The organism is Bacillus sp. BPN334 (assembly GCF_008368885.1).
In the GTDB taxonomy this organism is placed as follows: Bacteria; Bacillota; Bacilli; order Bacillales; family Bacillaceae_G; genus Bacillus_A; species Bacillus_A wiedmannii.
In genome coordinates, this window is sequence record NZ_QOZW01000013.1 from 288,357 (window position 1) to 346,027 (window position 57,671).

22 protein-coding genes (2 of these 22 cut by a window edge) are annotated in these 57,671 nt (G+C 33.5%); all 22 read left to right on the top strand.

Going from position 1 to position 57,671, the window contains the following annotated elements; all coding sequences use genetic code 11:
• Positions 1-6,780, top strand: the 3' portion of a protein-coding gene (locus DN393_RS21845) for a non-ribosomal peptide synthetase (protein ID WP_149173918.1). 819 nt of this gene lie to the left of the window's left edge; the window shows 6,780 of its 7,599 coding nt (coding positions 820-7,599); its start codon lies beyond the left edge, outside the window; its stop codon occupies positions 6,778-6,780.
• Between the two features lie 330 nt (positions 6,781-7,110).
• Positions 7,111-9,999: a pre-toxin TG domain-containing protein gene (locus tag DN393_RS21850; RefSeq protein WP_149173919.1), complete on the top strand. Its 2,889-nt coding sequence runs from the start codon at positions 7,111-7,113 to the stop codon at positions 9,997-9,999.
• Between the two features lie 15 nt (positions 10,000-10,014).
• Positions 10,015-10,368 carry a hypothetical protein gene (locus tag DN393_RS21855; RefSeq protein WP_001102753.1) on the top strand — a complete coding sequence of 118 codons (354 nt, stop codon included), beginning with the start codon at positions 10,015-10,017 and terminating at the stop codon, positions 10,366-10,368.
• A 290-nt stretch (positions 10,369-10,658) separates the two neighbouring features.
• Positions 10,659-11,054 (top strand): hypothetical protein, encoded by a 396-nt coding sequence (locus tag DN393_RS21860; RefSeq protein ID WP_061663546.1) that lies wholly within the window; start codon positions 10,659-10,661, stop codon positions 11,052-11,054.
• Positions 11,055-12,292: 1,238 nt separating this feature from the next.
• Positions 12,293-22,303 (top strand): type I polyketide synthase, encoded by a 10,011-nt coding sequence (locus tag DN393_RS21865; RefSeq protein ID WP_149173920.1) that lies wholly within the window; start codon positions 12,293-12,295, stop codon positions 22,301-22,303.
• Between the two features lie 26 nt (positions 22,304-22,329).
• Complete coding sequence (locus tag DN393_RS21870; protein ID WP_149173921.1) at positions 22,330-28,053, top strand: non-ribosomal peptide synthetase; 5,724 nt, start codon at positions 22,330-22,332, stop codon at positions 28,051-28,053.
• 326 nt (positions 28,054-28,379) lie between these two features.
• Complete coding sequence (locus tag DN393_RS21875) at positions 28,380-31,031, top strand: condensation domain-containing protein (RefSeq protein ID WP_149173922.1); 2,652 nt, start codon at positions 28,380-28,382, stop codon at positions 31,029-31,031.
• Positions 31,032-31,063: 32 nt separating this feature from the next.
• Positions 31,064-31,327, top strand: a complete 264-nt coding sequence (locus tag DN393_RS21880) for an acyl carrier protein (protein ID WP_000368639.1) — start codon at positions 31,064-31,066, stop codon at positions 31,325-31,327.
• A complete protein-coding gene (locus DN393_RS21885; protein ID WP_149173923.1) occupies positions 31,324-32,472 on the top strand; it encodes an acyl-CoA dehydrogenase family protein in 1,149 nt (382 codons plus the stop codon). Before DN393_RS21880 ends, DN393_RS21885 begins: the two co-directional genes overlap by 4 nt.
• Positions 32,469-33,596, top strand: a complete 1,128-nt coding sequence (locus tag DN393_RS21890) for a GNAT family N-acetyltransferase (RefSeq protein ID WP_149173924.1) — start codon at positions 32,469-32,471, stop codon at positions 33,594-33,596. The genes DN393_RS21885 and DN393_RS21890 overlap by 4 nt, the downstream gene beginning before the upstream one ends.
• A 19-nt stretch (positions 33,597-33,615) precedes the next feature.
• Positions 33,616-34,833, top strand: a complete 1,218-nt coding sequence (locus DN393_RS21895) for an ACP S-malonyltransferase (RefSeq protein WP_063549854.1) — start codon at positions 33,616-33,618, stop codon at positions 34,831-34,833.
• Between the two features lie 40 nt (positions 34,834-34,873).
• Positions 34,874-35,722 carry a 3-hydroxyacyl-CoA dehydrogenase family protein gene (locus DN393_RS21900; RefSeq protein WP_149173925.1) on the top strand — a complete coding sequence of 283 codons (849 nt, stop codon included), beginning with the start codon at positions 34,874-34,876 and terminating at the stop codon, positions 35,720-35,722.
• 30 nt (positions 35,723-35,752) lie between these two features.
• A complete protein-coding gene (locus DN393_RS21905) occupies positions 35,753-35,998 on the top strand; it encodes an acyl carrier protein (RefSeq protein WP_001152970.1) in 246 nt (81 codons plus the stop codon).
• Positions 35,998-37,191 (top strand): acyl-CoA dehydrogenase family protein, encoded by a 1,194-nt coding sequence (locus DN393_RS21910; RefSeq protein WP_149173926.1) that lies wholly within the window; start codon positions 35,998-36,000, stop codon positions 37,189-37,191. Before DN393_RS21905 ends, DN393_RS21910 begins: the two co-directional genes overlap by 1 nt.
• Positions 37,188-38,765, top strand: a complete 1,578-nt coding sequence (gene zmaJ, locus DN393_RS21915) for a zwittermicin A synthase ZmaJ (RefSeq protein WP_149173927.1) — start codon at positions 37,188-37,190, stop codon at positions 38,763-38,765. Before DN393_RS21910 ends, zmaJ begins: the two co-directional genes overlap by 4 nt.
• Complete coding sequence (locus DN393_RS21920; protein ID WP_149173928.1) at positions 38,740-46,428, top strand: non-ribosomal peptide synthetase/type I polyketide synthase; 7,689 nt, start codon at positions 38,740-38,742, stop codon at positions 46,426-46,428. Before zmaJ ends, DN393_RS21920 begins: the two co-directional genes overlap by 26 nt.
• Positions 46,429-46,446: 18 nt before the next feature.
• Complete coding sequence (locus DN393_RS21925; RefSeq protein ID WP_048559778.1) at positions 46,447-47,523, top strand: LLM class flavin-dependent oxidoreductase; 1,077 nt, start codon at positions 46,447-46,449, stop codon at positions 47,521-47,523.
• A gap of 15 nt (positions 47,524-47,538) precedes the next feature.
• Positions 47,539-50,622, top strand: a complete 3,084-nt coding sequence (locus DN393_RS21930) for a cyclic peptide export ABC transporter (RefSeq protein ID WP_149173929.1) — start codon at positions 47,539-47,541, stop codon at positions 50,620-50,622.
• Entirely contained in the window at positions 50,619-51,698 is a 1,080-nt protein-coding gene (locus DN393_RS21935; protein ID WP_087986124.1) for an HAD-IIIC family phosphatase, read from the top strand. Before DN393_RS21930 ends, DN393_RS21935 begins: the two co-directional genes overlap by 4 nt.
• A complete protein-coding gene (locus DN393_RS21940; RefSeq protein WP_149173930.1) occupies positions 51,680-56,176 on the top strand; it encodes a non-ribosomal peptide synthetase in 4,497 nt (1,498 codons plus the stop codon). Before DN393_RS21935 ends, DN393_RS21940 begins: the two co-directional genes overlap by 19 nt.
• 43 nt (positions 56,177-56,219) lie before the next feature.
• Positions 56,220-56,951 carry a thioesterase II family protein gene (locus tag DN393_RS21945; protein WP_255449818.1) on the top strand — a complete coding sequence of 244 codons (732 nt, stop codon included), beginning with the start codon at positions 56,220-56,222 and terminating at the stop codon, positions 56,949-56,951.
• Between the two features lie 243 nt (positions 56,952-57,194).
• Positions 57,195-57,671, top strand: the start of a protein-coding gene (locus DN393_RS21950; RefSeq protein ID WP_149173931.1) for an amino acid adenylation domain-containing protein. 6,060 nt of this gene lie beyond the right edge of the window; 477 of the gene's 6,537 nt are visible here — the first part of the coding sequence; its start codon is at positions 57,195-57,197; its stop codon lies beyond the right edge, outside the window.

The following is a 57,671-nucleotide window of genomic DNA, read 5'->3' on the forward strand; positions in this document are numbered from 1 at the left end:
ACAAATACTGAAGAGATAATTGTTGGTATTCCAATTAATACTAGACCACATACAGAAGAACGAAATACTTTTGGTTACTTTGTTAATACATTACCTATACGTATAACAATAGAAAAGGGAGATACATTTAAGGGAATACTTAATAAAGTGAATAAATCTATTCATCTAGCTATTACGTATAAACATAATCCTTACTCACATATAGTAAAAGATTTAAATCTAAATAAAAATACAAATGATAATATGGTATATTCCACAGCATTTAATACGATGAAGATACCGGAATTAAAAATTCCTGATATTGAGTCAACAGTTTTAACAGATTGTAAAAGAGTAAATCCTTTTAATATGACTTGGAGAATAATGCGATATGAAGGTGAAACAGAGAATAAAATTGAGGTTGACTATAACTCAGCATTATATAAAACAGAGAGTATTAGTGATTTAGTTGAAAGGTATATATATTTGTTGCAAAAACTAATGAAGAATGTGAATGAACCTATTCATTCATTGGATTTGCTTTTAGAAAAAGATCATCGTCTATACAAAGAGATGAACTCAAATGCTCTTACATATCCTAATTTAAAAACATTAGATCAATTAATTGATCTACAAGCATTAAAATCGCCAAATCAAATAGCGATTTCAATGGGTGGAAAATCCATTACCTATTATGAATTACAGCAAAGGTCCAATCAAATTGCGAATTATTTACGTGAAAATGATTTGGAAAAGGGACAACGTGTAAGTATTACAATGGAGAGAGAGATTGATACCATTGTATGGATTCTAGGTATCCTAAAATCAGGTGGAGTTTATGTACCAATTGATCCAAAGTTTCCTGAAAAAAGAATAGAATACATCTTAAAAGATAGCGAAAGTCAAATGATTATTACGAAGAAAGAATACAGGGGATTGGTTGAAGGTTTTGCGATTCATACAATTTATCTAGAAGATTTTCATTATGCTAATTCTATAGAAAATATTGCACCTACACATACCATAGAAGATGCAGCTTATATTATTTACACGTCAGGTTCAACGGGTTTACCAAAAGGAGTCGTTGTACCACATAAAGGCGTAATTAATTTATCATATTCAGTAATCAATACATTTCATTTAGGCAAAGAAGATGTATTTTTACAATTTGCAACGATCATTTTTGACGCCTCCATTATGGAAATATTTCCGATTTTGCTATGTGGAGGGAGAATGCATTTAATTTCTGAAATTGAAAAACGTTCAGCAGAGGAATTTATAAATGTAATTCAAAAGAATGGTATTACAAATGTGGTTTTACCAACTGCGTTTTTTAAATTAATAGCTGATATGCCAAAAGAAATGTTACTTAAATTAAATTCTGTAAAACGTGTATTTGTAGGAGGAGAAACTTTACCTTCTGAATCAGTTCGTAAATGGCAAAGTAAATTAGGGTTAAAGATTCCAGTTCTTAATGCATATGGTCCTACTGAAACTACTGTATGTGCAACGATGTATGAAGTAAATGGTGAGATACAAAAAGAAATCTCTAATATCCCAATAGGTAAACCAATTGCTAATAGTGAAGTTTTCGTGGTTAGTCCGTTTAATACGTTATGTCCGTCAGGTGTAGTAGGTGAGTTATTTATTGGCGGTGATGGAGTTACCAACGGATATTTAAATCAAAAGGAAAAAACAAAAGAGGCGTTTATTTCTTTCGATAAATCCTATAATCATGATAAAAAGATGTATCGTACTGGAGATTTAGTACGTCTTTTACCGAATGGAAATTTAGAATTTATCGGAAGGAAAGATAATCAAGTAAAAATACGTGGGTATCGAATTGAGCTGGATGAAATTGAAGGAACATTATTTAAACATCCAGAAGTGAGAGATGCTGTAGTATTCACTTATCAAAACGACAAAATCGTTAGCTTTTATTTATCAAAAGACAATACAGAACTAAAACAAGAGGCATTAAAAACATTCTTAAGTGAAAGTTTACCAGATTTTATGATGCCAAATTATGTATTTCACCTTGAAAGTTTTCCTGTATCACCAAGCGGGAAACTAGATAGAAAAAAATTAGAATTACAAATCCCATCTTTACTTGCAAACATGCAGAAGCAATATGTTCCACCGATAAGTGAAACAGAAAAAAGATTGGCAAAAACATGGGCAGAGATTTTAAATTTAAGGAAATATAGAATCGGCAGAGATGATGACTTTTTTAAACTTGGGGGACATTCATTAATTGCTGTGCAAGTGTTAAATCAAATTCAAAAAGAGTTTCATCTAAAAATTGAAATTAGAGATATTTTTGAGCATACAACGATTGCTAGTCTGTCTGCTTATATCGATAAATTAATGGCAGTAAATCATGATAGGGAAGAACAGGAGACGCAAGTATTAAAAGTTGTAGATAAGGAAAGTTATCAATTATCAAGTGCTCAAAAAAGAATCTGGTTTTTAAATAAGTATAACGCCATTAATAGAGTATATGATACACCACTACACATATATATTGAGCCGAGTTTAAAAAAGGATATTTTACAAGATACCATAAGATTTTTAGTTGAACGACACGAGATGCTACGAACAGTGTTTATTGAAAGAAATGGGGAGCCTAGACAAGTCATCTTAAACTCAATAGCGATTGACTTGATTCACGATGAGATTGAACACATGTCTAAAAAAGAACAACAAGAATATATACGTACAACAATAAATCAAACGGATCATACACCATTTGATTTAGAAAATGGCCCTCTTTTTAGGATTAGAATTTTTAATCTGAATAAGAAAAAGTCTTATTTATATATCAATTTACATCACATTATTACAGATGAGTGGAGTGTAAGGAATTTATTAGATGAATTATTGAAGGTATATAGTGCCTTTGCAAAACGTAGAAATCCTGAGTTGCCAACTATCTCTAATCGATATGTAGATTATGCTGAGTGGGAACAGGAGCAGTTAAATTTAGGTCGGTGGGATACGGAAAAATCTTATTGGATGGCTGAACTTGCAGCACCTCTTCCTATACTAAATCTTCCTGTAGATTTTAGTAGGAATCGTCAAAGTACAAATAAGGGTACAGTATTTGAAATGAAGTTAGATAATAAAATGAAAGAGTCTTTGAAACAAGTATGTGAACAAGAGAATGTTTCTATGTATATGCTATTTTTAGCAGCGTATATTCAATTGTTACATTATCTAACGGATCAAAAAGATATTATTGTAGGTACACCGGTTGTTGGAAGGAATCATCAAGAATTTGAACAAATACAAGGATTTTTTGTAAATACCCTAGCAATTAGAACACAATTAAATGATGTAAAAAATTTAACACAGCTATTACAAGTAGTGAGAGAAAAATGTTTGAATTCTTTCCAAAACCAATCGTACCCATTTGATAAAGTAATTGAACAAATAAATCCTGATAGAAGCTTTGTAAATAACCCGATCTTTTCTACTATGTTTAGTTATCAGAAAGATATTCTGCAGCAACATGATACGTATAAGCTTCAGTTGTTACCTAATAAACAAGATATTAGTAAGTTTGACATTTCTTTAGCTGTTGAAGAAGGATTGGATTATGTAGGGATTTCATTTGAGTATGATATTTATCTTTTCAAGGAAGAGTCAATTAATAGGTTTACTCAAAATTTACTTACTATACTGGACGCCTTTATTCATCAACGAACAGTAGCATATGAAAATCTTTCATTCCTATCACAGGAAGAAGAATCTTTATATAAAAAGGTAAATCATACAGAAAGACCATATCCTTATTTTCAAAATATACAGGAGCAATTCCATATGCAAGTAGATAGACAACCCGATCGGATTGCTATAGTGACTGGAACGGAATCTTTAACATATAGACAATTAAATATGAGCTCTAATCAAGTAGCTCAACATTTACTCGAAAAAGGTATAAAAAGAGGTGATAAGGTAGCCATATTTTTAGATAGAAGTATGAATAGTATCGTTTCTATGCTTGGAATATTAAAAGCCGGTGCTGCCTATATACCAATCGATGTAAAATATCCTGAGGATAGAATAAATTATATAGTTCGTGACAGTGTGGCATGTAGAATTATAACGAGTAACAAATTCAAAAGTCATTTGAATGTAAGTGATTATAAGGTTTCAATAATAGAGGATATATATCGTACGACTATAAATGATGATGTAAAAATTTTAAATAAACCAAATGACTTGGCATATGTAATTTATACTTCAGGCTCAACAGGAAAACCAAAAGGTACATTATTAACGCATAAAGGAGTATTAAATTTAGTTGAATGGAGAAATGAAGTATTTCAGATTTCTTCAAATGATAAAGTAACACAGTTTTATTCCCATAGTTTTGATTCTTCAGTATCAGAAATTTTTTCTACCTTGTTAAATGGGGCGGAACTATATGTATTAAGTGATGAACAGCGCTATTCAACTGTCGCATATGCTCAAGCCATTCAAGAAACTCAAGCAACTATTTCTGACTTACCAACAGTATTTTTCAATGAATTATCGACTTCATTAACGAAACTGGATAGCGAAAAGATACGTTCTTTAAGATTTATAATAATGGGAGGGGAAGCTGCATCAACAAATGCTATTAGAAGTTGGCAAAGTACTTTTAAAAACCAAGTACAACTGGTAAATGAGTATGGCCCTACTGAAGCAACCGTTTCAGCAATGTATTATTTCATACCAGTTTTAGAAGGGGAAAATAACCTTTTAGGAAGCGTACCGATTGGTATACCAATTTCTAATACAAAGGTTCATATATTGAATTCATATATGCAACATTGTCCGTTAGGGTGCATGGGTGAATTATATGTTGAAAGTTTAGGATTGGCCCAAGGGTATTGGAAGCAGGAAGAAAAAACAAAACAGGCATTTATTTCAAATCCATTTTCAGAAGACAATAGTAAAAGATTATATCGAACAGGTGATTTAGCAAGGTGGTTACCAAATGGAAATATAGAATTTATGGGGAGAAAAGATAAGCAGGTTAAAATTAGAGGGCACAGAATTGAATTAGGAGAAATAGAAGATGCAATGTTACAACTTGAGGGGATAAGTCAGGCTGTGGTAACACAAACGAAAGATGGAATGTTACTGCAAGCTTATTATAAAACAGTGGACGGTATAGGGGTAGAGAAAAATAAGTTAGCTTTACATTTATCAAATGTATTGCCAGAATATATGGTCCCTAAATATTACTCTCATGTGTTAGAAATACCAATAACGGCGAACGGTAAAATTGATTTTGAAAAGCTGCCAAAAATAGAGTTTGGTCATGAGCAAAAAGATGAGTGTAAACTTAAACCTCAAACTAAAGTGCAAAAAGACATTGCAAAGGTATGGTCTGAAGTTCTAAACGTAAAATCTATAGGTTTAAAAGATGATTTCTTTAATTTGGGTGGACATTCTTTAAAAGTTATGCCGGCATTAGTCAAATTAAAACCGTTATACCCTAACTTGAAAATTCAAGATTTCTTTAAGTATAGAACAATAGAAAAATTAGCCTCTCATATTGAAGAGATGGAAGATATGTCGTTCAAGAAAGAGAAAAATATGAATGTAGCATGTATGGAAAATGAAACGAAAACGACTCCTGTTTATGAAACAACTAAATTAGAAGAATGTGAGTTAGATACGGTGAATTATCCAAAAGCAGTTTTCCTTACAGGGGCAACAGGATATTTAGGAGCACATATTTTAGAACGATTATTACAGTTACCATCTATGACTATTTACTGTTTAGTAAGAAAAAATGAGGATCAAGTAATTGGTGCAAAGTTAAAAGAAAGAATGGAGTTTTATTTCGGTAAAGAAATTCTCCAAAAGTTGAAGGAGAGAGTAGAATTAATTGAAGGAGATTTATCTCTGATGAATCTAGGTCTAGATTCAAAGCAATTGGACCATTTAAAGAATAAGGTAGAGTCAATTATACATTGTGGTGGAGAAGTTAGACACTATGGAGAACGTGAGCATTTTCAAAAGGTAAATGTTCAGTCTACAAAATATTTATTGGAATTAGCTAAGAATACAAATGCACGTTTTCATTATATATCGACTTTAAGTGTAGTAGGTCAGGCTGAAAGTGATCCAAAAGAATTTGAATTCTTTGAGTCTAATTTTGATAGAGGGCAAAATTTAGATAATCTGTACCTAGAAAGTAAGTTTCAAGGCGAGAAAATGGTCAGAGAAGCAATGAAAAAAGGAGTTCGTGCCACGATATACCGTGTGGGGAATTTAGTGGGTAACTCCAAAACGGGTAAATTTCAATGCAATATTAATGAAAACGCATTTTATAGATTATTAAAAGGGATATGCCTATCTAGCATAGCTCCTGACGTCAATACGTATGTAGATTTAACGCCTGTAGACTATGGAAGTTTAGCTATTACTGAATTATCTTATAAGGCCAATACAGTAAATAAAACCATGCATATTTGTAATCCAAATCAGCTTAAATGGGATCAATTTATTAATAGTTTACAAGCTTTTGGATATGATATCCTGTTAATGAAACAAGAGAAGTATATAGAGAAGTTTTTTAATACGAATCTAACTACTGATGAACAGAAAGCTTTAGAGCTCATAATGCCTTTATTAGAATCTGTAGAAGAGCTATCAGTAGCTATACCATCTTGTTTATACACGCAAGGATATTTGAAGAATATACATTGTTTAGAGCCAAATCAAGAGTATATCAATTTGTTATTAAATTATGCTATGAGTATAGAGTATTTACCATTAATTAAAGAATCAATACTGTTGTAGTATATTCTATCTATTTTGAGCAAAAGGGAAGAAGGGTTTCACTTCGAAACTTTTTATTTAAAAATCTTAATTATTTGAGTACAAAAAATAAAAGATTGTATAGCGGAGAAGTAATAATGAAAAAGAACCTGTTTTCCATGGGAAACAGGTTCTTTTTTGGGGTAAAAATAATTTAGGGGTACGGAAAAGATTCCTTCCCAATATGATTGGGATCGCACTATCGAGAATATAAATATGCAATTATGCATATTTATATTGAATATTTTTAATAACATTAAAATCTAATATATAATTAAAAAGTTTTTAATGAATTGATAAGGAGATGCGAGTATGAAGAAAGTCATTGGACTTATAGTATCATTATTTTTATTATTCTCTACCTATGCACCAACATTTACAGCAGCAGCCGAAGTTTTAAATAAAGTAGGCTGGGTGAAGGAGAAAGAGAATTGGTATTATTATGAAAAAGATGGCAGTAAAAGAACAGAAACAATCACATTAGATGGAATAGAATATGAATTCTTCAAAGATGGTAGGTTGTTTGAAGGGAAAAAACAAGTCGGAAATGAATGGCTTCATTATAAAGAACCTGGAAAATTACAAACCGGATGGAGTTTTTCAGGAACAGCTTGGAGTTATATACGTGATGGGAAATATGCAACAGGTGTTATTACCTATCAAGGGAAACAATTTGAAATTAATAAATATGGGGAAATGGAAAAAGGATGGATTACATTACGTTCTAAAATTAAAAGAATGTATCCTAAACCAGAAACAAAATTTTTATTGGAATCAAAGCCTGTAAAAGACGGAGATATATTAGAGGTTATTGGTAAACAAGGTATTTGGTATCAAGTAAAATACCAAGGAGAAATAGGGTATGTAAGAATATTTGAATCCGTAGTCATAGGAGAAAATCCCACACGTTCTTGGGATGTTGTAAAAGAAGGAACAAGCCTCACGCGATTTATACTAACGGAGTATAAAAAAGATCCAGAAAAATACTTTCCTCCAAATGTAATTAAAAACCAGGAGAAAGAAATTCACGAGTTAATTGAGAACGTAAATAATGTGTATTATGATTTCCAACAATTAAAATCTATGTTGTTATTTGATAATGCAAAAGGATGGGTGCAAGAAGAGGGGAAATGGACGTATTATTTAAAAAATGGAAGTCGTGTAACAGGCCTTCAGACTATTGATAATAAACAATACTATTTTAGACCTGATGGCTTTATGCAAACCGGTTGGATTGATATAGGTGGCGCGAAATATTATGCGAATAAATCCGGTGCGTTACAAAAAGGTATTCAGTATATTGATGGTAAAATGCATTATTTTGATAAAAGTGGTATCTTATCCCGAGGTATGCAACAAGTAGATGGAAAACCGTACTACTTTAGTTATGAAAGTGAACCAAAAAGTGGTTGGATGAAATTAGAATATGATTGGTATCTGTTACATCCAAATGGTGCCTTACAAACAGGAGATTTTACCTATAAAGACAAGGTTTTCTCTTTTAATAATGATGGAGAAATGATAAAAGGTTGGATCACGTTAGAATCTCTTGTAAAAAAAGTATATCCAGAACCAGACTTAAAGAAAGTTTTACGAGCAAAGCGAGTAAATACTGGAGAATTAATAGAAGTAACAGGAAAAGTTGGTTCTTGGTATGAAGTAAAATATAAAGGTGAAAAAGGGTATGTACGCATCCATGATGCCATTATTTTTGACCAAGAAGCAAAGACACCGTTATCTTTATTAAATGGTAAATTGAAAATTTTTGAAGGTGTTTTTAAATACATCAAAAGTGACGAGCCTTTACTCAATAATACATTAAAAACTCTACAAGATTTAGAAAATAGTACCACTGATTCAATTGAATTGATGAATAATGTTGCAAAAGACGCTGAAGATGCGAAACATGACCTAGAAGAACAGAAAAAACAAATACTAGAATTTGATCAAAAAATGAAAGTCCTGGGAAAAAAAATTAAAAATGACTGGGACCACTTAACAAAAGAAGAGATGCGACAGCTGATAGAAATGTTTCAGGCTGATGCAAAAAGAGCTGGAATTTATGGTGATGATCTTGGACAATATGCAGAAGACCGAGCAAAGCATTTTTCAGAATTAATCCTTAGAGGGTCTAAGGAAATGCTTCGATTCCAGCAAGAAATGGTAAAATCTCTTGATCAAATGGTAGAGTTTAATAATCAAATTTATGCAGTCATCATGGAAGATACACAAAACGTATTAAAGTTCCAGGATCAATTTAATGTGTATTTAAAACAAACTACAGATGCGTTTCATGAATTAGCAGAGAGTCATAAGCGTATTCAGCAAGTATTACACGACAATGGTACATTTGAGGATTTAGGAAACATTGCAACAAGTACGATTCGATTAAAACACTCTATAGATGCGGCGAAACCTGGGATGGAGGAACTTGTACAAGTAACAAGAAAAAATGTTCCAGTTATAGCAAAAGATTTACAAGCATTTCAAGAAAGAGTACCAGGTATCTATAATGATGTTAATACAGGATTAGACTTTGGAAATGCGTTTATGGGAACAGCTTCAAAAATTGCCCAACATAAGTATAATATCCCTGCAGCGGCAGCTAACATTGGGAATATTAATTTGAATAACGCATTGCGTGATTTAGGTGGAGATCCATCTCGTATTTATAATCGTGCGAATGATGGGGATTTATCATTCGTATTGGGTATTACACCAATAATTGGTACAGGAAAAGAAATTGGACAACTTATCAAAGGTGAAGACTTAGTAACAGGTCAAAAATACGGTCCAGACGATTATGCATGGGGCACATTGGCCGTCGTATCTGGTGGTACAACACGGGTTATCGGTAAAGTTGTAGGGAAGATTGGTGACCTTGAAAAGAAAGGTAAAGCATTAGAGGCGGCTGCAAAGTACACAAATGCTTTTGGTAAAATAAATGCTCGAAATATACCCAATATGTCTAAAAAAGAAATACTAGAAAAACTTCCTGAAGGATGGAAATACACAGAGAATAATGGGTTTGTTCATGTTCGAGATGGTAATGGTACAATAAGGATGAGAATAGATCCACCAGATAAAGTAACAAAATATGATCATGTACATTTATATGATGAGAATAAAAATCCATTAGATGTAAATGGGAGTATAGTAGATGCTAAAAGTCCAGATGCTCATATTCCATATAAAAAGTAAGAATTGAGGTCGAAAATGAACGTACAGAGAATACAAGCAGAATTTGAAAAGTTACACTATTGTGATGCATGGGTTACTAAATTAGTATGCGACTATTTTGGTGATGAGGTACACCTAACTTATAAGGATGAAAATGAGGACGTAGATTTTCAATTTAGCGGTTGCTATAGAATAGATTTCAAACATAGCATGGGATATGTAAAAGAAAAGCCAATAAAAACATTTACATATGAACAGTTACCATATTTTCTTCATGATATTGAAATCGGTGAAGTAGAAAAAGAGGGCTTGAAATTATATACCTGTAATATAATTATGCCTCCTATGGAATTAGAAATATGGTGTAAGGATATAAAAATTGAAAGATAAGTATTTGCAGAAGAAAAAATGCTAAGTAAATTCTATATTGTTGTAAAATAATTAAACGGACCTTAGATAAACATAAAACTGTGGAAATATTTAATTCCTGCGGTTTATATTATATCAATTTGATTTTCTTTCATATTGATTCTTTATATCTTAACTCGTTTCTGTACCTCTGCAATATTATGAATTTCTTTTTAAACGCTATGCTTGTTATTATCAAGCATTTGATGTGGGGACAGGTAAAACGGTTGAATTTTAAGTTTAAAGATAAAAATAAATAAGGGGAATATGTTATGAAAGTAACTTGTTTATATAATACCGGCAATGCCCTATCTAAGATAACAGAGGAAACATTTAATTTAACCATTGAAAAAGAGTATATTGTTTATGGAATATGTAAATTACAAAGTGGTGAGTTAACATATTTAATCTTAGGAGAACGTGAAAATATGCCATCATGGTATCCAGCAGAATTATTTAAAATATCCGATGCGTTACAACCTTTAGAATGGTATTGTGCAGAACACAGACAGGTTAAAGATACAACTATAGATTATATATGGGGATATAAGGAGTTAGCCTTGGATGATACACATGCTCTGGGGTTAATAGAAAGAGAAAATAAAGATATGGAACTATTTTTAAAGCGTAAAGCTGAGATTGACGAATTTGAGGAATTGTATAAATAAATTAAATTTATTTATGAAAAACGTAGGAATTAAATATTCCTACGTTTTTTGTTTATAACATTTAAATACCTGATTTTTACAAAGGTTAAAGGATCAAATGGAAAATTTTTAATTTATCCTGCATAAGCAGAATCGTTTCTGTAATTCTACTTAATAGAATACTCCCCTGTATAGCATTATTATTGAGTCCTGATTCCATGAGATTGAAGTTAAGATATATTGAAAAGATCTTATTGAGATTTCTTGTCAATTTCTCATGAGTTTTCAGTTTATTCGGAAATTTAGTGGTTTTAATTTTACAGTTTAGTGAAATAGTGGGTTTGAAGATAATATAAAGCGTCTGCAGGACATTAGTTATGGGTATAAGATGAAAATATTGTATGTGCATAGCGAAACATAACGGAAGGATAAACAGTACTGTAGCATATGGAACTTATTTGGTCTGTCTTAGGAGTCGTACAATGCATAATTGTAAGTCAGCAATCCTAGAAATAAGTTTGCCTTCGGTAGGAAGCGTTCCACTAACGATGTTCATACTCAATATTTTCTTAAAACGTTTGAAGGAATTTAGTTTATGTATATAACTTTATGAAGAATATTAAATCTGTAGCATATGTAATTCCTCTGGAATGGATTCACGTATAGATCCTCATCTAAATTAAAAAATTTCACATATAATTTCATTTATGTTTAAAGTTTAAAAGCTCACCATAGATGATTTATAGAGAATGCAATTATAAATGCAAGAAAATCTAATTTAAAATTGAAAATTCGTTCTATTTTGGTTAGATATGGAATAAATGAATTTTATTTCTCAATATTCACTGTATGTCACTTTTTTGTTTTTTTCTATATGATATTGGAAAAAGTATGCTTAATTTTATAACATAAATCCCCTACAAAATTATTACTCTACAAATTAATTTCTTAAAAAAACTTCTTGTGAATATATTACTAACTACATAAAGTGTAATATTAGCAGAATTATTACCAAAGTATTAGGTTTTTAGAATGAAAATGAGTGCTCAAAATATCATTGAAATCCAGGAATAGAAATTGTAATTAAATTTTTTGTTTTCTGTCAGGTATGTAAATCACTTTAGCTACTTTATGGGTAATTTCATGTGTTTTTTCTTTTGCTTAAGTTAATGAAATAGCAGTATTAGCTCTAAGTATTGTAGCTAAGAGTATGTAAAGCATAGAAAATCCGAATTAAACAAAATAGGAGGAAAGTGAAAATGAAGCATCAAGATGATAGTAAAACTGGTTTGGAAATAGCGATTATTGGAATGGCAGGTAAATTTCCAGGTGCAAATGAAATAAACCAATTCTGGGATAACCTAAAAAATGGTGTTGATTCAATTTCTACATTTACTGAAGATGAGTTAATTAAAGAAGGTGTTAATTTAGATGTTTTACAACATCCTAATTTTGTGAAAGCAAAAGGGTATTTGGAGGAAGTAGAATATTTTGATGAATCCTTTTTTGCTTATACACCTAGGGAAGCGAAAATAATGGATCCCCAAATCCGTATGTTACAGGAAACAACATGGGAAGCATTAGAGATGGCAGGTTATAATCCATTTGACTATGAAGGATTAATAGGGTTATACGTAGGAGCATCTACTAATTTTAATTGGATGAAGCACACGCCATTATTAAACAGTGATAGTGTAGTTGAGTTCTCAGAAGCAGGTACTCTTTCCTATAAAGATGCAATTTCAACACTTACCTCCTATAAGCTGGGACTTAAGGGACCGAGTTTTACATTATATACAGCTTGCTCTACATCTCTTTTGAGCATTCATCTTGCATGTAGATCATTGTTAACTGGAGAATGCTCTATTGCAGCTGCAGGTGGAGTATCTATAACGTATCCTAAAAAGAATGGTTATAAATACCATGAAGGAATGACAAGTTCACCGGATGGCAAAGTACGTACTTTTGATGCAGAAGCCCAGGGTGCAGTTTTTAGTGATGGTGTAGGTATGGTAATACTGAAGAGATTAGAAGATGCAATTGCTGATGGGGATACAATCTATGGTGTAATTAAGGGATCAGCAGCAAATAATGATGGAGGTCGAAAAGTAGGCTATACTGCTCCGAGTGTTGAGGGACAGGCTGAAGTAATACAAGCAGCACATAGTTTTGCTGAAGTTGATCCTTCTACAATTAGTTATATAGAAACGCATGGGACGGCAACGCCATTAGGGGATTCTATCGAAGTAGAGGCTCTAAAGAGAGCGTTTCAAGATGTGGACAAGAAATCTTTTTGTGCAATTGGTTCTGTTAAGAGTAATGTAGGTCATTTAGATACAGCTGCAGGGGTGACGGGACTTATAAAGACAGTTTTATCTATGAGGCATAAACAACTCCCGCCAACTTTAAATGTGAAGCGCCCTAACTCGAAAATTGATTTTATAGATAGCCCATTTTATATCAATACTGATTTGGTGAATTGGCAAAGTGAAGATAATGATCTTCTTCGAGCAGGTGTGAGTGCTTTCGGATATGGTGGAACTAACGTTCATATTGTATTAGAAGAAGCCCCTAAAGTTAAAAGTTCTGCTTCTACTAGAGAGAAAAAACTAATGGTTCTTTCTGCTAGATCAAAAGAAGCTTTAAATAATGCTACAGTAAATATTGTTGAATATCTGGAATCTAATAAAGATGTTGAATTAGCAGATGTAGCATACACATTGCAAACTGGCCGTCGATCATTTCCGTATAGAAGAGCGGTCTTATGTAAGGATATAGATAGCGCCATAGACAATTTAAAAACAGTTAAAGATTTTCACGTAAAAACGCAAGAAAATCCAGATTTGGTATTTGTGTTACCTAGCGAATACTCATCAATTATTGAGAATGTAAAAGAACTATACCAAAAGGAACCATTATTCTTAAAAGTATTTGAGCGTAATATGACTGATGCCCAAATGTATACTGGAAAAGCATTGAAAGAAGCATTCTTTAAAGGAACAGATGATAGCTTGGTTGAAGATTTAACCTTCTTCGTCTGCTTGCAATCGATTATTGATGTTTTAATTGAATGTGATGTACGTCCTTCTAACATTATTGGTACAGGCTTAGCTGGAATGGTTTCAGATATTTATAATAAATCTCTTAAGCCAGAAGATGTCCTGAATCCATTAGTTGAGAACTATATAGAGTTACAGACAGAATGGATGCATGGAGAAAAAGTAGAACTTCTAACACAAGTTAAGGATGTAGATCCTAATTTTGTGATTGTACATATTGGAGAGTTATTAAATTCTGAAATTAATAATAATCATATTATTTTACAGAACGACTTGTTAGAGGTATTGGGACAAGCGTGGGAGTTAGGGGTAGAAATTAATTGGAGTAAACTGTATGAAGAGGAATATAGATTACGTATTGCCTTACCAACTTATCCTTTTGAGAAAAAACGATATTGGATAGATCCAGCTGAACAGCAAAATATAACTAATAGTGAAGAAACATCGATAAAGAAACGTTCTAATATAGCTGAGTGGTTCTATACTCCAGGTTGGATGGAAAAAGAAATTGTAGATGTAACTAAAGAATCTACTAAAAGTTGGTTGTTATTTTTAGACAATGAGCATATAGGCTTAGCTCTTAAAGAAAAGCTTGAAAGAGATGGACATCGTGTTATAACAGTCGGTGTGGGTCCTTCATATAAAAAGATTAGTTTAAATGAATTTACAATATGCCCTACTGAACAAGAAGATTATTATCAGTTATTTAATGAGCTACAAAAACAAGAGTGTTTACCAGAGGAGATTGTTCACCTATGGAATGTGGATAATAAGGATTTAGGTATCGAGACCTTAGATACTGGATTCTATTCATTAATATCACTTGCAAAGACAATTAGTAAATTTAATTTACTTTATCCTATCAATATAAATGTTATGACGAATAATATGCAAAAGGTAGTAGGAGACGAGTCTATTATTGCAGAAAAATCTACTCTTTTGGCTCCTATAAAAGTATTTCCGCAAGAGTATCCAAATATTAGATGCCGTAGTGTAGATTTTATGTTGTCTGATAATGAAGAAGCATTAATATCAAACTTATATTCTGAGATTCAAACGGACATTATTGACACTGTAATAGCAATTCGAAATAACACTCGTTACATTCGAATCTATGAGCCTATACCTGATGAAAAAGTAAGTGAAATGCTAGTAATAAATGAAAATGAATTAGCTTCAAAAATTCCGAATATTCGATCGGAAGGGGTTTATTTAATTACTGGTGGAATGGGAGGAGTAGGCCTTAAATTAGCAGAATATTTGGCGCGTACAGTAAAGGCTAAACTAATATTAGTTAGTAGAACAGCTCTTCCTGATCGTGAAGAATGGGATCAAATTCTTCAATCACAGATTGAAAATGAACAATTATGTCAACGTATTAACCATATTCAGAAGTTGGAGTCATTGGGAGCAAAAGTAATGACAGCTGTTGCAGATGTAGCTGATGAAGAGCAGATGAGAAACGTGATTCATCAGGCTGAGGCTAATTTTGGTCACATAAATGGGGTAATTCATGCAGCAGGTGTCTTACGTGTTAAATCAGCTCAGTGTCCAATGGAAAAGATAAGTAGGATTGAATGTGAAGAGCAATTTCTTCCTAAAGTACATGGTGTGCTAGTTCTTGATAAGTTATTGAGTAAGTATGATCTTGATTTTTGTTATCTTGTTTCATCACTTTCACCTATTTTGGGTGGATTAGGTTTTGTAGCCTATTCAGCAGCAAACCTTTACTTAGATAGTTTTTCAGACAAAGTGAGTAATACATCTAATAATCGATGGACTAGTATTAACTGGGGAGATTGGCAGTATACGGGAGCTCAACAGGTTAATAAAATATTCAATGCTCAAAGTATAGAAGCACTTGAAATGACATCTGAGGAAGGACAAAAAACATTCCAATGTGTGCTTGGTTTAAGTGGTTTAAATCAGGTGATTATTTCTTCAGGAGATTTAAATAAACGTTTTGATCAATGGATTAATCTGAATTCTCGCAAACGGATTTCTGAATTGGAAACTCAAACGAAAACGGGAGATAAGTTCAGAAATCAAGATGAAGTAGAGGAAGTAATTATAGGAATTTGGAAAGAGTTTTACAGTGTTGATACTGTAAATGTAAATGAAAATTTCTTTGATCTTGGTGCAACTTCACTTCATATAATTCAAATTCATGAGAGATTAATTAATAGATTAGAAAAACATATTTCAATTGGAGTTATGTTTGAATATCCAAGTATTCGTTCTTTAGCGAAATACTTAAGTGGAGATAAACAGAAGAATCAAGTTAAACATACAAAACGTTTTAATCGAAAAACAAAAGAAGATAACGATATTGCAATTATAGGAATAGATGGACGTTTTCCTGGAGCGCAGAATGTAAATGAATTCTGGAATAATATAAAGTCTGGAACAGAGTCTATTCAATTTTTTACAGATGAAGAGTTAATTGAATCTGGTGTGAATCCTATGGAAGTAAAAAGCCCTAATTATGTTAAAGCGAAAGGGTATTTAGAGGGAACTGATAATTTTGATGCTCCATTCTTTGATTATACACCTCAAGATGCATCGTTAATGGATCCGCAACTACGAGTATTTCATGAATGTGCGTGGTCTGCCCTTGAACATGCTGGATATAATATTGAGACCTACCCGGGCCTAATTGGTGTATATAGTGGGGCATCTCCTAACTTATATTGGCAAGTGTTATCTACTCTTTCAGAGGCAAATGAACCAGCTGGACAATTCTTAATTTCATTACTTAACGACAAAGACTCACTAAGCACTCAAATTTCTTACAAATTTAACCTTAAAGGACCAAGTATGAATATCTTTACGGGATGTTCAACATCATTGGTGGCTATTCATAATGCATGCCAAGCATTATTACAGGGGCATTGTGATATTGCTATAGCTGGAGGAATTACATTAACTCAACCTGAAAAATCAGGTTATACCTACCAAGAAGGGATGCTGTTTTCTTCAGATGGTCATTGTCGTCCTTTTGATGAAAATGCAAATGGAATGCTTTTTGGAGACGGTGTTGGGATTGTTGTTCTGAAGCCTTTACAGGAAGCTATAAATGATGGGGATACTATACATGCAGTAATAAAAGGAACGGCGATCAATAATGATGGGAATCGGAAAATTGGTTACACTGCACCTAGTGTAGAGGGCCAAGTAGAAGTTATTAAAATGGCGCAACATGAAGCAAATGTAGAACCTGAGTCCATTTCCTATATTGAAACACACGGAACTGCTACTAAACTAGGAGATACCATTGAGATCAAGGCGCTTAGTGAAGTGTTTAACTCTAATGAAAAACAATCGGTACCAATTGGATCTGTTAAAGCAAATGTAGGACATCTAAATGCAGCGTCCGGTGTTGCTGGACTAATTAAAACGGTCTTTGCGATGAAAAATCAGGTTCTTCCGCCAAGTGTGAATTTTACAAAACCAAACACGCAAATTGGATTTGAAAAGACACCGTTTTATGTAAATCAACACTTAAATGAGTGGAAAGAGGATAATAAACCATTACGTGCAGGTGTTAGTTCATTTGGTATTGGTGGTACAAATGCACATATTATTTTGGAGGAGGCACCAAAGCTTGCAGCAACATCAAATAGTAGACCATACCAGATGTTAATGATTTCGGCAAAATCGAAAGATGCTTTGGATCGTATGACTTTGAATTTAGGAAATCACCTTGAACAGAATCCTCATGTGAATTTGGCAGACGCTAGTTATACATTGCAAATTGGACGTAAGGAATTCAAGCATAGGAGAGCTTTAGTTTGTTCCAGTACTCAAGAAGGAATTGAACTGTTAAACCAGCCAGAAGGAAGAAGAGTACAATATGCAAATGTAAAAGAGGAACATCCTAAAATTAACTTCCTGTTTTCTGGGAACGGATCACAATATGTAAACATGGGGTTAGAATTATACGAACAAGAGACAATTTTCCGTGAAGCAATGGATGAATGCTTTGCAATTCTTCAATCTATTACGAATGTAAACATGAAAGAAGTGTTATATCCAACTACTTTCAGTATTGATGAGGCCACGGAAAAATTAAAAAGAATGGAATTTAGTCAACCAATTCTTTTCGCGTTTGAATACTCAGTTGCGAAATTATTAATGGATTGGGGAATTAAACCTGAAGCAATGATTGGATATTCTTTTGGTGAATATGTGGCTGCTTGTTTAGCTGAAGTATTTACTTTGGAAGATGCACTTAAATTGGTTGTAAAAAGAGGGCAGCTAATGAGTAGTCTTCCTGCAGGGGTAATGCTTAGCGTTCCACTTCCAGAAGAGGAATTAATTCATTTGATTAATTCTTTTGAAAAAGAATATCAACATACCATTTCTTTAGCGGTAGTAAATGGTCCAGCTTGTATAGTTTCTGGGACAGAAGAAGCAATTGTAGATTTTGAAAATGAATTAAAGAAAAAGCGTTTCATGTGTATGCGAGTAACGATTGAAGGAGCAGCACATTCACATGAACTGGATTCAATTCTGGAAGAGTATGCTTCCTATGTGAGTACATTGACACTTAGAGAACCTAAAATACCATATTTGTCAAACTTGACTGGTACTTGGATACGACCTGAAGAAGCAACAAACCCAGTTTATTGGGTAAAACATATGCGTGGAACTGTTCGATTCTCTGATGGAATTCAAGGGTTGAATAGGGATAATACAAGTCTATTTATAGAGATTGGTCCTGGAAATGACCTTAGTAGGCTTACTAGTCGCCTTTTAGATTATGAAAATGGTAGTGAAAGAATATTTAATACGATTCGATCTGTTCAACAAGATGTATCAGATATGTATTTCTTATTTAGTCACATCACTCGAATGTGGGTAACAGGTATTTCTATAGATTGGGAACAATTTTATAAAGATGAGAAGAGAAGACGTATCCCATTACCAATGTATTCTTTCAATAAAATATCTTATAAATTACAAGGTAATCCGTATGATTTAGGTCAAAAGCTTAATAGTAAGCAATCTAAAATTAGTAAGAATAACAACATTTCTGAATGGTTCTATACGCCGCAATGGAAAAGTTCTACATTGTTTGAACCAAATCATGATGTGAATGAGACATGGATTGTTTTTGTAGATCAAGAAGGATTAGGTAATGAACTAGTTAAGGACTTATTAAATAAAGGGCAGAGAGTAGTTACAGTAGAACCTGGCTTTGGTTTTAATAAGGAGAATAACGATCGCTTCATTATAAATCCTGAAGAGCGTACAGATTACGTTAAGTTATTGGATGAAGTACAAGAAATATGTGGTTTACCTACAAGAATAGTTCATATGTGGGGAATTACGGATGAGGAAAGACAAGCCTCAATTGAATATGTAAATTGTAAACAAAACTTAGGATTCTATTCAATCTTTTATTTAACTCAGGCACTAGGAGACAAGAATATCTCTGATTCAATCTCAATTCGAATCATTACAAATGGTGTTCAACAAGTGATTGGTGATGAAGAATTAATTCCAGAAAAATCAACTGTACTTGGAACGTCATTAGTTGTTCCGCAAGAGTATTCTTATCTTTCTTGTTCAAGTATTGATGTTATTTTACCTCTAAACAAAGAATTGAAGAGTAGGCTAATAAACCAATTAGTAGAAGAATGTCTTTCAAATACGAATGATAAAATGATTGCTTATCGAGGAAATAAAAGATTTGTTCAAACTTATGAGCCTTTACAACTAGAACAGCCAGCTAAAGAGAAACTGCCTTTACGAAAAAATGGAGTTTACCTTATTACAGGAGGCCTCGGAGGTATTGGTACAATTCTTGCGAAACACTTGGCTCAAACTGTACAGGCTAACTTAGTTCTTTTTACACGTACAGGTTTGCCAAATCGTGATGAGTGGGATATGCATTTGAAGGAAAATACGATGTATTCGGACAGAATTCGTAAAGTTTTAGAGATAGAAGAAACAGGATCTAAAGTTTATGTACTTGCTGCTGATGTTGCAGATCAATCACAACTATACGAAGCAATTCATAAGGCAGAACAAAAATTCGGAAAAATTAATGGTGTAATTCATGGTGCAGGTATTCTCGGTGGAAAAACTTTTAATTTAATTCAGGAACTTGAAAAAGGGGACTGTGAGGAACAATTTTCTGCAAAAGTTTATGGTCTTCTCAATTTAGAAGAGTGCTTACGAAATAAAGACTTAGATTTTTGTGTTCTAATGTCTTCAATTTCAGCGGTCTTAGGTGGATTAGGGTATGTTTCATATGCTGCTTCAAATATATACATGGATGTTTTTGCACAATATATAAATCGTTATTCCAAACTGCCTTGGATAAGTGTCAATTGGAGTGATTGGAAATACTGGGAAGATGAAGAAAAAGATATGCAGATAGGTGCAAGTGTACATGAATTATCTATGACACCTGAAGAAGGAGTTCAGGCATTTAATATAGCACTGTCATGGAAACAAGGGGAAGTACTGATTCATTCTCCAGGGGAACTGCAAGCGCGTATTGATCAATGGGTGTTATTAAATTCTTTCAATGATGAGAAGGAAGAAGAATTAGATTCTACGTTATACCATTCTAGACCACAACTCTTGACTGAATATGTAGCACCTCGTAATGAGGTAGAAGAAAAGCTTTCAAAAATTTGGAGAAATATATTTAAAGTTTCAGAAGTTGGTGTTCATGATGATCTTCTGGAACTAGGTGGAGATTCACTTAAGGCTATTACTATTGTTTCAAAAATTCATAAAGAATTTAATGTTGAAGTTCCTATTAAAGAACTCTTTACTCTATCAAATATTGAGAAATTAGCAAATTATATTTCAAGGGCAGATAAGAGTGAGTTTGATGTTATTGTTCCAGCTGAACCTAAATCTCATTATCAGCTTTCTTCAGCTCAGAAGAGATTTTATGTATTACACCGATTATATCCAGAAAGTACAGCTTATAATGATACTTCCGTTATTCTTCTGAATGGAGAATTAAACATTGAACGTTTAGAAAAGGCGTTCACTCAATTGATTAAGCGTCATGAGATATTTAGAACTACTATTGAAATGAAAAATGATGAACCGGTACAAATTATTCATGATCATGCTGATTTCCATATTACTCAAATTGAGGGCGTTGAATCTGAAGTGGAACAAATAATTAATGAGTTTATTCGTCCATTTAATTTTAATAATGCTCCATATTTCCGTGTAGGGTTAATTAGATTGGGAGAACAAAAACATATTTTAATTATTGATTTACATCATATAGTAACCGATGGAGTTTCCTATGATATTTTCGTTAGAGATCTATTTGCGCTTTACTCTGGAGAGAAATTACCAAGCTTAAAAATACAGTATAAGGATTACTCAGAATGGCAGCAGAGTGAAAAAGAAAAAGAAATTGCTCTCAAACATGAACAGTATTGGTTAGAGCAATTCAAAGATGGCGTACCTGTCTTGAATATGCCTACAGACTATACAAGACCTGAAATAATAGATCTGAAAGGTAGTAAAATATCCTTTACTATTGATCCAAAGGTTACCAAGAAAATTAAGCGCCTATTAGCAAAAGAAGAAACTACATTATATACGCTAATGCTCTCTGTATATAATATTTTGCTAGGTAAATATACTGGCCAAGAGGATGTTGTAATTGGTTCACCAATTACTGGTCGCCCACATGCGGATTTACAAGATATTATAGGAGTATTTGTAAACATGTTAGGGATAAGGAACTATCCAAGAGCTGAACAAAGGTTTACTCAGTTCCTATTTGAAGTAAAAGAACAGGTCTTACAAGCGTTTGAACATCAAAAATGTCAATATGAGGACCTGGTTAATCAATTAGGACTTCAAGGAACGTATAATAGGAACCCACTTTTCGATGTTTCATTTGTTATGCAAAATATGGATGCAGATCATATGTTTATCGATGGTTTAGAACTAGAGACATATGATCACGACTTTAAGCGCGCGCAAATGGATTTATTGCTAAGAGTGGTTGAATTGGAAGATACAATTGAACTGACTATGGAATATGCAACCTCTTTATATACTAGGGACACGGTTCAAAAGTTATGTGAGCGTTATGTTGAGATTTTTGAACAAATTGTAGATCATCCTGAAATTTTATTAAAAGATATTTCATTTAAACAAGAAATTCAAGAACTGCAACCAGTTAAGGTATCAGTAGATTTTGGGGATTTTAACTTTTAATTGATTATTGTCAGGAGTGAGTAACTATGGTTGAACGAATAGCGAACAAAGATAAAGTAATTGCCGCAAATGAACGAATAAAGGAAAGAGAATTTTGGTTAGAAAACTTATCAGGGGAACTGGCTGACTGCCATTTCCCTTATGATTACCGGACATCAAACAAACAGGTGAATTTATCAAATATTAGCATAAAACTAAAAGAGGAATTGTCCGAGAAGATTTTAAAGTTAGCAAATGGATCAGATCTTCAATTGCACATGATTCTTACTGCTGGACTTACTTTGCTGTTAAATAAATATACTAGATTGCAAGATATATGCATTGGTACACCTGTTTTAAAACAAGACAGTGATACTAACCTTATTAATACTTTGTTAGTTTTAAGATATGGTCTTGAGGAACATATGACATTTAGACAAATTCTCCAGCATGTTAGTACAGTAATGGTTAATGCTTTAGAACATCAAAATTTCCCATTGGAAAGTTTACAACCGGTTTTGAGTAACTACCTTCCAGAGGGGCGTAATTATCCATTCCGTACTGCAATTTTGTTAGAGGAAATTCAAGATTTAAATTATTTAAGTGAGAGCAATGCTGAGATTATATTCTCTTTCCGTCAAGTAAATGGGTGTATAGAAGGTGATATGTATTTTAATGACCATCTATACAAAACATCTACTGTAACGCGATTTGGTCATCATTTTATAGACTTGTTAGAGCAAGCTTTACTACAACCGAATACGCCCCATATAGATTTAGATTGGGTTAGTGATAATGATATAAGAGAGTTAATTGCATTTAATCAAACTGAGTTAGATTACCCGCATCATTTAACGGTAATACAGTTATTTGAAGAACAAGTCATGCATAATCCAAATAAACTTGCTGTTTCTGATGACAAAAGAGAAATAACATATGCTCAATTAAAAGAAAAGGTAGATCTGGTTGCCAGTTCTCTACATAAAAAAGGAATTGGAAAAGGACACATTGTTGGTCTTATGATGGATCGATCCATTGATGCAGTCATTGCAATGCTAGGTATTTTAAAAAGTGGGGCTGCTTATTTACCTATTAACATATATTTGCCGTATAAACGGATAGAGGCGATGCTAAAAGAATGTAAATCTCCACTTTGTATAGTAAAACCAGATGTTATTAGTGAAGATTTTACAAGAGAAATCCAGGATTGTAGTATGGTGAGTTTTAATGAACTACTTGAAACAGAGTTGGTTAGTTTCCCTTCAGTAAGTACACCTTACGATTTGGCATATGTTATTTTCACCTCTGGAACTACAGGTAATCCTAAAGGAATTATGGTTGAAAATCGTAGTGTTGTAAATTTAATATTTGGGTTAAAAAATGAAATATATGATAAATATAGTTCTTCTATGCGAATCGGGTTAGTTTCACCTTTTGAGTTTGACGCTTCAGTACAAAACATGTTTGGTGCGCTTCTATTAGGAAATAGTTTATTTATAGTACCTGAGGAAGCGAGAACTGATGGGCAGAAGCTAATTAATTTTTATCAAGAAAAGCAAATAAATATCGCTGATGGAACGCCTATGCATCTTCGATTATTAACTAATTTTATAGATGAAGAGGTAGAATATTCATTTAAACATTTTATTATTGCTGGAGAGGAATTACCACCGAAATTAGCACGGAAATTCCTTGGTTTATTTAATGAAAACTGCCGACCAAATTTAACAAATGCTTATGGACCTACAGAGACAACTGTAGATTCTACATGTTATCATGTTCAGCACGCTGAGTTAGAATTTATGAATCAATTACCAATAGGAAGACCTCTAGCTAATCAAAAAGTTTATATTATGGGTGATAATCAACAATTACAACCCGTTGGAATTCCTGGGGAATTGTGTATTTCAGGAGAAGGATTAGCAAGAGGTTATTTAAATCAACCTAAGTTAACTATGGACAAATTTGTTCCTTTACAAATCAACAAAGCGGGTTCTTCTATTATAGATGACAAGGTATATCGTACTGGAGATTTGGCTCGCTGGTTACCAGATGGAAATCTTGAATATTTAGGCCGTATGGATGATCAAGTCAAAATTCGTGGATTACGAATTGAATTGGGAGAAATAGAAAAGCAACTATTACGTTATCCTGAAATTGGTGAAGCTATTGTAATTACACGTAAAAAAGAGGGAGAAGATGCTCCGGTTTTATGTGCATATGTTGTTATGAATCCTTCAGCTAAAGTAGAAGAAGTACGCCAATTCCTTAGAGAGTATTTACCATTTTATATGATTCCTGCATACATTATCCCGATTGAGCAGTCTCCAATCTCATCAAACGGTAAAATAGATCGGAAAGCTCTTCCGGATCCAATTTGGGAGCAATCCACAGCTTTATTTATTGAACCACGTAACGAAATTGAACAAATGCTCTCTGAGATATGGAAAGTAGTACTTGGAATAGAGAAAATAGGTGTGAATGATAACTTTTTCGAATTAGGAGGTAATTCATTACAAATTACTTCTGTTGTTTCACACATATATAAACGTTTAGGTGTAGATGTACCTATACGTGAAATGTTTCAAAGGCCTACAATTATGCTATTAGCGGAGTATATAGAGAAATATGAAGGGAAGAAAAATTATTCTCAAATTGAGATCGTACCTGATAGAGAATTTTATCAAGCTTCTTCTTCACAAAAAAGATTATATATATTAAACCGCTTTGCTGGAATAGGAACTGCCTACAATATACCAGGTGCAATGTTAATAGAAGGTGAGTTTGATTTTATAAAGGCAGAACAAAGTGTCAAAGAATTAGTGGAACGTCATGAATCATTAAGAACTTCATTCCAATTTATTAAAGGTGAACCAGTTCAATTTATTCATGATGGTTTAGATATTAGAATTGAACATTTATATAAATCTGATAGATCAACAATTGAAGAGTTAATACAGGAATTTGTTCGTCCTTTTCAGTTAGATAGGGCTCCACTTATGCGCGTCGGTTTAATGAAATTAGAATTCAATCAATATCTGTTACTATTTGATCTTCATCACATAATAGCAGATGGAGTATCTTTAGCGAAGTTAGAAAAAGAGTTTATAGATTTATATTCAGGCAAAGCCTTAGAGCCTATTAAAATACAATACAAAGATTATGCCAATTGGCAAACCAATCGTTTACACGATGAAGGGCTGAAAGAAATTGAAGAGTATTGGGTAGATAAGTTTAAAGGTGAGTTACCAATTCTTATGTTCCCAACTGATAAGCCACGTGGGCTAAATCAAACTTTTGAAGGTGATAGATTAGTATTCCATCTAACACCTGAACTTTCTAATAAATTAAAATCCTTTGCGGATGAAAGAGAAGCTACTTTATATATGGTACTTCTTTCGTCACTAAATATAGTATTGCATGTGTATACACAACAGGAAGATATTATAGTAGGTTCTCCAATTGCAGGAAGAATTCATCATGATCTTGAGCCTATCATAGGTATGTTTGTAAATACTCTACCTATGAGAAATCATCCTAAAGCGGAAAAGACGATAATTCAATTCTTAAATGAAGTAAAAGAAAATGCGCTAGAAGCATTTCAATATCAAGAATACCCATTTGATGAGTTAGTAAATAAGTTAGACATGGCTTATCATACTAACCGAAATCCTGTATTTGATGTCATGTTAGTGATGCAGAATATCGGAAGAACATCAGAAAAAATAAAAGATATTACATTTAAATCATACGAAATTAAGCATCAAGCTTCAAAGGTAGATATGAGTATAGAAGTATTTCCGGAAGAAGAGGGTCTGCGATTAGAATTGGAATACGCGACAGGACTATATTATCCGCAAACTATAGAGCGGTTTATGATGCATTTTATAAATACGCTAGAGTGGATGGTAGCTAATCCTGAAGCGAAAATTGAAGATGTTAATGTTTTAAGTAAAAGTGAATCCACAAGGATGTTAAATGAACTTAATAATACAAAATTAGATTTTACTCAGGGTAAATTAGTTCATCAATTTTTTGAGGATCAGGTTGAAAATAAACCAGAAGGAATCGCAGTTATTTCAAATGATGTATCGTACAGTTATTCATATATCAATAATCGAGCAAATCAGCTTGCTCGTTTTCTTAGACAAAAAGAGGTAGATCAGGAAACTAGAATTGGTATCGTTGTGGAAAGATCCGTAGAAATGATTATAGCTATATTTGCTGTGCTAAAATCTGGAGCTGCATATGTACCAATTGATCCTGAATATCCAAAGCGTCGAATGGAACATATTTTAGAGGATTGTAATCCTCAATTTGTACTTACAGAATCTAAATACGTAGGTGAAATTCCATTTGTAGGAGAGATTATTGATTTAAAGCAAGAAAATTTGTACGTTGGTGATACAAGCAACCTGGAGGTTACTCGAAAACCAAATAACTTAGCTTATATTTTATATACCTCAGGTTCTACAGGTAGACCAAAAGGAGTCATGATTGAACATTGTAGTATTGTGAATTTCTTATTTTCAATGACTCATTTATATCCTATGGATGAATCAGATACGTATTTACTGAAGACGCCTTATATATTTGATGTATCTGTTTTAGAGTTGTTTGGGTGGACCATAGTAGGTAGTAAATTAGTAATAATGGAAAATGGGGAACATCGAAACCCAAGGGCAATTTTAAGAACTATAGATAAATATGATGTAAAATTATTAAATTTTGTACCGTCTATGTTTAGAGCATTCATAAATACACTTAATAATGAAAATTGCCAGGTTTTAAATAAAGTAAAGTATATATTACTTGCGGGTGAAGCTTTGACACATGAGGTGGTTAATAAATTTAAAAAGCATCGATTATCGACTCAAATAGAAAATATGTATGGTCCTACTGAGGCGACGGTTATCGCAAGTACATTTTCACTTCAAGAAAGTGAAAACTATAATACTATTCCTATTGGAAAGCCTATTCCGAATGTAAGACTTTATATACTTAATCAAAAACAGAGACTTCAGCCTATTGGCGCGGTAGGAGAGCTGTATATTGGGGGAGAAGGTCTTGCAAGAGGATATGTAAATCAAATGAGATTAACTGAGGAGAAGTTTTTACCAGACCCATTTGTAAAAGGGGAGAAAATGTACAGGACAGGAGATCTTTCACGCTGGTTACCTGATGGGAATATAGAATTCCTCGGTAGAAATGATGAACAATTAAAAATTAGAGGATATCGAATTGAGCCAGGTGAAATTTTAGATGCTTTATCTTCACACCATGCAATTAAAGAAGCAGTGATAGTAGACATTCAAGATGAAGATGGGCAGAAAAAACTTGTAGCTTATTTCGTAGCAAAATCACTTGCATCCATTTCTGATTTGAAATTGCATCTTGCGAAATTAGTTCCGAGTTATATGATACCTACTTTCTTTGTTGAAGTTGAAAACATACCATTAACACCAAGTGGAAAGGTTGATCGACATTCCTTACCTTCACCTAGATCTTTACCTAAGAATGAGGAGGAGAGTATGATGTCTCCTAGTAATGAGTTAGAATCTCGTTTGGTTGAAATATGGAAAAGTATACTGAAGATTGAAGCTGTCGGTGTAGAGGATGATTTCTTTGACTTAGGAGGAAATTCTCTACTAGCTATTGAGCTTGATCTTGCTTTAGAAAACGAGAATCTTAATACGGATGACTTAGTTGCATATACAAAGCGAAATATTAAACAACTAGCGGCTTATATAGCAGAAAAGAAAAATAATTAGTATTACTTCATATTGTAAACACGACTTTTAAGAGTTTAAATTTACACTTGCTATACTGTGGGATTAAAGGAGCTTTCCCTCTTAGATTTCTGGAATGATAGTGTATATTCTGGTGATTCTGAGTTAGGGAATTCTCCCCCTTATTTAAAAATGATTAAAATAAAAAAGTGATTCGTGGAATAAGATTCTTCATATTTAAGGTGTTAATAATAATTGATAGCTTTTTAAAGAAGATATACATATCTTTGTCAACTTAGTATAGAAAAATAACCAGATTACCAAATTACACTAGTTTTTCCTATTGTTAAAAATATAGAGGTGAGTAAATGGGAAATTATGCTTCTTCAATCTTATATGATGTAGAGCCCTGTAAAAGCTCTGAACAAAATTGTATTGATGATGTGATTGCTACGTTAGCTAATTGGTTTAAGCGGAAACATTATTTAATGTACGCTAGATTATGGGATTTTGGTTTTTCTCCTGTCGATAATGGGAATTTAGGGGATGGATTATATACAGAGTCTGGTTATTTTGTAAGTGATTTAGAAAAATATCATGGTATAAAAAGTACTATATTTGATACAGATTCATCTGATGAAGGATTTGAAATTATATTAGAACAGTTATACTCGGGATTTCCTGTGGTGGTAACCATGAATGCATACTGGCTTCCTTGGGATGAAAATTATCTAAAAAATCATATTGTTCATTCATTTGTTGTTGTAGGGTATGAGCCCGAAGAAGACTGTTTAATTATTACCGATCCATATTTTATGGTTAAAAATGCACAACTTTCAATAGAACTTTTTCATAAGGGTTATCAAAAAGTAAGTACTTTAAAAGTTACTGAAGATGAGATCACAGACATACAATTGATTACAACCGATTTGTTAAATTGGATAAAACATATAAAAGATAAAAAACATATTTTTTCACAAATGCACCTTTTTGCTACGCAATTAATAAGTAAGTTTGATTTGAATAAAGAGACAGATGGATATTTAGACTTTAATGATGTTCCGTTATTCTCACATTTGGGTCAAGTTGTAGATGGCCGAGTAAAGTTTTCCAAAATGCTTTCGTTTCTTGGTGAGCATTATCACTCTGACTTCCAAACTATCGCTGAATCTATGAAGACAGCAGCTGCCAATTGGGGAGTAATTCGTGGATCATTGATAAAAATGCACTTAACAAAATCAGTAACTAAAGAAGGAATAGTAAATATTTCAGATAAAATTCACCATGCTGCAGAATACGAGCAAAATTTAGCTGGAAAAATAATGACATTTCTTATTTCTGTTATAGAAGGTAATACAAAGAATGTAATTATAGATTCTTCTCCATCGATGGAGACTACTAATTATGTAAAACCACTCGATAATATGGAGAGAAAGCTAGTTGATATATGGAAAGAAGTTATAGGTAATCCTTGTATTGGTGTGGAAGATAATTTTTTCGCACTTGGTGGTCATTCCCTTCATGCTACAGTAATCAACGCTAAAATATGGAAAGAATTTAACGTGCAATTATCATTGGCAAACCTTTTTGAGTATCCAACAATAAGAACTTTAAGTAATTTTATTAAAAATTCAAAAGAAAATAGGTTGCAAGAGATAGAAATAGTACCGAAATCTGAGGTATACCCGGTTTCATCGGCTCAAAAAAGAATGATGTTATTACAAGAGATGGATGGGGTACAGATGACATACAATGTACCAAGTTGTTTTATTCTTAAAGGAACGGTGGACCGGAAAAGGATAGAATTAGTCTTTGAAAAGCTTATTAAACGCCATGAAATACTCAGAACACAGTTTGAGTGGCAGGGGGATCAATTAGTACAGAGAGTATTAGAACAGGTAACATTTGAGCTAGAAATGATAAAGGGAGAGTATAAAGAATGGTTGCAACCATTTAATCTTTCTAAGGTTCCGTTAATGCGGGCTGGACTAAAGGTGCTAAAAGATAATAGTTATTTACTTGTAATTGACCTTCATCACATCATAACAGATGGCGTGTCTTTAAGTATCTTTATGCATGATTTTAAGGACCTATATGCTGGGGAAACATTGCCGGAAAATCGTTTGCAATATAAAGATTATGCTGTGTGGGAACAAAAATTATTATCTTCTAAAGAATTTGATATCCATGAGAAATACTGGGAAGAATTATTCTCAGGGGATATACCAGTTCTTGAATTACCATATGATCGAGGTCGACCACCTGTAAAGAGTTTCGAGGGTAAACAATATAATTTCCAAGTAAACAAGGAAATTACTCGAAAAATAAAAAAAATAGCACTAGAAACTGATACGACACCTTTTATGTTACTTATGGCTACCTTCACTATTTTTCTGTACAAGCATGGGGAACAAAAGGATGTCATTATAGGATCACCAGTTGCAGGTAGGCCGCATGCTGATTTGTTACCTCTTATGGGGCTGTTTGTAAATACAATTGCATTACGTTATCAAATAAATCCAGATCAATCTTTTATTAATCACTTGAAAAAAGTGAAAAGCGATACGTTAGAAGCTTTCGAACATCAGGTGTATCCATTTGATCAGTTAGTGGAAAAATTAGATCTTTCTAGAGACTTAAGCCGAAGTGCTTTATTTGATGTCATGTTTGTATTACAAAATTCGGATGAAAAACATACAGTTGTGGATGGATTAGAAATTAGCAAGGAAACAAACAAAGATACACTAACAAGTAAGTTTGATTTAACGCTTATTGCTGAAGAAAATAAAGATATATATGAATTCACTTTTGAATATGCTACATCTTTATTTGATAAATCAACAATAGTAGAATTTGGACGGCGATTTAACCTTCTATTAGAAGAAATAACAACTCATCCTAATGTTAGTCTAAAAGATATTCAAATGTTAACAAGTGAGGAAAAAGAACTTGTTTTATCTGCGACTCAGGAGAAAGAAAAAATAAAAATAGAGACCGATTTTAATTGGGATATTGGTTAATTGATTTCCCAGGTCTCAGAAGGAGTAATTACATGGATAATCATGAAAAAATACGTCAATACATTAAAAAAAATCTTATTATTTTTAATGCAGAGGAAACTATTGTTGCTAATGATGACAATATATTTGAAAAAGGTTATGTAAATTCGCTCTTTGCTATGCAAATGTTAAATTTCATAGAAACGGAATTTGATATAGTAGTAGATAATGATGAACTTGATATTATTAACTTTTCTACTATTAATAATATGGTTGATCTAATTAACAAAAAGAAGAATGGGAATTTCACAGTATGAGTAATGCAGAAGAGATTCTGGGAGTAGTTGATGAGTTTGCGGAAAAGAAGCTTCGGCCTCGAGCAGGTGAGTTTGAAAGTGATGAAGAGCTTCCCTATGATGTAATACAAGAACTCTCAAGTTATGGTGTATTGGGTGCAACGATACCAAAAGAATATGGTGGACTTTCTCTCGATTCTTTAGATTATGGTCGTCTTACTGAAATCATTGGTAAAGCTTGCAATTCGGTTCGTGAATTACTTACAGTTCATGTATCTTTAGTAGGGGAGTCAATTAAAAGGTGGGGTACTGAAGAGCAAAAGAGAAAATGGTTACCTGAGATGGCAACGGGGAACCTATTATTTTCATTTGCCCTAACTGAGCCAGAGGTTGGTTCTGATGCAAAAGCGGTTGGAACTTCCTATAAACAAGTTGATGATTATTTTATTCTTAATGGGCACAAAAAATGGATTTCATTTGCTGACATTGCAGATTGTTTTTTGGTTTTTGCGTCCAGTGAAGGAAAAGTTAGTGCCTTTATTGTTGAACGGTCAATGACGGGTGTTTCTACAAATAAAATGAGTAAACTGTTAGCAAGTAATTCTTCGCATATAGCTGAGATTCATTTGCAAGATGTAAAGGTACCAGCTGAAAACTTGTTAGGACCAATTGGGGGTGGATGGAGTTATGTAGTTAACACAGCTCTCGATCATGGTAGATATAGTATTGCCTGGGCAGGAGTAGCCATTGCTCAAGAAGCACTAGAAGCAATGGTAGCTTATTCAAGAAGAAGAAAACAAAGAAATAAATATATATGTGAATATGAAGCAATTCAAACAATTTTAGCAGAAGCAAGTGTAAATATAAAAGCAGCTCGTTCATTATGCCAAGCGGCTGGGAAAAAGCGTCAGGATAGACATACTGATGCTGTAATTGAAACAACCATTGCAAAATATTTTGCCTCAAAGATGGCTATGAAGGTAGCCACAGACGCTGTCCAAGTGTTTGGTGGAAACGGATTTTCAAGAGAATATCCTGTTGAGCGTTTATTTAGGGAAGCAAAGGTTTTAGAAATTATTGAAGGTACCTCGCAGGTACTTCAGCCAATTATTGCGCAGCATGCACTTCACACTTGTTCTCAAAAGGGAGGACTTTTAAAAATATGATTTATGAATTAGTAAAAGAAAAGGATGAATTCAAACAAATATCTCCACTTCTCGTTGATTATAAGAATCATCCAATACTTAACGGTATAGCTCATGGTTACAATAAGGGACATATTTATGTGGATAATCCTAATAACCCTAGATGCGCACTTGTGTGGGCAGAACAAGAAATTTTTTATTTATTAGGTGATCCTACAAGTAGTTTTGTTTCAAGTCTATCAACTTTTATTAAAGAAGTAATTGCACCTGAGGCCGAGCGGATAGGGGATGACTTTTTTCAGGTTGAATTATTACCTGAATCAAAATGGAAACAGGTTGTTGAGGAACAATTGCAAATGTTTATTCCTAAACCTTACACTCGAGTAACATTTACTTTTGATCCGGAGTCTTATAATAAGTTATCTAAACCTAATATACCTGATGGGGTAACGGTGGAACGTATTACAATCGACATGCTATCAGATAAAAAGTTCGCAATGGTACGGGATGATATTGTTGATTTTTGGGAGTCAACTCAGGATTTCATCCGAAATGGATTTGGTTATGTAGTAATGGTACATGAACAAGTTGTAACTAGTTGCTTATCGGTTTTTGCAACAGATACTGATGTGGAAATTGGAATTAATACTTATGATTTATTCCAGCGAGGTAAAGGGTATGCTTGGTTGGCTGCAAGAGCATTCTTGGATGACTGTTTAAAACAAGAAAGAACACCACATTGGAAGACAGAGGATTTTCGTATTCCATCTATTAAACTAGCGGGAAAAGTTGGATTCACAAATCTTCAAACCTATACAGCTTATGTGTTTCCTTATAACGAATTAGATAATTTCGTTTTTACCGCGTACCATCAATTAAGATACTATTCAAATTTTAATAAAGCTAGTGAGTTTGTACAAAAAGCTCGTACTATAGGAGATTTAAATGCATGGCATCACTTTTTACTTTCATGTGGTTATTCATTAATTGATAGAATCGATCTTTCGTTAAAGCATATGAATCTTGCACTAGATCTAGGATGGAATGATGTATCAGATATTCGCTATGTAGTTGATTTAGTGAATTTAAGAAAAACTGAAGAGGGACGAGCTTTATTAGATAGAGTTGAAGATAGCTTAAGATGAAAATAAGGGAGATAAAAAGATGAATATTGTATTTATGTTTCCTGGCGTAGGATCCCATTATTCTGGAATGGGTAAGTACCTTTATGAAAACTTCCCTGTAGCACGTGAGATATTTGAAGAAGCAAGTGACACTCTAAAAATAGACATGGCTTCCCTTTGTATGGAGAAGATATACAAAGCTGACCTTGAAAAGTTACAAAATTCACAGACTGCTTTAGTAACAACTAGCATGGCAGCTTTTCGAGTTTTTGAACAGGAAATAGGCAATAAACCAGAGGCAATGATTGGATATTCTTTGGGAGAATATACAGCTCTATGTGCTTCTGGAGCAATTGCATTTTCAGATACCTTAAAATTAGTACAAGAACGTAGTACGATTTTGAGTAGCTATGCATTGACTATAGATGGAACTATGGCATGGGTTAACAATCTTGCTCCAGAAATTGTTGAAGGTATTTGTTCAGAATTGTTAACCAAGGGACAGGAAGTATATATATCGGCTTATGACACTCCAAATAAAACATCAATTTCTGGTACAAACTCTGCGGTTCAGTTAGCTTGTGAAATGGTAGTAGAGCATGGGGGAATTGCAATCCCCCTTAAATTAAGTGGGCCATTTCATTCTCCTATGATGCAACCTGCTGCTGAAAAATATAAGAGTGTACTAGAAAATATAGATATGAAACAGCCATTAGTACCTGTCATAGCGAATCATGATAGTTCAATGTATAAAGGTGTAGAAAATATAAGAGAAAACCTTTACTTACAATTAATAAAGCCTGTGAAATGGTTGGACATGATTCACTATCTAATGAATCAAGGGTCTATGAAAGCTATTGAAATGGGACCAAAGGAAGTCTTGAAGTACCTTCTGCAAGCTATTAACCCTGCTATATCGACATGTAATTATGAAAGGGAGAAAGATATCCTAAATACAAAAAATTCTTTTACATTACAAGAATCTGATTATGAAGAAGTAATATCAGGGTGTTTAACTGTAGTTGTAAGTACAAAAAATTATAATACAGATTTAAGTGAGTATCAGAAAAAGGTAGTACGCCCATTTCAAAAGGTCCAAAGTCAATTCGAAGAAAAAATTAATTCGGGGTATTCAGTGGAGAAAAGTGATGTAGAAGAAGCAATCCAAATGATGAAAACAGCACTTACTGAAAAACAGATTAAAGAGAGAGAACAAAAACGTTACCTGCAAAGAGTTCTTCAATGTAAGAGTTTTTAGATATAAATTATAAATATATTAAGGGAGCGATGATGGATAAATGTTCAAGAAAATTGGTATTGTAGGTGCTGGAACAATGGGGATCGGCATGACAGTAGATTTAGTATTGCATGGTCTAGAAACGGTATTAATTGATGTGACAGAAGAGCAGCTAGAAAAAGCGGAAGAGAAAATATTAGAGACAGTTCGCTTTGCTCCTCTGATTAATAAAGAATTTCCTAGAATGCATAAGGAAGAAGTACTTTCGTTAATAAGTAGCTCTACTAATCTTGATGAAGTGGCTGAATGTGATTATATAGTAGAAAATGTTCCAGAAAACTGGCAAATTAAAGAGCCGATCTATAGAAGATTAGATGAGATATGTAAAAAGGATACAATTTTTGGAGTAAATACGTCTTGTATCTCAATAACAAAAGTAGGAGGAGTAACAAAGCGTCCAGATAAAATAATAGGAATGCATTTTATGAATCCGGTATATATGAAACCATCTATAGAAGTTATTAGAGGGTATTTAACTTCAGATGAAACGGTCATGAAGGCTCAAGCTTTCCTCAAACAATTAGATAAAGATGCCATTGTTGTTAATGATCAGACCGGTTTTGTTTCTAACCGTATCTCCCACTTATTCATGAATGAATCAGCTTGGGTTGTAATGGATGGTGTAGCAACACCTAAACAGGTAGACGATATATTTAAAAAATGCTTTGGACACACAATGGGTCCATTAGAAACAGCAGATTTAATTGGATTAGATACAGTATTACATTCATTAAATGTACTTTATGAGGAATATCAAGATCCAAAGTTTAGATGTTGCCCATTACTTAAAAAGATGGTGGATGCTGGTGAATGTGGTAGGAAGAGTGGTAAAGGTTTTTACGCTTATTAAAATTAAAAATTACTAATAGGGGTGTATAAAATGCAAGATAAAAATTTAGAACAAATTATTCATATGTATATTCAAGATCATGTAGGTATTGAATTTAATGATGATACTGAGATTTTTGAAGAAGGATTAGTTAATTCTTTATTTGCAATCCAATTGATGACTTTTCTTGAAAAAGAATTTGCCATAAAGGTAACCATGGATGACTTAGATATGGATAACTATAAGTCTGTAAATTCTATTGGAAATTTTATAAGAAATAAGCAAATGGTTCGGTAATGGACATGAAACAATACTTAGAGCCATCTCAATATAAAATATATCAGAATTTTTTGGATTTTGTATGTGAATATATAGAACCTCATGCTAATAGTTGGGAGATTGAACAGGGCATTCCATCAGACATAATAAAGACTTGTGCTAAAAATGGTTATTTAGGTGGAACACTTCCAGCGGAGTATGGTGGATTAGAATGGGATTATGTAACGTATGGGTTATTTACTGAAGCAATAGCAAGAGGTAGTGTCTCTCTTTCGGGATTATTTAATGTCCATACGATGGTAACAGAAACGATTTTAAAATGGGGAACAGAAAATCAAAAAAATCAGTGGTTACCATTACTTGCATCTGGTAATCAAATAGCTGCATTAGCTCTTACTGAACCTGGAGCAGGATCAGATTTAAATATGATTAAAACGAACTTCGATCAACACGGGGATAAATTAATACTTAATGGAGTGAAGAAGTGGATCACTTTTGGTGCAGCTGCTGATGTGTTTTTGGTATTTGGAAAACTAAATGGTGAACAACCAATTGCCTGTTTAGTACCAAAAGATAGTGTGGGTGTAAATGTTACTCATATAAGAGACATGCTTGGATTTAAAGCTGCATATTTGGCAGAAATTCAATTCAATAATGTAGAAATACCTTTAGAAAATATCATTGGTAGACCAGGATTTTCTTTTACTTACCTTGCACCGTATGCTTTAGAATTTGGGCGTATTTCAATTGCCTTTGCTGCTCTTGGTGTATTACGTACTTGTTTAGAAATCTGTGGGAATCATGTATTACATAGAAGCGCATTTGGTAACTCTCTAATTGATCATGGCATGATTTCACATATGGTTACGGATATGGGAGTAGATTTAGAAGCTTCTATACTCCTTAGTTTAGAAGCTTGTAAGGCCAAAAATGAACATCGAGCTGATGCTACTGAAAAGATTATGATTGCAAAATATTTTGCATCGCGCTCAGGTACAAGGCATTCAACGAATGCTGTACAGATTATGGGAGCACTTGGTTGTAATGATAATTATTCAATATCAAGGTGCTTTAGAGATTCTAAAACAATGGAGATCGTTGAGGGGAGTAATCAGATTCATCAGCTATTACTTGGTAAGGGATTTGCTAAAAAAGCGAAACGTGCCATTGAAAAAATACCTGTAACTAAAGGAGTGATACAACCCGGATGAGTACATGTATACAAAAGCTGTTTGAAGAACAAGTAGTCCGTACGCCAGATGAGGTTGCTGTTATCTTTAAAAAAGAAACATTAACCTATAAGGAATTAAATGAAAAAAGTAACCAATTAGCTCGTCTTTTACGTGAAGGTGGAGTTGGTCCAGATACAGTTGTAGGTATTATGGTAGAGCGATCTATCGAAATGGTTGTCGGAATTTTCGGGATATTGAAAGCGGGCGGAGCATATCTTCCGCTTTCCCCGAATCATCCATCATCACGATTACAATTCATTATAGAAGATAGCGGTGCTAAATTAATACTTACGCAAAAGCAAATCCTACATCGTTTTCAAGATAGTTTGAAAGCTGATATGTTAGCTTTAGATTCGATTTTCTATGAAGGAAATGGTGAAAATCTAGAGTGTATTAACAAACCGTCTGATCTTGTGTATGTAATATACACTTCCGGTTCAACCGGGAAACCTAAGGGTGTTATGATTGAGCATTCGGCCTTAATAAATCGAATTGAGTGGATGCAAGAAGCTTATCCAATTAGTTCAAAGGATACTATATTACAAAAGACCCCTTATACATTTGATGTATCCGTATGGGAGATGTTCTGGTGGGCCATAGTTGGAGCCAAAGTATGTATTCTTGCGCCAGGGATGGAGAAGTTTCCACAGGCTATTATTGAGACAACTGAAAGTAATGACGTGACAATTATGCATTTTGTACCATCTATGTTAAGTGCATTTTTACACTATCTTGATGTGACAGGTGAAACTAACCGAATAAAATCGTTGAAACAAGTATTTGTTAGTGGTGAGGCATTACTGTCTCAACATGTAAACCGTTTTAACAAGCTGCTAAATTTCTCTAATGGTACACTTCTTACTAATCTGTACGGACCTACTGAAGCAACCATAGATGTGACTGCTTTTGATTGTCCGACACATGAGATTACAGAAGGGAGCGTTCCAATAGGGCGACCAATTAGGAATATTGAGATGTTTGTTGTTGATAAATATGGTAATAAACTTCCGGAGGGCCATATAGGAGAATTATGTATCTCAGGTATCGGATTAGCACGTGGATATGTAAATAGGCCGCAATTAACGGCAGAAAAGTTTGTACAATATTCCCTTGATACCCGTATATATAAAACCGGTGACTTAGCTTTAATAAGATCGGATGGGAATATTGAGTTTCATGGAAGAATTGATTTTCAAGTTAAAGTTAATGGGCTTCGTATTGAGTTAGGGGAAATAGAATCGTGTTTAATGTCTTGTGAAGGAGTTTTACAATGTGCGGTAATTGTAAGACAAGAATCTGAGATGGTAGTTAAGTTAATAGCTTTCTATGAGTCAGAAAATGATATTGAGTTAGAGAGGTTAAAAAAATATCTTCGCTTATTTTTACCAGATTATATGATTCCTAACAGTTTTGTACGTGTAAATGAAATGCCATTAACGGATAGCGGAAAGATAGATAGAAAGGCACTTGCCTTATTAGGTTCCGATAAATATTCACACCATACCACACTTGTAGGAGGTTCTGTTAATGAGGAAAGCAGTAAAGATTCATAAAGAAGATATTGAAGATGTAATCGCCCTTACACCAGTGCAGGAAGGTATTCTTTATCATTATTTGAAAGAACCCGAAGGAAAGCTATATCATGAAGAACTTCGACTTTGCTTAACTGGAAAAATTAATATTCCAAAGTTCGAAGAGGCGTGGAATTATGTAACACGGGAAAATGAAATGCTGCGTACAATTTTTCGATGGGAAAAAGTTAAACAACCTGTACAACTTATATTAAAAGAGCATACTCCGAACATTATATATAGTGATGGTAAAGTCTCTAATGATACAGAAAGCTTTGATTTACAAACAGTTCCCTTTTCTATCGAACTGTGCCATTTGAACGAAGGCGAATATGAAATGGTTTTACGTCATCATCATATTTTGTTTGATGGTTGGAGTAATAGTATTATTTTACAAGAGTTTATTAAGGTATATCGAGAGTTAATAAAGGGAGATATACCATCATCTATAAATAAAAAGAAATTTAAAGAATATATACTATGGCAACAAAAACAAGATAAATCAAAACAAAAGCTTTTTTGGGAACAATATTTAAATGAATTAACTGAACAAATAAATTTATCCAATAAAAATTCTAATCAACTAAAAAAAGCCAAAACATATGTAAAAGAGATAGATAAAGAGCGAAGTGATAGATTTCGAAGTTTTGCAAGTAATCAAGGTGTAACATTGGCTACATTATTTTATACAGCCTGGGGTCTATTATTACAAAGGTACAAAAATTCAGAGGACGTAATATTCGGTACAACAGTATCCGGGCGTTCAATTCCAATGCATGGTCTGAGTGAAATGGTAGGTTTATTTATAAATACACCACCACTTCGTGTAAGTGCTGATGGGAGAATGACTGTTTCAGATCTTTTACAAAGAATTCAAAGTGATGTCCAAAGAAGAACTGAATATGAAACGACTCCAATTGTTGATTTAAACGTGTCATTTGACACTATTATGGTAGTTGAGAATTACCCTCTTGATATAGAAAAGCTGAAAGAAACTGATGAAAGTGTAAGAATTTCAGGTTATGAAGTAAATGAAATGACCAACTATGATTTAACTGTCTCAATAGAGTGTTTCGATTCTATTAAACTTGCAATGATGTGGCCTGAAGATGTATTTGATGAATCTATTATTACCAGTATAACTAACCATTTTATACAGCTATTAGATTCAATGCTTTTAGATGAAGGACAACCAATACAAACTCTTAAAATGTTAGATGAGGCAGAAGAAAAGTTTTTGCTTCAAGGTGGTCAAAATCAAAGTGCTACATTCCCACGCACAACACTTCATCAATTAATTGAGATGCAAGCTGAAAAGCATCCGGAGAGAGTAGCACTTACATTTGAGAATAGTGAGATGACTTATGGAGAGTTGAATGAGCGTGCGGATAAAGTGGCATTTGCTCTTTTAAAAGAAGGTGTAACTTTAGATTCTCCAGTAGCTGTAATGTTGGATTACTCATTTAATATGATTATCTCTCTACTTGGTATTTTAAAAGCAGGTGGGGCTTATGTTCCAATTGATCCTGATTATCCTCAGGAACGAATTGATTTTATTCTTCAAGATAGTGGTTCAAATGTAATAATAACCTCAAATTTATTTGAGGATAAAGTTAAATTTGATAGCACAATGCTTTTTATTGAAGAACTTAATGAGACACCGATGCAAGATTTCGAGAGAGTAGATGTTGCCCCAAATAATTTAGCATATGTCATTTATACTTCTGGAACAACAGGACGTCCTAAAGGGGTTATGATTGAACATAGTAATGTAATACAACTTGTCATGCATCAACCAAATAGTTTTAAATTCTCTAGTAATGATGTGTGGTTACTATTTCATTCTTTCTGTTTTGATATGTCAGTTTGGGAGATATTTGGATCACTTACTTATGGTGGACGTCTTGTCCTGGCAACAAAAGAAACAATCCGTGATACGTATAAACTTGCTCAGTTGATTGCAGATGAGGGAGTAACGGTATTGAATCAAACTCCATCTGCATTCTATGTTTTTCAGCAAGTAGTTGAAGAAATGCCTAAACTTTCTTTCAAAATTAGGTTAATTACATTTGGAGGGGAAATGCTGAAGCCAGGTTTACTGCAAAGTTGGTTTAAGCGTTCACCTAATACGGTCATAGTAAATATGTATGGAATAACTGAGACGACAGTACATGTTACTTATAAGGAAATTGGAGAAAAAGAAATGCATAGTAATCTTAGTGCTATAGGCGTGCCTCTTCCTACGTATTCGTGCTATGTATTTGACAAACATATGAATCCTACACCTAAGGGAATGCAAGGGGAACTTTATGTTGGAGGGCATGGAGTTGCGCGGGGATATCTAAATCGTCCCGAACTAAATAGGGAACGTTTTATACAGAATCCTTATAATCCAAGTGAAAGATTATATAGATCAGGAGATTTAGTCCGTATTCTTGAAAATGGCGAAATGGAGTATATAGGTCGTAGTGATCATCAAGTGAAGATACGTGGTTATCGAATCGAAACAGGAGAAATAGAACATCATTTACAACAGCATGTGGATGTGAAGGAAGCGGTAGTTTTATCTATTGCTTTTGGAGAGGAACAAGAACTGTGTGCTTATATACTAACTGATCAAGATATATCTCAAAATGAATTACGTTATTATCTTACTGACAAAATACCTTCGTATATGATACCTATGTATTTTGTACTTTTAAGTGAAATGCCATTAACTACGAATGGAAAAGTTAATCGTCGTGCTTTACCTAAGCCTACTAAGTTAGTACAACCAAATGATTTGCTAGATGAGCTTGAAACAACGGTAGCTGATGTTTGGAAGGAAGTTTTGGGGATAGAAAAAGTAGGATTGTATGATAATTTCTTTGATGTAGGAGGGAACTCCTTAAAAATGGTTCGATTGTTCTCTCGTTTACGAAGCAAGTTTGAAAAAGAACTTACAATGCCTATGTTATTCCGATACCCAACGGTTCATGATCAAGCTTCCTACTTTAGAAGTGATAATGATATGGATCACCAACCTAAAGAAGTTAAGAAAGAAAATCTTTTATCTATGAATAAAAATGATGTAGCAGTGGTTGGTATGGCGGTTCGTATGCCAGGCGCTTCTAATCTTAAGCAATTCTGGTCAAATTTAGAACAAGGGATAGAATCCATTCGTACATTTACAGATGAAGAACTTAGTGAGATGGGCATACCAAAAGAAGTGATTCAAAAACCTAATTATATAAAATCTAAAGGGTATTTAGAAGATGTAGATGCATTTGATAATGAATTCTTTGATTACAGTCTAAAAGAAGCTGAAATGATGGATCCACAACTGCGTATACTTCATGAATGCGCATGGGAAGCACTAGAACAAGCAGGTGAGGTTAATTCTTCTCATATGAATACAGGAGTTTATGTTGGAGGATCACCAAATTTCCACTGGCTTCGTTCTATTGCTAGTGAATCTTCTAATACATTAGAAGATTTCCAAGCAATGTTGTTAAACGAAAAAGATTTCTTTGCTACTCGATTGGCTTATAAATTAAATCTAAAAGGACCAGCGATTACAGTACAAACAGCTTGTTCTACCTCCTTAGTTGCTATTCAAAACGCATGGGCAGATCTTATCGATGGACGATGCGATATAGCTTTGGCCGGGGGAGTAAGTATAACTTATCCAATAAAAACAGGATATTTATATGAAGATGGTATGATTTTCTCACCAGATGGTCATTGTCGAGCTTTTGATAAGGATGCTCAAGGAACAGTGGGTGGAAATGGTGCTGGTATTGTAGTACTGAAAAGGTTGGAGGACGCTCTTCGAGATGGAAATTTAATACATGGAGTTATTAAAGGAGCTGCAGTAAACAATGATGGGTCCAATAAGGCTGGATTTACAGCGCCAGGGGTTGATGGACAAGCTGCTGTTATAAAATCGGCTCATAAAATAGCTGGTGTTAAGCCTGAAGAAATCTCATATATAGAAACTCATGGTACTGGTACGCAACTAGGTGATCCTATAGAAGTAGAAGCATTGAAGTTAGCTTTTGGTAAGCAAGAACCAGGTAGAGTTTTAATTGGATCAGTGAAGACGAACATTGGACATTTAGATGCTGCAGCAGGAGTTGGAGGATTTATAAAGACGGTCTTAGCTTTGAAAAACAAGAAAATTCCGCCGAGCCTTCATTATAATAACCCAAACCCTAGCATTGATTTTGGAAAAAATCCGTTTCGTGTAAATACGGAAATTATCCCATGGAAAGAAGAGGTAAGAAGAGCGGGTGTTAGTTCGTTTGGGATGGGTGGAACTAATGCACATATAGTGTTAGAGTCTGTTCCTGACAATGCTAAGAATTTTGAAAAACAATCTTGGAACTTATTAACTGTTTCAGCAAAAACAGAGGAATCTTTAGATAAAGCTACTAACGATCTATTATTGTATTTGAAGGAGAATCTAGAGATATCACTATCTGATACAGCTTATACATTACAAAAAGGTCGTCGTGAATTTCCATATAGAACTGCTGTAGTTGCTAATGGAATAGAGGATGCCATAGAAAAACTTGGTGATACGGGACTAGAGAAAACAAACGCAATGGAGAGTAGACCTTTAGCCTTTCTTTTTTCAGGGCAAGGATCACAGTATATCAATATGGGTAGAGATTTATATGAAAATGAACCTGTATTTCGTGAACACGTTGATCAAGGTTTAGCCTTACTCTCAAATTGGCTTGATATAGACATGAAAAATATTTTGTATCCTACAAAGGAGACAGAGGATAAAGCAACTGAACAGTTAAATAGAACTTCAATGACGCAACCTCTACTATTCACTATTGAATATGCATTAGCCAAACTTCTAATGAAGTGGGGAGTTTATCCAAGGATCATGTTTGGCCATAGTATTGGTGAGTTTGTAGCAGCTTGTTTAGCAGAAGTAATGTCTTATGAAGATGCATTACATTTAGTAATGATTAGAGGAAAGCTAATGAATAGCGTACCAGAAGGCGCTATGCTAAGTGTAAATTTATCTGTTGAAGAATTACAAATGTATATAACAGATGATGTAGATATAGCAGCTGTAAATTCCTCTCAACATTCAGTAATTTCTGGTACTGTACTTTCAATCAATAAGATTGAGGAATTACTTTTAAATCATGGAGTAAAGACAACACGTCTATTTACTTCGCATGCTTTCCATTCTCGAATGATGGATGAAGTTCTAGATTCATTTGAGCAAGCTGTAGGAAATATAAAATTATCAAGTCCTAAAATACCTTATATCTCTAATATTACAGGTGAAATGATTACAGCAAATCAAGCCACATCACCTTCTTATTGGGCACAGCATCTACGAAGTACTGTTCAATTTTCAAAGGGATTATCTGAAATTTTTTATTTAAAAAATGTAATTTGCCTTGAGATTGGCCCAGGTAATGCATTATCAACTTTTGTATTAAAACATTTAAATAGAAGTAAAGATCAATTGGCTTTAAACATGTTACGTCATCCTCTGGATAAATCAAATGACTTCGAGCATTTATGCAAGCAAATGGGACGGTTATGGATGCAAGGTGGAACTATAAATTGGAATACTTTTAATAACATTGAGAATAAAAGGTTATTAGATTTACCAACGTATCCTTTCATGAAAAAACGATTTAAAGCTGATCCAATTTTTAATACTCAATCTCGGAGTTTAACTCAGGAAACAAGAGGTCATAATAAACAGGCTAATATTAAAGACTGGTTTTATTTGCCTTCTTGGGAACGCAAAACATTAAAATCTATACAAATAAAGAAAGAACAAAAATATAAATGGCTTATTTTCAATGATCATCTAAATAGATTCAATCGACTGATAGAAAAATTAAAAAGAGAAGGTCAGGATGTAATTGAAGTTAAAACAGGTGGTATTTTCTCTGAAAAATCCGACGGTTTATATACGATATGTCCATCTCAAAAAATGCATTATGAAATGCTATTTTCAGAATTAGAACAAAAAGATTTATTACCAAATAAGATTATACATGCTTGGAGCTTTAATCCAGTTAATGAGGTTATTCTCGATCAAGAGAGAATTGAACGATCAATGGATGAAGGATATTATTCGTTACTTTATATTGCACAAGCAATTGGGAAAATTAATTATGAGGGAGCATTACAGTTAAATATCTTTACTGACCGTATGTTTGAAGTTACAGGTACAGAGCTGAACTTAAAACCAGAGCAAGCTACAATTCTAGGCTTTTCAAAAATATGCAATCTTGAGTTTCAAAATATAAAATGTCGTACCATTGATATGGATACAGATTCTCAACAAATGTTTGAAGAAGCGGGTTTAATGGAGAGTTTTGTGGATTCTACTGATATAGTTGTAGCTTATCGAGGACGTCATCGATGGGCGCAAACGATTATTCAAAATCCTTTTGAGGAAGAAGATGTAGAAATTGATAGATTACGAGAGGGTGGCGTCTATTTAATTACTGGTGGACTTGGTGGAATTGGATTTGAAATTGCAAAAGATTTAGCTAATAGAGTACCAAATGTCAAACTTATATTGATTGGCCGCTCAGAGTTCCCACCTCGTAATCAATGGGAACAATACCTAGAAAATAAAGACGAGCGTGTAAGCCGAGTTATTTCTGATTTGTTGACAATGGAGTCTCAAGGTGCAGAATACATGATTCTAAGTTCTGATGTTTCCAATCAAGATGATATGAAACAGGCAATTGAAAAGGCTAAATCTCGTTTTGGTTCTATTAATGGCGTAATTCATGCAGCAGGTGTCGCTGATTATCTAGGTATTATGATGAATCGTGAAAAAGAATCTAATAATAAAATTTTAGCTCCGAAAATTAAAGGTACACTAGTGCTCGATGCTTTATTAAAAGATGAACCAATTGATTTCTTCGTACTATGTTCATCAATTGGTAATGTGGCGTATCATATGAAATTTGGTCAGAGTGGTTATAATGCAGCGAATGAATTTTTAGATGCATTTGCGTTTTATAAGCGGGCTCATGATGGAGTGTTCACTGTAGCTATTAACTGGCCAGATTGGCAAGAGGTGGGTATGTCACTTAAGTCTGCTGAAATATGGGCAAAGCAATTTAATATGGATATGGAAAGTGTATTACATGATGGTGTAACTGTAGAAGAGGGCTTGAAGGTATTCCGTAGTATTATCAATAGAAATCAACAACAAGTTGTGGTTTCTCCAATAGATTTACATTGGAAACTTTTAAATGGTGCCAACTATTATAATGAACTATTGGAAAAAGGAAGTAAGAATAGATTAAAGCAGAATCGTTCAGATGTTTCCACAACGTATAGACCACCAACTAATGAAATTGAACAACAATTATACGAATTATTAAAAGATATGTTTGGAATTGAAGAAATAGGAATTTACGATAATTTCTTCGATCTAGGAATGAGTTCTTTAGATCTTGTTCGTATTAATGTGAAATTAAAAGAAGCCTTTAAACGAGACTTACCTATAGTTGTTCTTTATGAGCATACGTCAATTAAATCTCTTGCTAAATATTTAAGTAATCAAGAAGTAAATAACAATTTAACAAATAAAAAAGAGTTATTGAAAGCGAAATCGGTTATGAAAAATACATTATCTGCTTTAAAAAGTAGAAAGTAGTAAAGGGAGGGGAACAACATGATTAATAAAGAAGTAGTTCCGTCGAAAGTTGAGTTTTGCTGGGGATTACCTGTTATTCCAACGCCACAAACAAAAGAACTTCTAGAGGAATATGTTAATCAAGCTAAAAGAGCTGAGAAGAATAACTTTGACTCGGTATTGGTTTCGATTGCACCAACATCTGTTGATCCAATGATAGCAGCGTCTATGATTGGAATGAATACGGAGTTTGTAAAGATTTTGGTTGCGCAAAATACAAACCAGATGCTTCCTACCGTAACAGCAAAAGCATTGAATACCTTAAATAGTTTAATTGGTAATCGTGCAGATATTAACATTGTAACTGGTAGTGCCTCGCTTGTCCTTGCGCGTGATGGATTACCAGAACCGCACCATGTTCGATATGCTAGGACAAAAGAATATATTGAGCTGTTACAACAATTAAGACGAGGAGTAACTAGCTATAAAGGTGAGTTTTATCAAGTAGAAAATAGTGATATTTATCCAAAGGAAGATCTCTCTCGAAGTGCCCGCTACTTTGTAGCGGGTTCCTCCGAGGAGGCAATGAGAATAGCTGCAGAGTATGGTGATGCTTATATACTTTATGCAACAGACCGCAAAAGTCTTAGAGAACACTATCAAACAGTTAATAATTACGCTAAGCAATATGGGCGCGAGAAAATTCCAGGTGCTATTTTAGTAGACATCATTGCTCGTGAGACTTCGGAAGAAGCATATGAAGAAGCATATGAATTACTCGAGAGAACACCAGCAGCCTTAAAGAGGATGACTAAGCTATTTTTAGATAATGCAGATTCTGTTGGACTTCGCCGATACAAAGATTTAATTACAAAAGATAGTATGTGGATAGATGATCATCTTTGGGGAGGTCTAAGTTTAGTTAACCCATCTAATTCAATTTCTATAGTTGGTAGCTATGAGGAAGTCATCTCGACGTTAACTGATTTTTGGGAAATAGGGGCAAATTATTTTCTTATTACTTCTCAGATTAGTGAGCATGAAATAGAACGTATTGGTCAAAATGTTTTGCAACCATTTAAAAAGAAAATTGAAAAGTTAATCCAAGTTAACTAAAAGAGGGCTAAAAATATGAAGTTAAACATATGGTTGAAGTTTATCATTTTAATGACTTTAATAGTACTCCCTTATCGACAGGTGGAAGCACAGGAAACGGTACAGTTTAATGAGAAGAAAATACAGAAGCATATAGAAGAACAAATATCTCAAGCGGGTATTCCTGGACTTTCAGTAGTAATTGTAAAAGGAAACGAAACGATTTATAAGAAGAATTATGGCTATGCCGATACAGACAAAAAACGTCAAGTTACGAATGAGACGCTTTTCGAGCTAGGTTCTACTTCAAAAGCTTTTACGGCATTAGCTGTATTGCAGCTAGAAAAAGAAGGGAAAATTAAACTTAGTGATTCTTTAACTAAATATGTTTCATGGTTTGAAATGGAGTATAAAGGCAAACCTTATGAAATTACACTTTATGACTTATTACACCATACTAGTGGAATACCGGAAAAGGCCATTGGATATATTCCTATAACCAATGGCAAAGATTCTATTGAGAAAACGATTAGAAATGTTATGCCAATAGGACTAAACCGAGAGCCGGGTAGCAGTTTTGAATATTCTACGGTTAACTACGATCTATTAGGCTTAGTAATCGAGAAGGCAACTAATCAATCATTTGAAAGATATGTTCAAGATCATGTGCTATCAAAGTTAGATTTATTGAGTACATACGCTGGACGTGAGATGGCCCCATTAGATAACATGGCCCAAGGTTACAAGCGTAATTTCTTACAATCATTACCCTATGACGCTCCTAATTATAGGGGGAATACACCGGCTGGATATTTTATTTCAAATATAAATGATATGGAAAGATGGTTAAAATTACAGCTTGGGGTTGAAAAGCCTAGGATGTTTCCGGAGGAATTGATTAACGATTCTCATAAAGCGAATAGAAAGGTTGCCCCAGATAACAATGGAGCTTCATATGCAGCTGGATGGGAGGTCTATCAAAGTGGTGGAGGGGAAATTTCACATGGTGGAAGTAACCCAAATTATTCATCGTATATTGGTTTCCGTGATGAGGAACAGATAGGGGTTGTAGTATTAGCAAATCTGAATAGTAATTACACTTACTATATCGGTAGCAGTCTTTTAAATATGATGATAGATAAAGAAGTTAAACCATTACTCTATGATGAATATAAGAAAACGGATCAAATAGGAACAGCCTTATTTGTAATGTCATCTTTGTGTTTACTAACGTTATTGGTCATGTTATTTCATTTAATCCGGGAGATTATTTTTAGAAAAAGAAGATTTAAATTACCAACAGGAAAAACATGGTTACATATGGTATTAGTTGTTGCGATATATGCACTAATGATTTATGCACTGTATCAACTACCAAATCTCTTGTTTGGAGGGCTTCCGTGGGCATTTATAAAAGTTTGGGCACCTTCAACTGTCGTACTTGCAATATATGCAATTGCAGGGGTGGGTTTGGCCTATGTTATCCATACATTCTTAAATCTTTGTTTTCCAAGACAAAAGGGAAAGTCGCTTTTGACATTAATTGTTTTGGGGCTAATATCAGGGTTTGGTAATGCTTTTCTCATTTTTGTGATTAATGAAACGTTTGTTAGATCAAATAATTTGGAAAATGGCTTGTTGTTTTACTTTGTACTTGGAATCGTTATGTATGTCTTTTCACAACGTATTATTAGAACTAGCATTGTATCGTATACAAACGAGTTAGTTTATGAAAAACGGATGGAATTAACAGATAAGTTGTTACAGACTCCTTATTACAAATTGGAGTTGATTGAGAAGGGCCGAATAGAGGCGACATTAAATAACGATACTGAAGTTATCTCTCGTTCTCTCAATCTATTAGTTACTGCTGGAACAAGTTTATTAACGTTACTATTTTGTTTTCTCTATCTTGGTGTAATGAATATGTATGCCTTTTTACTATCCTTGTGTATTATCTTTATTACTGCGGGGGTATATTCTCTGATCGGACGACAAGCGGATAAAGTTTGGAATGAAACAAGAGATATTCAGAATGTATATTTTCGTTTGATTGGTGATTTAAGGCATGGTTTCAAAGAGCTTAGGCTTCATACTGGAAAACGAAACGATTTTCGAGAAGTTATGAATGAAAGCTGTAATAACTATCGTGTTAAACGAACGATAGGAGATATTAAGTTTGCAAATGTGTTTGTTCTGGGAGAACTATTATTCATTTTTGTTATTGGTATTGTAGTTTTCGTATTTCCAGAAATTTTTGTTAATATGCCGAAAGAGACGATAAGTAACTATGTAATTGTTTTTCTGTATATGACAGGTCCAGTTAATGAAATACTGGGCGGTATCCCTCAGCTCGTAAATGTACGTATTTCTTGGCAACGTATTCAACAAATGGTGAAGAGTGTAGATCATATAAAGGCAAATGAGCAAATCGCGACAACAAAAGAATACTTAGATGTGCCAATTTGTTTGCAGCTACAAAATGTAAGTTATAAGTATAAGAATAAAGATGGAGATTTTACTGGTTTTGGTATTGGTCCAATAGACATGGAGTTTAATTCTGGAGAAATAGTCTTTATTGCTGGTGGTAATGGGAGTGGAAAATCTACTTTATCAAAACTGATTACTGGGTTATATGAACCTAATGAAGGTAATGTTTTATTAAATGGAAAAGAAATAGCTCCAGAGGAATTGAATCAATACTATTCAGCTATCCTTAGTGATTTTCATGTTTTTGACAGGTTATACGGAATTAATACAGAAGGAATGAAAGCAGAAATTGATCATTATTTAGAACTTCTCCAACTTAGTGACAAGGTTGGCATTGAGAATGGGCGTTTTACTACTACGCAACTATCAACTGGACAAAAGAAAAGGTTAGCATTGCTGGTTACGTATTTGGAAGATCGACCTATACTTTTATTTGATGAATGGGCAGCGGATCAAGATCCTGGTTATAGACGCTTCTTTTATGAAGAATTGTTACCTCAAATGCGAGCGAAGGGTAAATGTATTATTGCTATTACTCACGACGATCAATATTTTCATTTGGCAGATAAGCTTATAGTGATGGAGATGGGAACTGTGAAAATGAATAAAACAAAGGAGGCATTATCATGAGTAAGGAAATTAAATGTGTTGTTTGGGACTTAGATTGTACAATTTGGGATGGTGTTTTATTAGAGGGTGGTACAGTTACTTTAAAACCTGGAATTTATGAAATTATATGTGAATTAGATAGACGTGGAATACTGCAATCAGTTGCTAGTAAAAATAACTACGAAGATGCAATAGCTAAATTACGGGAATTTGGAATAGAAGAGTATTTTTTATACCCAGAGATTCATTGGAACTCTAAATCTAGTTCCATTGAGAAAATTAGAAAAAATTTAAACATAGGTATTGATACTTTTGCGTTCATTGATGACCAACCTTTTGAGTTAGAAGAAGTACAGAGTGTTCATAATGATATTCTGTGTATACATGTAAATGAATATAAGTCGTTATTAGACTTGCCACGACTACAACCAAAAAGAATTACAGAAGATTCACGTCGTCGAAGACTGATGTATTTAGAAAATCTTAAGAGAACGAAGGATGAAGAAGAATATGAAGGCCCAAAAGAAGAATTTTTAGCTTCACTTGGGATGAATTTTGTGATTAGTGAGGCTCGTGAGGAAGATTTACAGCGTGCAGAGGAGTTAACAGTACGTACGAATCAATTAAATTCGACTGGTATTACCTATGATTATGATGAATTAAACTATTATCGTAATCATCCAGATTATTTATTATTAGTTTGTGAGTTATCAGATAAATATGGCTCCTATGGGAAGATTGGTTTAACACTTGTAAAAAGGACAGAGGAAGCCGACTGTCTAAAACTTCTTCTCATGTCTTGTCGTGTAATGTCCCGTGGCGTTGGTACTATACTCCTCACATATCTAATGGAAAGAACAAAACAGGCAGGTAAACGCTTTTTGGCTGAGTTTCGACAGACTGACCGTAACCGTATGATGTTTGTTACGTACCGATTAGCTGGATTTAAGGAAACTAGCAACGAAAATGGAATCTTAATTTTAGAACATAATCTTGAGAATATAAATCCTTATCCTCACTATATTAATATACAATTTCCGGAAACACCAACGGATGTGGATAGAGGGGAAGTGGAAATATGCAACAAACAATTGTAAAGCATTCTCTCACGCATCCACAAAAAAGAGTTTGGTATAATGAACAAATTTATCCAAACACATCCATGTATAACATCGGAGGGATGGTTCTTATTAAGGGGGAAATTAATTTTACAATTTTAGAAAAAGCAATTCAATTATTCATTAAGAAAAATGATGGTTTACGTCTACGGATTTTTCAACAACATAGAGAACCCCACCAATATATATCACCATTTGAACTTACACCAATACGTTTAATTGATTTTTCTAATCATCATAATCCAAGTTTAGAAGTTAGAAAATGGGCCCAGGATGAATTTCAAAAACAAATTCCACTTGAAGGTGGCCCTCTGTTTGAATTTGTGCTCTTGAAAATAAGTGATGTAGAAAGTTCCTATTTTGTTAAGTTTCATCATATTATAGCTGATGGTTGGACAATCCAACTTATGACGAGTCAAATTATCGATTTTTACTCTAAGTTAAAGAATGATGAGCATATAAATGATACGGTTGAATCTACTTATCTGTCTTATTTACAAGCAGAGGAGAAATATCTGGAATCCCCTCGATACGTAAAAAATAAGAATTATTGGAATGAGAAATTTATGAATCTGCCAGATTTCTTTTTATCAAAAACATCTCATTCTCTAGAAGGGAAACGAAAGATATTTTTAATTGAAAAAGAAAAATCGGTTGCACTACAGTCTTTTATACAAAAACATAGAATATCTATGAATACATTATTTTCAACATTTATGCTTATTTATATTCATAAAATGTATGATCAATCCGACATAATCATCGGCTCTCCTGTACTAAATCGTTCAGGTGTACTAGAAAAGAAAATAGTAGGTATGTTTACTAGTACAATGCCGTTACGGTTAAATGTGGATGAAGATGAGAGTGTTCTATCTTTCATTAAAAGAGTAAATCATGAAATAAAACAATGTCTATTTCACCAGCGTTATCCTTATAACTTATTAGTAAAAGACTTGCAATTGACTAGTAAAGGATACGATGGTTTATTTCAATATAGTGTGAATTACTATAATACAAAACTTAAAAATACTATTGATGGATTTTCTTTAGAAAACGTGGAGTTTTACAGTGGTTACCAAGCCTATTCATTGCAGTTAGTTATTAAGGAATGGGCAGATGAAGGTTTAGAAATTCAATATGATTATAAAGTGGAAGATTTTGAAGAAGATCAAGTCAATTGTATGCATGAGAGGTTTTTAGTTTTAATAGACCAAGTTTTACGTAATGAAGATCAATCGGTAAAAGAATTATCTTTGTTATCGGATGATGAACAAAAGTTTATGTTAGAGAAATTTAACAACACATCTGTTGTGTATCCGAAGGAAAAAACTATTCAAGAATTATTTGAAGAACAAGTAAAACAGACACCAGAAAAAATAGCAATTCAACATGCTGATAGATCAATGACGTATCTTGAATTAAATAAGAAATCTAATCAGTTAGCAAGAAAGCTACGAGAAAAAGGAGTCAAAAATGGTCAAGTCGTGGGTATACTAGCTAAACATTCACTTGAGATAGTGATTGCAATTTGGGGAGTTATTAAGGCTGGAGGTACATATTTGCCTATAGATCCTTCTTACCCAGAGGATCGAATTCGTTATATTTTGAATGATAGTGGCACAACATTACTTTTAACTGACTATACAAATGAGGGGAATTTAGAATATTTAGGTGAGAAAATTAATATATGTGATCAGAAACTTTATGAAGGAGATAATTCCAATTTAACCCTAGTAACTGCAACAAATGATCCAATATATATAATTTATACCTCTGGAACCACGGGGAATCCTAAAGGCACTGTAATCACTCAACGTGGATTAGTTAACTATATTTCCTGGGCTAAAAAGAACTATATTAGTAGTGAAAATGATGTTTTTGCATTATATTCATCCGTTTCTTTTGATTTAACAGTAACTTCAATATTCACTCCTTTAATAAGCGGTTTATTGTTAGTGATATATCATGATAATGAAGATGAGTTTATTTTGTCAAAAATACTAAAGGAAAATTTAGTTACAGTGTTGAAGGTTACGCCTTCACATTTAGCGTTGTTAAATAACTATGAACTCCCAAGAGTTTCATCTCTTCGTAGATTGATTGTGGGTGGAGAGGATTTGAAAACCTCAGTAGCCGAGAAGATATACGATCTTTTTAGCGGTAAAGTTGAAATAATTAATGAATATGGACCAACTGAAACCGTGGTTGGATGTATGATTCATCGTTATGATCCAGAGCTAGATCGAAGGGCATCCGTACCTATTGGTATACCAGCTGATAATGTTCAAATTTATTTATTGGATAAGAATCTTCAGCCGGTTCCTATAGGTGTAAAAGGAGAAATTTATATATCGGGTGATGGGGTAGCTAAAGGTTATTTGAATCGTCCGGATTTAACAGCGCAACGTTTTTTATCCAATCCATTTATTTCGAGTGAGAAGATGTATCGAAGTGGTGACTTAGCTGTCATGTTGCCAAATGGATTAATTGAGTATCAAGGACGAATGGATTCTCAAGTGAAAGTTAAAGGATATCGTATTGAAATAGGGGAAGTTGAGAATGCACTGTTACAATACAAGTTTATTAAAGATGTAGTAGTGATAAATTGGCAAGGTGAGGATAATTCAAATCATCTAGTTGCTTACATTGTTTTGAAAGGCAGTGTTCAAAATATAGAAATACGCAGTTTTATTTCGCATATGCTACCAAGTTATATGATTCCTTCATTTTTTATCTATATGGATCAGCTACCGTTAACTATCAATGGAAAGGTGGACCGTCAAGCATTGCCAAATCCGATGTTAAATAACGGTTCTAACCATACTCATTTAGAAGAAGTAGATGAAGATGTTACTGGAATGGTTAGTGAAGTTCTCAAGGAAATATTACAGACTGATCGAATCGAATCGCATAGTAATTTTTATCATTTAGGTGGAGATTCTATTAAAGCGATCCAAGTGAGCGCTAGATTACAAGAACTGGGATGGAAAATTAGAGTCAAAGATGTACTAAATTATCCAGTTGTAAGTGAATTGGCAGCAATGTTAGTTAAACAAAAAGATGTTACAGTCTCACAAGCATTGGTAACAGGAAAGGTAGAGCCTACTCCTATTATGCGTTGGTTCCTTGATCAACAGTTTAAGAACTCGCATCATTGGAATCAATCGGTACTACTGTCTTTGAAGAATCCGGTTAAAGAAGAATATATTAATGAGATGTTAAATACGCTCATGCATCATCATGATTTGTTACGGCTAAGGTATGAGGATAAGCAGGATTACTTCTATTATGACGAAGATATGTCCATTGCTGATTCTAAGGTTACCATGTTTGATTTGTCTGGAATTCCAATTGAAATGGCTTTGAATCAGGTTCATATAAAAGGTGAAGAGTTAAAAGGAAGTTTAAATTTGAATGTAGGGCCATTATTTAAAGGGGTCTTATTCCAGCTTTCAAATGATCAACAGTTGTTGTTGTTGACTGCACATCATCTTATTGTTGATGCTGTGTCGTGGCGTATTTTAATTGAAGATGCAAACCGATGTTTGAATAGTTTGTATTTAGGAGAAGTTCCATCGCTACCTCTAAAAACTAACTCTTTCCAAGATTGGTCTGAAGCCTTAAATAGTCGAGGAGTTAATTTAGTACGTGCTGAATTAGATTATTGGGAATCCATAGATAACATGCTAGATAATAATTTTCCAATTAATAGAGAAAAAGAAAATAGTACTGTTGAAAGTTGTACTACGCTTATCTTTACATTGAATGCAGATGATACAAGAAAACTATTAACTACTGCAAATGTGCCTTATAACACACAGCCAATGGAGTTGTTACTTGCTGTGTTGACAGAAAATTTAGGTAGATATACAAACCAAGATCAAATTAAATTTGAGTTAGAAGGCCATGGTCGAGAGGAAGTGTTTGAGCATCTTGATATTTCACGTACAGTAGGGTGGTTTACGACGATGTATCCTATTGTGCTACAAGTTTCACCTAATATTGCTAATCAAATAAAGAGTGTGAAAGAAGAAGTTCGTAAAAGACCTAATAAGGGAATTGGATATGGAATTCTAAAAGAGAAGTTTCCTTCTTGCAAAGATGTAACTCAAAATACAATTCGTTTTAATTATTTAGGAGAGATAGATAATTCTCTCGGAGATGGATGGTTTACTATTGTTGATTATCAAAGTGGAAGAGAACAATCGAAAGATAATCATATTACTGCATTATTAGATATTGTGGCCATGGTTAAGAATAAAAACTTAGAAATTCATGTGACATTTAGTACGAATCATTTTCAAAAGAATTTTGTAGAAAATTTATTTTTGGATTATCTAGAACGACTACAGACATATATCCATTCCTGTTGTCAAATGCAAACAAAAGAATTTACTTCATCAGATTTTGAAACCTTAAACCTTAGTGATGAAGAAATTGATAATTTGTTTGACTAAACAACTATTTGATGAAAATTTTATTTAATAAAGGAGAAGTCACTTGAGAAAATTAATGAAAGATTTATCGCCAGGATTGAATAGTAACAAATATTTGGTTTGTGTTCCTTATGCTGGGGGCTATTCAAATTCTTTTTTACCTTTAAAGAATTATTTACCGGAAGATATAAAACTTATTTCATTTGATCCTCCAGGCCATGGTCCCAATCTTTCTGCACTAGTTGATAACATAGATGATCTTGTTAATTTATATTTAAAGGAGATGCAACCAATTTTAGAGGGAGAGGTTACATTATTTGGCCATAGCATGGGAGGAATTATAGTTCACCGTATGGCTCAGATTTTAGAAAGTAAGGGCATAAATCCTAAAAATGTTATTATCTCTGCTATGAATCCACCGGAAATAAGAAGAAAAACAAATCATTTAGATGATAAAGACTTTATAGATTATATAAAGTCTTTGGGAGGATTACCAGATGAAGTATTACAACATCAGGAGCTTTTAAACTATATCCTTCCAGTTATTCGATCAGACTTTCGTGCCATTGAGAATTATATAAATGATGACACAACATTGTTGAAAGCGCCTCTGTACATTATTAGTGGAACAACAGACTCCAATTATACAGTAAAAGGGGCTAAGAAGTGGGTAGAATGGGGCAATGAGGTTCATTTTCTAACAGTTAATGGTGGTCATATGTTTTTACTACATCAAGCTGACATCGTGGGCGAGTTAATTATGAAAATATTAGATAGGGTAAAATCTGTGAAGTGAAAAAATTAAGGGATGTATCTGAGTAAGAGAAAAGTGCATTTCTATGCTTTATGTTGAAACTTCTATCGCTAAAGTAGCAATCCAATTGGTCGTCATTGGGAGTTTTATTACCGAGGAAGAAAACTCCCAATGACGAGTATGATTGTGCTCCCTCATGATAAAACGGATGGGTCTATGGGGAACATAACCACTAAATATTGTAGTATTTAGTATCAATATCATAGAGAATGGTGGGAAGAAAAAATGCTTGATAAATTTACCCAGCAGGTTTTATTATCTAGTGAAAAATTTAAAAAAGAAAAAGAATATTGGTTAGACAAGTTATCAGGTGATGTTGAGTTAAGTAGATTTCCTTGTGATTGTCTGTCTTTAAATAATATTCAGGCTTCTAAAGAAAGTTATTATTGTCAATTCCCATCGGATATTGCGAAGAGAGCTGTAGCAATTAGCAATAATTCTGATATGTTACTGTACACTATTTTATTATCAGGTGTGAAATACCTCTTAAGTAGATATACCGATAGGGATGATGTAGTAATTGGAATGCCAGTTTTTAAGAAAGGTCAAGAAGAGACGGTTTTTCAAAACAACTTTTTATTATTACGTACTCAAATAAATCAAGAAGATAATTTCAAAGAAATAATATATAAAATTAAAGAAACAATTTTAGAGTCAAATGAACATTGTCATTTTCCTTTTAATAAACTTACTCAATTATTA

What these genes read in the sequence shown, in the direction of transcription:
- DN393_RS21910 (WP_149173926.1), top strand. Translation starts at nt 35,998, where the DNA reads ATGGACATGAAACAATACTTAGAGCCATCTCAATATAAAATATATCAG.
- DN393_RS21865 (WP_149173920.1), top strand. Translation starts at nt 12,293, where the DNA reads ATGAAGCATCAAGATGATAGTAAAACTGGTTTGGAAATAGCGATTATT.
- DN393_RS21850 (WP_149173919.1), top strand. Translation starts at nt 7,111, where the DNA reads ATGAAGAAAGTCATTGGACTTATAGTATCATTATTTTTATTATTCTCT.
- DN393_RS21875 (WP_149173922.1), top strand. Translation starts at nt 28,380, where the DNA reads ATGGGAAATTATGCTTCTTCAATCTTATATGATGTAGAGCCCTGTAAA.
- DN393_RS21920 (WP_149173928.1), top strand. Translation starts at nt 38,740, where the DNA reads ATGAGGAAAGCAGTAAAGATTCATAAAGAAGATATTGAAGATGTAATC.
- DN393_RS21940 (WP_149173930.1), top strand. Translation starts at nt 51,680, where the DNA reads ATGCAACAAACAATTGTAAAGCATTCTCTCACGCATCCACAAAAAAGA.
- DN393_RS21890 (WP_149173924.1), top strand. Translation starts at nt 32,469, where the DNA reads ATGATTTATGAATTAGTAAAAGAAAAGGATGAATTCAAACAAATATCT.
- zmaJ (WP_149173927.1), top strand. Translation starts at nt 37,188, where the DNA reads ATGAGTACATGTATACAAAAGCTGTTTGAAGAACAAGTAGTCCGTACG.
- DN393_RS21930 (WP_149173929.1), top strand. Translation starts at nt 47,539, where the DNA reads ATGAAGTTAAACATATGGTTGAAGTTTATCATTTTAATGACTTTAATA.
- DN393_RS21885 (WP_149173923.1), top strand. Translation starts at nt 31,324, where the DNA reads ATGAGTAATGCAGAAGAGATTCTGGGAGTAGTTGATGAGTTTGCGGAA.
- DN393_RS21855 (WP_001102753.1), top strand. Translation starts at nt 10,015, where the DNA reads ATGAACGTACAGAGAATACAAGCAGAATTTGAAAAGTTACACTATTGT.
- DN393_RS21905 (WP_001152970.1), top strand. Translation starts at nt 35,753, where the DNA reads ATGCAAGATAAAAATTTAGAACAAATTATTCATATGTATATTCAAGAT.
- DN393_RS21900 (WP_149173925.1), top strand. Translation starts at nt 34,874, where the DNA reads ATGTTCAAGAAAATTGGTATTGTAGGTGCTGGAACAATGGGGATCGGC.
- DN393_RS21895 (WP_063549854.1), top strand. Translation starts at nt 33,616, where the DNA reads ATGAATATTGTATTTATGTTTCCTGGCGTAGGATCCCATTATTCTGGA.
- DN393_RS21860 (WP_061663546.1), top strand. Translation starts at nt 10,659, where the DNA reads ATGAAAGTAACTTGTTTATATAATACCGGCAATGCCCTATCTAAGATA.
- DN393_RS21935 (WP_087986124.1), top strand. Translation starts at nt 50,619, where the DNA reads ATGAGTAAGGAAATTAAATGTGTTGTTTGGGACTTAGATTGTACAATT.
- DN393_RS21925 (WP_048559778.1), top strand. Translation starts at nt 46,447, where the DNA reads ATGATTAATAAAGAAGTAGTTCCGTCGAAAGTTGAGTTTTGCTGGGGA.
- DN393_RS21880 (WP_000368639.1), top strand. Translation starts at nt 31,064, where the DNA reads ATGGATAATCATGAAAAAATACGTCAATACATTAAAAAAAATCTTATT.
- DN393_RS21870 (WP_149173921.1), top strand. Translation starts at nt 22,330, where the DNA reads ATGGTTGAACGAATAGCGAACAAAGATAAAGTAATTGCCGCAAATGAA.